At 71.5% G+C, this 47,622-nt stretch carries 45 protein-coding genes and 1 pseudogene; 39 read left to right on the top strand and 7 right to left on the bottom strand.

The window, feature by feature from the left end; translation table 11 throughout:
- The 6 genes and pseudogenes from ACVMLK_RS06895 to ACVMLK_RS06870 form a co-directional block, all read left to right on the top strand.
- Positions 1-505, top strand: a pseudogene (locus ACVMLK_RS06895) (hypothetical protein); the annotation flags it as partial.
- Positions 502-1,461: a respiratory chain complex I subunit 1 family protein gene (locus ACVMLK_RS06890; RefSeq protein WP_457485967.1), complete on the top strand. Its 960-nt coding sequence runs from the start codon at positions 502-504 to the stop codon at positions 1,459-1,461. The pseudogene ACVMLK_RS06895 and the gene ACVMLK_RS06890, both read left to right, overlap by 4 nt.
- A gap of 10 nt (positions 1,462-1,471) precedes the next feature.
- Positions 1,472-2,152, top strand: a complete 681-nt coding sequence (locus ACVMLK_RS06885) for a hydrogenase-4 component E (RefSeq protein WP_457485966.1) — start codon at positions 1,472-1,474, stop codon at positions 2,150-2,152.
- A complete protein-coding gene (locus ACVMLK_RS06880) occupies positions 2,149-3,636 on the top strand; it encodes a proton-conducting transporter transmembrane domain-containing protein (protein ID WP_457485965.1) in 1,488 nt (495 codons plus the stop codon). The genes ACVMLK_RS06885 and ACVMLK_RS06880 overlap by 4 nt, the downstream gene beginning before the upstream one ends.
- Positions 3,633-5,168: a hydrogenase large subunit gene (locus ACVMLK_RS06875; RefSeq protein ID WP_457485964.1), complete on the top strand. Its 1,536-nt coding sequence runs from the start codon at positions 3,633-3,635 to the stop codon at positions 5,166-5,168. Before ACVMLK_RS06880 ends, ACVMLK_RS06875 begins: the two co-directional genes overlap by 4 nt.
- Positions 5,169-5,184: 16 nt before the next feature.
- Positions 5,185-5,826 (top strand): NADH-quinone oxidoreductase subunit B family protein, encoded by a 642-nt coding sequence (locus tag ACVMLK_RS06870; protein ID WP_422923095.1) that lies wholly within the window; start codon positions 5,185-5,187, stop codon positions 5,824-5,826.
- Positions 5,827-5,967: 141 nt separating this feature from the next.
- Here the strand turns inward: ACVMLK_RS06870 and ACVMLK_RS06865 are convergent, their stop codons facing one another.
- Positions 5,968-6,195, bottom strand: coding sequence for a hypothetical protein (locus ACVMLK_RS06865; RefSeq protein WP_198366498.1), 228 nt, complete (start codon positions 6,193-6,195; stop codon positions 5,968-5,970).
- Positions 6,196-6,337: 142 nt separating this feature from the next.
- On the bottom strand, positions 6,338-6,763 hold the full coding sequence (locus tag ACVMLK_RS06860) for a DUF1489 family protein (protein ID WP_457485963.1): 426 nt from the start codon (positions 6,761-6,763) through the stop codon (positions 6,338-6,340).
- A 194-nt stretch (positions 6,764-6,957) separates the two neighbouring features.
- Between ACVMLK_RS06860 and ACVMLK_RS06855 the strand changes: the two genes are divergently transcribed.
- The 6 genes from ACVMLK_RS06855 to ACVMLK_RS06830 all read left to right on the top strand — a co-directional run bounded on the left by ACVMLK_RS06855 (position 6,958) and on the right by ACVMLK_RS06830 (position 12,108).
- Complete coding sequence (locus ACVMLK_RS06855; RefSeq protein ID WP_198366501.1) at positions 6,958-7,980, top strand: aspartate-semialdehyde dehydrogenase; 1,023 nt, start codon at positions 6,958-6,960, stop codon at positions 7,978-7,980.
- A 111-nt stretch (positions 7,981-8,091) separates the two neighbouring features.
- Positions 8,092-8,397, top strand: a complete 306-nt coding sequence (locus ACVMLK_RS06850; protein ID WP_457485962.1) for a hypothetical protein — start codon at positions 8,092-8,094, stop codon at positions 8,395-8,397.
- Between the two features lie 156 nt (positions 8,398-8,553).
- Complete coding sequence (gene sdhC, locus ACVMLK_RS06845) at positions 8,554-9,000, top strand: succinate dehydrogenase, cytochrome b556 subunit (protein ID WP_198366503.1); 447 nt, start codon at positions 8,554-8,556, stop codon at positions 8,998-9,000.
- A gap of 4 nt (positions 9,001-9,004) precedes the next feature.
- On the top strand, positions 9,005-9,403 hold the full coding sequence (gene sdhD / locus ACVMLK_RS06840; RefSeq protein WP_198366504.1) for a succinate dehydrogenase, hydrophobic membrane anchor protein: 399 nt from the start codon (positions 9,005-9,007) through the stop codon (positions 9,401-9,403).
- A 98-nt stretch (positions 9,404-9,501) separates the two neighbouring features.
- Positions 9,502-11,310, top strand: a complete 1,809-nt coding sequence (sdhA, locus tag ACVMLK_RS06835; RefSeq protein WP_457485961.1) for a succinate dehydrogenase flavoprotein subunit — start codon at positions 9,502-9,504, stop codon at positions 11,308-11,310.
- 15 nt (positions 11,311-11,325) lie between these two features.
- Positions 11,326-12,108 carry a succinate dehydrogenase iron-sulfur subunit gene (locus tag ACVMLK_RS06830; protein ID WP_198366506.1) on the top strand — a complete coding sequence of 261 codons (783 nt, stop codon included), beginning with the start codon at positions 11,326-11,328 and terminating at the stop codon, positions 12,106-12,108.
- 72 nt (positions 12,109-12,180) lie between these two features.
- Here the strand turns inward: ACVMLK_RS06830 and ACVMLK_RS06825 are convergent, their stop codons facing one another.
- Entirely contained in the window at positions 12,181-12,447 is a 267-nt protein-coding gene (locus ACVMLK_RS06825; RefSeq protein WP_422923109.1) for a DUF2171 domain-containing protein, read from the bottom strand.
- Positions 12,448-12,625: 178 nt separating this feature from the next.
- On the opposite strand from ACVMLK_RS06825, the gene zapE reads away from it, so the two are divergent.
- From zapE to odhB, 7 genes are all read left to right on the top strand, one after another.
- Positions 12,626-13,813 (top strand): cell division protein ZapE, encoded by a 1,188-nt coding sequence (gene zapE / locus ACVMLK_RS06820; RefSeq protein ID WP_457485960.1) that lies wholly within the window; start codon positions 12,626-12,628, stop codon positions 13,811-13,813.
- 31 nt (positions 13,814-13,844) lie between these two features.
- The gene (locus ACVMLK_RS06815; protein ID WP_457485959.1) at positions 13,845-14,252 is read left to right on the top strand and encodes a hypothetical protein; all 408 of its coding nucleotides are present in this window, start codon (positions 13,845-13,847) and stop codon (positions 14,250-14,252) included.
- Positions 14,253-14,394: 142 nt separating this feature from the next.
- Complete coding sequence (gene mdh / locus ACVMLK_RS06810) at positions 14,395-15,348, top strand: malate dehydrogenase (protein ID WP_198366510.1); 954 nt, start codon at positions 14,395-14,397, stop codon at positions 15,346-15,348.
- 12 nt (positions 15,349-15,360) lie between these two features.
- Positions 15,361-16,557, top strand: coding sequence for an ADP-forming succinate--CoA ligase subunit beta (sucC, locus tag ACVMLK_RS06805; protein WP_198366511.1), 1,197 nt, complete (start codon positions 15,361-15,363; stop codon positions 16,555-16,557).
- Position 16,558: 1 nt separating this feature from the next.
- On the top strand, positions 16,559-17,443 hold the full coding sequence (gene sucD / locus ACVMLK_RS06800; RefSeq protein WP_198366512.1) for a succinate--CoA ligase subunit alpha: 885 nt from the start codon (positions 16,559-16,561) through the stop codon (positions 17,441-17,443).
- 196 nt (positions 17,444-17,639) lie between these two features.
- On the top strand, positions 17,640-20,528 hold the full coding sequence (locus ACVMLK_RS06795; RefSeq protein WP_457485958.1) for a 2-oxoglutarate dehydrogenase E1 component: 2,889 nt from the start codon (positions 17,640-17,642) through the stop codon (positions 20,526-20,528).
- 41 nt (positions 20,529-20,569) lie between these two features.
- Positions 20,570-21,826, top strand: a complete 1,257-nt coding sequence (gene odhB / locus ACVMLK_RS06790; protein ID WP_198366514.1) for a 2-oxoglutarate dehydrogenase complex dihydrolipoyllysine-residue succinyltransferase — start codon at positions 20,570-20,572, stop codon at positions 21,824-21,826.
- A gap of 84 nt (positions 21,827-21,910) precedes the next feature.
- Here the strand turns inward: odhB and ACVMLK_RS06785 are convergent, their stop codons facing one another.
- Positions 21,911-22,909 carry a tripartite tricarboxylate transporter substrate binding protein gene (locus ACVMLK_RS06785; protein WP_457485957.1) on the bottom strand — a complete coding sequence of 333 codons (999 nt, stop codon included), beginning with the start codon at positions 22,907-22,909 and terminating at the stop codon, positions 21,911-21,913.
- A 217-nt stretch (positions 22,910-23,126) separates the two neighbouring features.
- Between ACVMLK_RS06785 and lpdA the strand changes: the two genes are divergently transcribed.
- From lpdA to ACVMLK_RS06765, 4 genes are all read left to right on the top strand, one after another.
- Positions 23,127-24,518, top strand: a complete 1,392-nt coding sequence (gene lpdA, locus ACVMLK_RS06780; protein ID WP_457485956.1) for a dihydrolipoyl dehydrogenase — start codon at positions 23,127-23,129, stop codon at positions 24,516-24,518.
- 61 nt (positions 24,519-24,579) lie between these two features.
- A complete protein-coding gene (gene ybaK, locus ACVMLK_RS06775; protein ID WP_457485955.1) occupies positions 24,580-25,053 on the top strand; it encodes a Cys-tRNA(Pro) deacylase in 474 nt (157 codons plus the stop codon).
- A gap of 13 nt (positions 25,054-25,066) precedes the next feature.
- Positions 25,067-25,378, top strand: a complete 312-nt coding sequence (locus ACVMLK_RS06770) for a PGPGW domain-containing protein (protein ID WP_198366518.1) — start codon at positions 25,067-25,069, stop codon at positions 25,376-25,378.
- A gap of 94 nt (positions 25,379-25,472) precedes the next feature.
- Complete coding sequence (locus ACVMLK_RS06765) at positions 25,473-26,624, top strand: methyltransferase domain-containing protein (RefSeq protein ID WP_457485954.1); 1,152 nt, start codon at positions 25,473-25,475, stop codon at positions 26,622-26,624.
- 66 nt (positions 26,625-26,690) lie between these two features.
- Here ACVMLK_RS06765 and ACVMLK_RS06760 read toward each other — a convergent pair whose 3' ends face one another.
- From ACVMLK_RS06760 to fsa, 3 genes are read right to left on the bottom strand one after another with little or no spacing between them, the layout of a single operon-like run.
- A complete protein-coding gene (locus ACVMLK_RS06760; RefSeq protein WP_457485953.1) occupies positions 26,691-27,614 on the bottom strand; it encodes a tyrosine recombinase XerC in 924 nt (307 codons plus the stop codon).
- Positions 27,611-28,210: a hypothetical protein gene (locus ACVMLK_RS06755; RefSeq protein ID WP_422923124.1), complete on the bottom strand. Its 600-nt coding sequence runs from the start codon at positions 28,208-28,210 to the stop codon at positions 27,611-27,613. Before ACVMLK_RS06755 ends, ACVMLK_RS06760 begins: the two co-directional genes overlap by 4 nt.
- 34 nt (positions 28,211-28,244) lie before the next feature.
- Positions 28,245-28,901, bottom strand: a complete 657-nt coding sequence (gene fsa, locus ACVMLK_RS06750) for a fructose-6-phosphate aldolase (RefSeq protein WP_198366522.1) — start codon at positions 28,899-28,901, stop codon at positions 28,245-28,247.
- Between the two features lie 72 nt (positions 28,902-28,973).
- Between fsa and ACVMLK_RS06745 the strand changes: the two genes are divergently transcribed.
- The 16 genes from ACVMLK_RS06745 (at position 28,974) to ACVMLK_RS06670 (ending at position 47,574) form a co-directional block, all read left to right on the top strand.
- A complete protein-coding gene (locus ACVMLK_RS06745; RefSeq protein ID WP_457485952.1) occupies positions 28,974-31,208 on the top strand; it encodes a primosomal protein N' in 2,235 nt (744 codons plus the stop codon).
- Between the two features lie 252 nt (positions 31,209-31,460).
- Positions 31,461-32,045 carry a F0F1 ATP synthase subunit delta gene (locus ACVMLK_RS06740; RefSeq protein ID WP_422923130.1) on the top strand — a complete coding sequence of 195 codons (585 nt, stop codon included), beginning with the start codon at positions 31,461-31,463 and terminating at the stop codon, positions 32,043-32,045.
- Positions 32,045-33,580 carry a F0F1 ATP synthase subunit alpha gene (gene atpA / locus ACVMLK_RS06735; RefSeq protein ID WP_457485951.1) on the top strand — a complete coding sequence of 512 codons (1,536 nt, stop codon included), beginning with the start codon at positions 32,045-32,047 and terminating at the stop codon, positions 33,578-33,580. Before ACVMLK_RS06740 ends, atpA begins: the two co-directional genes overlap by 1 nt.
- A 22-nt stretch (positions 33,581-33,602) precedes the next feature.
- The gene (locus ACVMLK_RS06730) at positions 33,603-34,493 is read left to right on the top strand and encodes a F0F1 ATP synthase subunit gamma (protein ID WP_457485950.1); all 891 of its coding nucleotides are present in this window, start codon (positions 33,603-33,605) and stop codon (positions 34,491-34,493) included.
- Positions 34,494-34,510: 17 nt separating this feature from the next.
- Complete coding sequence (atpD, locus tag ACVMLK_RS06725; protein ID WP_232477106.1) at positions 34,511-35,938, top strand: F0F1 ATP synthase subunit beta; 1,428 nt, start codon at positions 34,511-34,513, stop codon at positions 35,936-35,938.
- A gap of 22 nt (positions 35,939-35,960) precedes the next feature.
- Positions 35,961-36,374 (top strand): ATP synthase F1 subunit epsilon, encoded by a 414-nt coding sequence (atpC, locus tag ACVMLK_RS06720; protein WP_457485949.1) that lies wholly within the window; start codon positions 35,961-35,963, stop codon positions 36,372-36,374.
- 193 nt (positions 36,375-36,567) lie between these two features.
- Positions 36,568-37,662: an endo-1,4-beta-xylanase gene (locus tag ACVMLK_RS06715; RefSeq protein ID WP_457485948.1), complete on the top strand. Its 1,095-nt coding sequence runs from the start codon at positions 36,568-36,570 to the stop codon at positions 37,660-37,662.
- 78 nt (positions 37,663-37,740) lie between these two features.
- On the top strand, positions 37,741-38,796 hold the full coding sequence (locus ACVMLK_RS06710; RefSeq protein ID WP_457485947.1) for an alanine racemase: 1,056 nt from the start codon (positions 37,741-37,743) through the stop codon (positions 38,794-38,796).
- Between the two features lie 31 nt (positions 38,797-38,827).
- The gene (locus ACVMLK_RS06705; RefSeq protein ID WP_457485946.1) at positions 38,828-39,286 is read left to right on the top strand and encodes a RidA family protein; all 459 of its coding nucleotides are present in this window, start codon (positions 38,828-38,830) and stop codon (positions 39,284-39,286) included.
- Positions 39,287-39,429: 143 nt separating this feature from the next.
- Complete coding sequence (locus ACVMLK_RS06700; protein WP_457485945.1) at positions 39,430-40,113, top strand: fumarylacetoacetate hydrolase family protein; 684 nt, start codon at positions 39,430-39,432, stop codon at positions 40,111-40,113.
- A gap of 92 nt (positions 40,114-40,205) precedes the next feature.
- Positions 40,206-41,027, top strand: coding sequence for an exodeoxyribonuclease III (locus ACVMLK_RS06695; RefSeq protein WP_422922552.1), 822 nt, complete (start codon positions 40,206-40,208; stop codon positions 41,025-41,027).
- A 150-nt stretch (positions 41,028-41,177) separates the two neighbouring features.
- Positions 41,178-42,185, top strand: coding sequence for a UDP-glucose 4-epimerase GalE (gene galE, locus ACVMLK_RS06690; protein ID WP_198365270.1), 1,008 nt, complete (start codon positions 41,178-41,180; stop codon positions 42,183-42,185).
- Between the two features lie 121 nt (positions 42,186-42,306).
- Positions 42,307-43,896 (top strand): phytoene desaturase family protein, encoded by a 1,590-nt coding sequence (gene crtI, locus ACVMLK_RS06685; RefSeq protein ID WP_198365269.1) that lies wholly within the window; start codon positions 42,307-42,309, stop codon positions 43,894-43,896.
- Positions 43,893-45,578: a phytoene desaturase family protein gene (locus ACVMLK_RS06680; RefSeq protein WP_457485944.1), complete on the top strand. Its 1,686-nt coding sequence runs from the start codon at positions 43,893-43,895 to the stop codon at positions 45,576-45,578. The genes crtI and ACVMLK_RS06680 overlap by 4 nt, the downstream gene beginning before the upstream one ends.
- Entirely contained in the window at positions 45,575-46,432 is an 858-nt protein-coding gene (locus ACVMLK_RS06675) for a lysophospholipid acyltransferase family protein (RefSeq protein WP_457485943.1), read from the top strand. The genes ACVMLK_RS06680 and ACVMLK_RS06675 overlap by 4 nt, the downstream gene beginning before the upstream one ends.
- The gene (locus ACVMLK_RS06670) at positions 46,429-47,574 is read left to right on the top strand and encodes a glycosyltransferase family 2 protein (RefSeq protein ID WP_457485942.1); all 1,146 of its coding nucleotides are present in this window, start codon (positions 46,429-46,431) and stop codon (positions 47,572-47,574) included. The genes ACVMLK_RS06675 and ACVMLK_RS06670 overlap by 4 nt, the downstream gene beginning before the upstream one ends.
- Positions 47,575-47,622: the final 48 nt, after the last annotated feature.

Here is a 47,622-nt window from a genome sequence, read left to right as displayed (position 1 = left end):
GCCGGCCGCCGACTATGCGCCGCTGGCGGTGCTGCTGCTGCTGGCCCTGGCCGGGCTCGGCCTCGCCGCGCTGCTGCGCCGCCTCTCGCCCTGGCCCTCGCGGCGGGCGCCGCCCTGGGATGGCGGCTTCACCGCGCCGCCGGCGCATCTGCCCTTCGGCGATCCCGCCACCCAGCCGAGCGCCGCCGGCTTCGCCCAGCCGCTGCACCGCATGCTGGGCGCCACGCTGCTCGCGGCACAGGAGGATCTGCGCGCCGCCGCCCCGGGCGACCCGGCGCCGGCCCGGTTCGAGAGCCGCTTCGAGGACCCCGCCGGCCGCTGGCTCCTGGCGCCCCTGGCGCGCGGCAGGGACAGGGTGGCGGCGGTGCTGGAGCGGCTGCGCGACCTCGGCCTCCGGCAGTTCATCGGCCTGGCCCTCGGCACCCTGGTCGCCTTGCTGGCGCTGCTCGCCCTTTGGCCCTCCCTCTGGCCCTCCCTCTGGCCCTCCCTGGCGGGCGCGGCATGATCGCCCTTTCCGGCCTGCCGGCGCAGATCCTGCACCTGGTGCTGATGCTGGCGCTGGCGCCGCTGGTGGCGGGCGGCGTCCGCTGGCTGAAGGCGCGGCTGACCGGCCATCGCGGCGCCTCGCCCCTGCAGCCCTGGCGCGACCTCGCCCGTCTGCTCCGCAAGCAGCCGGTGCTGGCGGAGAACGCCTCGCCGGTCTCCAGCGCCGCGCCCTATCTCGCCCTGGCGGCGACGCTGGTGGCGGCGGCCCTGGTGCCGGGCTTCGCGCATGGCATGGCGCTGGCGCCGCTCTCCGACCTGATCCTGATCGCCGGCCTGCTGGCGCTGGCCCGCTGCGCCCTGGTGCTGCAGGGGATGGATGTCGGCACTGCCTTCGGCGGCCTGGGCGCGGCGCGGGCGGCCAGCTTCGCGGCCCTGGCCGAGCCGGCGCTGATGGTGGCCCTGATCAGCCTCGCCCTGCTGGCCGGCAGCACCAGCCCGGAGGTGATCGGCGGCGTGCTGCAGGAGGGCGGGCAGGGGCTGCGTGTCTCGCTCGGCCTCGCCGCCGCTGCGCTGATGGCGGTGGCCCTGGCCGAGAATGCCCGGCTGCCGGTGGACAATCCCGCCACGCATCTGGAACTGACCATGGTGCACGAGGCCATGCTGCTGGAATCCTCGGGCCGCCACCTGGCGCTGTGGGAGATGCAGGGAGCGCTGCAGCTGACCCTCTGGCTCGCCCTGCTGGCGGCGATCTTCCTGCCCTTCGGCACGGCGCCGGCCGGGGCCGGGCCGCTGGCCTGGCTGCTCGGCCTGGCGGCCTGGGGCGCGAAGCTGGCGGTGCTGGGTGGCGCGCTGGCGGCCTTCGAATGCGCCATCGCCAAGATGCGGGTCTTCCGCGTGCCGGAGTTCCTCGGCGCCGCGCTGCTGCTGGCCATGCTGGCGGCGGTCTACCTCTTCCTTTCCACCGGCCAGGCCTGAGGCGCGGCGCATGGTCTTCGGCCAGCTCTCCTATGACATGGCGCATCTGCTCGGCGGCGGCGTGCTGCTGCTCTCCTTCCTGCTGCTCTACCAGCGGCGCATCGCCGCCGTGATCACCGCCTTCGCCGCCCAGGGGGCGGTGCTGGCGCTCGCCGTCGCCTGGCAGGCGCATGCCCAGGGCGCGCCGGCCCTCTATCTCACCGCCCTGCTGGCCGGCGCCGCCAAGGCCGTGCTGATCCCGCTGGCGCTGCGCCGGATGGTGGCGCGGCTCGGCCTGCGGCGGGAGGTGGACGCGCCTCTCGGCATCGGCGGCAGCCTGATCGCCGGGCTCGCCCTGGTGGCGCTGGCGGTGACGGTGGTGCCGCCGGGGGCGGGGCCCGTCGCGGCGGCGGCGCGGGAGGATCTGGCGCTGGCGCTCTCCGTGGTGCTGCTCGGCCTGCTGATGATGGTGACGCGGCGCAACGCCATCAGCGTGGTCATCGGCCTGCTCAGCCTGGAGAACGGGCTGGTGCTGGCGGCGGCCGGGGTGCGCGGCATGCCGCTCGTGGTGGAGCTGTCCTCCGCGGCGCTGGTGCTGGTGCTGGCGGCCGTGGCCGGCTTCTTCGTGCTGCGCCTGCGCGACGACCTGCCGGGCGGGCATCCGCCCCTCGATCTCTCCCTGCTGCACCGCTTCCGGGGGGAGCGCGAATGAACGCGGCCTCGTCCATCCCCATTTGGGCCGCGCATCTCTGGCTGGTGGCGCTGCTGCCGCTGGCGGGCGCGGCGCTGCTGGCGCTGCTGCCGGCCCAGCGGCTGGCGGCGCGGCTGAACCTGGCCCTGGCGGCGGCGCAGCTCGGCCTGATCCTGGCGCTGGCGGCGCGCGGGCGCGGCCCCGAGGCGGCACTGCTGCATCTCGACGCGCTGAACCTGCCCCTGCTGCTGCTGGCCGGCGTGATCGGCGTGACCACGGCGCTCTACTCCGCCGCCACGATCCGCGGCGAGGGTTTCGGCCCGCGCGCCGGGCGCGCCTACCATGCCGCCTTCCAGGTCTTCCTCGGCGCCAATGCCCTGGCGCTGCTGGCCGAGGATCTGGGCGTGATGTGGGTGGCGGTCGAGGCGGCGACCGTCGCCACGGTGCTGATGGTGGCGCTGCACCGCACGCCGGCCTCGATCGAGGCGGCGTGGAAGTTCCTGGTCCTCTGCGGCACCGGCATCGCCCTGGCGCTGTTCGGCACCATCGCCCTGGCGCTGGCGGCGCAGCCGCTGGGCGAGGGGGGCGCCACGGCGCTGTCCTTCGGCGTGCTGCGGCAGATGGCGCCCGAGGCGGACCCGCGCCTGCTCAGCCTCGCCTTCGTCTTCCTGCTGGTCGGCTATGGCACCAAGGCGGGGCTGGCACCGCTGCATTCCTGGCTCCCCGATGCCCATGCCGAGGGCCCGATGGCGATTTCCGCCGTGCTGTCCGGCCTGTTGCTGAACACCGCGCTGCACGCCATCCTGCGCGCCCGGGCGGTGGTTTCCGGCAATCCGGAGGTGCTGCCGCCGGGGGCGCTGATGCTGGCCATGGGCCTGGCCTCGGTGCTGCTGGCCGCCTTCGCGCTGTGGCGGCGGCGCGACGCGCGCCGGCTCTTCGCCTGGAGCAGCATCGAGCACATGGGGCTGGCCAGCATGGCCTTCGGCCTGGGCGGCCCGGCGGCGCTGGCCGGCATGCTGCACCTGCTGGGCCATTCGCTGGTCAAGAGCGCGGTCTTCTTCGGTCTCGGCCGCGCCATCCAGATCAAGGGCAGCCAGCGCATCGCCGCGATCGGCGGGCTGGCGGAGTCGCATCCCCTGCTCGGCTGGTCGCTGGCGCTCGCCATCCTGGCGGCCGCCGGGCTGCCGCCCTTCGTCCTCTTCGCCAGCGAGGTGCTGCTGATGCAGCAGATGGTGACGCGGCTGCCCTGGCTGGCCCTGCCGCTGGGCCTCGGCCTGCTGCTGGCGGCGCTGGCGCTGCTGAAGGTGCTGCAGGCGCTCTGCTTCGGGCCGGGCCGCGCCGGCGTGCCGCCGCCGGACCAGCGCCACTGGCTCGGCCATCCGGCGGCGGAATGGGCGACGCTGCTGCCGCTGCACCTGCATCTGCTGCTGGCGCTGCTGCTCGGCCTCGCCCTCCCGGCGGCGGGGCTGGCGCTGCTGACCGAGGCGGCGGGGATCGCGGGATGACGGGGCCGGCCTCCGACCTGATCCGCGCCGGGCAGCGGCTCACCCCCTGGCGCTGGTGGCTCGACCCGGCGAGCTGGGCGGCCCTGCCGGCGGCGCTGCGGCAGGAGCCGGCGCTGGAACTTCTCGCCCTCTGGGCCGAGGCGCGCACCGTGCACGCCGCCTTCCGCCTGGGCCCCGAGCTGCTGCTGGCCAGCGTGGCGGCCGCCGATGGCGCCTATCCCGCCCTTTCCCCCGCGCGCCCCGGCGCCATCCTGTTCGAACGCGCCATCGCCGATCTCTGGGGCCTCAGGGCCGAGGGGGCGGTGGATGCCCGGCCCTGGCTCGACCACGGCGCCTGGGCCGCCGCGCGCCCGCTCGCCGTCCAGGGGCAGGGCGGGGGGGCGGCCGCCGCGCCGCTCCCCGCCCTTCCCGTGGGTGGCGAGCGGCCGCAGCCGGTCTTCCTACCGGCCGAGGGGGAGGGGGTGCACCAGGTGCCGGTCGGGCCGGTGCACGCCGGGGTCATCGAATCCGGCCATTTCCGCTTCCATGTCCAGGGCGAGGCGGTGGTGCGGCTGGAGGCACGGCTCGGCTACAAGCATCGGGGCCTGATCGGCCTGATGCTGGGCAGGACGCCGCGCGCCGCCGCCCGCTACGCCGCGCGCATCTCGGGCGATTCCACCGTGGCGCTGGCCTGGGCCTTCGCCGCCGCCGCCGAGGCCGCCACCAGCCTGGTGCCGCCGCCGCGCGCCCTGTTGCTGCGCGGCGTGATGGCGGAGCTGGAGCGTATCGCCAACCACCTGAACGACTGGGCCGCGCTTTGCGGCGATGCCGCCTTCCTCTGGCCCCAGGCGCGCCTCGGCGCGCTGCGCGAGGGGGTGCTGCGCGCCTGCGACGCCGCCTTCGGCCACCGGCTGATGATGGACCGCCTGGTGCCCGGCGGCGTCTCCATCGACATCGCGCCGAGCGGACCGGACCGGCTGCTGGCGGCGCTCGCCGTGGTGGGCGCGGAGCTGCCGGCGCTGCGCCGGATCTGCGAGGAGCATGCCAGCCTGCAGGACCGGCTGGCGGGCACCGGCGTGGCGCGGCCGGAGCTTGTCGCCGCCTATGCCGCCGGCGGCTTCGTCGGCCGCGCCTCGGGACGGGACTTCGACGTCCGGCGGCATCTGCCCTATGCGCCCTATGCCGGCCTCGAGATCGCCGTGGCCGGCGCCGCGGCGGGGGATGTGGAGGCGCGGCTGGCGGTGCGGATCGAGGAGCTGGCGCGGAGCCTGGAGCTGGTGGGCACCCTGCTGGCGCGGCTCGAGCCGGGCGAGACCCTGCTGCCGCTGCCCGGGAAGGGCGGGGAGGGGATCGGGCTGGTGGAGGGCTTCCGCGGCGAGGTCTTCTGCTGGATGGCGCTGGACGAGGCCGGGCTGATCCGTGGCCTCTTCCCGCGTGACCCGTCCTGGCTGCACTGGCCGCTGCTGGAGGCGGCGATGGAGGGCAATATCCTGGCCGACTTCCCGCTGTGCAACAAATCCTTCAACGCCTCCTATAGCGGGGTGGACCTGTGACACGGAGGCGCGGCTGATGGCGATGCTCTGGCCCCGCATGCTGCGCGGCCTGCGCCGGCCGCTGACCGATCCGGCACCGGCCGCGCCGGAGGCCACCGTCGCCGCCCTGTCCGAGCGACTGGAGCAGGCGGCGCGGCGCCGGCTGGGCCGCAGCCTGGCGATCCGGCATGTCGATTCGGGTTCCTGCAACGGTTGCGAGCTGGAGCTGAACGCGCTTCATGGCGCCGTCTACGACCTCGAGCGCTTCGGGCTCCGCTTCGTCGCCTCGCCACGCCACGCCGACGTGCTGCTGGCGACCGGCCCGGCCAGCCGCAACATGGTCGAGGCGCTGCTGCGCACCCATGCCGCCATGCCGGAGCCGAAATGGGTGGTGGCGGTGGGCGATTGCGCCCTGGGCGGCGGGCTTTTCGCCGGCAGCTACGCGGTGGCGGACGGGGTGGACGCGGTGCTGCCGGTCGATCTGGTCATCCCCGGCTGCCCGCCGAGTCCGACCCTGCTGCTGGAAGGCCTGCTGGCCCTGCTCGGCGCACAGCGGGAGCCGCCGCCCGCCGCCCCGCCGCCAAGGGCCGAGCCCAGGCTGGAGGAGGGACCGGAGGAAGGGCCGGAGCCCCCTGATGAGGCCGGCGCCCCCGGCCCCCGCATGGAGCGGGACGCCTGAACGGCCGCCAAGGCGGGCATTCAGGCGGGCGCATGAAAAGGGGCCGGCCGGATCGCTCCAGCCGGCCCGAATGGCCGCTCCCTGCGGGAACGGCCTGTCGGACGACGACCTGCCGGGAATAAGGCCGCCGCCGAACCCGTGTCAGCCGGCGGCGGGGCGCGGCGCCCGAGGTGCGCGGCGCGCCTGGGCCTGCTGACGGTGATGACGCTTGTGAGCCGTGGCGTGATGCCGCTTGGCCGCGTGGGGGCGCTGTGCCTGCTGCTCCGCCCGGGCGGGGGTGCGGGCCTCGGCCGGGGTGGCGTGGCCGGCGAGGGCGAGCGGTGCGGCCAGGGCCAGGGTGGCGAGCATGAGGCGGAGCGAGCGGAGCATGCTGTGCGATATCCTGATGCGGAACCGCGATCCTGCGGTCCGTCCCCGATACTCTGCCGCCGGCCTTCTCTCGCCAGCATGGGCCGGCGCTGAATTAACCGTAAGACGGGCCGATCGGAGCGGGCCGATCGGAGCGGGCCGGTCAGAGCAGGCAGAGCTCCTCCAGGCTGCGCCGCAGCGCCGCCGGCAGGTCGGCAAGGCCCTCGGCCGGGGTGGCGCCCGCGGCCAGGTCGGGCGGCGCCACCTCGGCGGCCAGGTAGCGCCAGCCCTGGAAGGGCTTGACCGGCCGCGCCGCCACCGGCGTCAGGACGGGGTCCAGCACCAGGGCGGTGTGCGGCGTGCCGTCGGCGCCCGGCTCCTGCCGGATCTCGAGGATGCGCTGGCGCACGCTGACGAAGCCCGCCACCACCCAGTAGAGCGAGCCGCCCTCCAGGATCTCCTCCGCCCGCTTCGGCGCCATGCGGGTCAGGTGGCGCAGCGGCGGGTCCAGCGCCACGCGCCGCGCCTGGGCGGCGCGGAGGGCGGCGATGTCGCGGGGGCCGACGCAGAGCTTCAGGATATGCAGCACGTCGCATGATCTACGCCGCGCCGGCGCCGGCGCAAGGGCGGGGCCCCGGCGCGGCCGGACCGGCCTCCCCTCAAAACGGTTGCGCCATCCGCCCGGCGGGCGTTAAGCCAGCGCGCTTTTTTGCCCGGACGGTCCGGCTGGCCATCGCCGGGGACCCGGGCCCATCGGGAACCATCGAGAAGGAGATGCGCGGCATGGGCTACCGGGTTGCGGTCGTCGGCGCCACCGGCAATGTGGGGCGCGAGATCCTCAAGACCCTCGCCGAACGGGAATTCCCGGTCAGCGAGGTGATCGCCCTCGCCTCGGGCCGCTCCGCCGGGCAGGAAGTCTCCTTCGGCGAGCGGGCCGTGCTGAAGGTGCGCAACCTGGAGACCTTCGATTTCGAGGGCGTCGATATCGGCCTCTTCTCGCCGGGCGCCTCGGTCTCCGCCATCCATGCGCCGCGCGCCGCCGCCGCGGGCTGCGTGGTGATCGACAACACCAGCCAGTTCCGCATGGAGCCGGACGTGCCCCTGGTGGTCCCCGAGGTCAATCCGCAGGCGCTGAAGGGCTTCCGCAAGCGCAACATCATCGCCAATCCGAACTGCTCGACCATCCAGATGGTGGTGGCGCTGAAGCCGCTGCACGAGATGGCCCGGCTGCGGCGCGTGGTGGTCGCCACCTACCAGTCGGTCTCCGGCGCCGGGAAGGAGGCGATGGACGAGCTCTTCACCCAGACCCGCGGCGTCTTCGTCAATGACGCGGCCTCGCCCGAGGTCTTCACCAAGCCCATCGCCTTCAACTGCATCCCCCATATCGACAGGTTCATGGAGGACGGCTTCACCAAGGAGGAATGGAAGATGGCGGTCGAGACCCGCAAGATCCTCGACCCCGACATCCAGGTGGTGGCCTCCTGCGTCCGCGTGCCGGTCTTCATCGGCCATGGCGAGGCGGTGCATGCCGAGTTCGAGCGGCCCATCACGGTGCAGCAGGCCTGGAAGGCGCTGCGCGAGGCGCCGGGCATCACCGTGCTCGACCATCGCGAGGATGGCGGCTACGCGACCCAGGTCGAGATCGCCGGGGAGGACCCGGTCTTCGTCTCCCGCCTCCGCGCCGATCCCACCGTGCCGAATGGCCTGGCCTTCTGGTGCGTCGCCGACAATCTGCGCAAGGGCGCGGCGCTGAACGCGGTGCAGATCGCCGAGGAGCTGGTGCGGCAGGGCCTGCTGGCGCGCTGAGCCGCTCACGGAAGCGTGTCCGATTGCGGCGGCGGCGCCCCGGTACCGCCGCCGGCCGGCCGCGATCCCGGCAGAACCTCCAGGGCGTGAACACGGCTGGAGGATGACCCCATGCGCAAGCCCCTGTTGCATCTCGGACTGCTCGCCGGCCTCGGCCTGGCGCTCGCCGGCTGCACCGATCCCTACAATCCGGGCCAGAGGGCCATCGGCGGCGGGCGGCGCGGCGCCGGCGCCGGGGCCGGGGTGGGCGCGCTGACCGGCGGCAATGCCGGCACCGGCGCGCTGATCGGTGGCGCGCTCGGCGCCGTGGGCGGTGCCGCGACCACGCCGGAGCGGCCGCCGCCGGCCTATTACGGCGGCGGCTACGGCCCGCCTCCGGGAGCAGGATACCGTCAGGGCCGTGGCTACGGCTATTGAGGCGCTTCGCCGCGCGCCGCCGTGGCACCGGAGATGGCTGCCCTGCGTTGACGCTTTGTGGCAGCGCGCCATAAAAGGTGCGTGCACAAGGCCCTGGCCCGCCGCTGCCCCGGCGGGCTTCTGGGCGCCTCGACATTCGCGGAGCGGGATCGGTCCATGGCCCTTACGAACAACGCGCGCGATGCGACCATGATGGGTCGCCGCACCGACGGGACGGTCATCCGCCGCCCTCTCTCGCCGCATCTGCAGGTCTACGACATGCTGCAGATCACCAGCGGCCTGTCCATCTCGCACCGCATCACCGGCAGCATCTGGGCCGGCGGACTGCTCTTCATGGTCTGGTGGCTGGTGGCCGCCGCCGCCGGGCCCGGCCCCTTCGCCACCGCCCAGTGGTTCTTCAGCTCCTTCCTCGGCATGCTGATGCTCTTCGGCCTCTCCGCCGCCGCCTGGTACCACACCCTGGCGGGCATCCGGCACCTGATGTGGGATGCCGGCTACGGCTACGACCTGCCGACGACCCACCGCACCGGCCGTGCCGTGCTGATCGGCACCGGGGTGCTGACGGTGCTGACCTGGCTGATCGTCATCATCGCCTGGGGCTGAGCACATGAGCGACAAGAAGCTTCACATCGCGCAGATGCGCTCGCCGCTCGGCCGGGTGCGCGGCATGGGCTCGGCCAAGCAGGGCTCGCATCACTGGTGGATCCAGCGCGTGACCTCCATCGCGCTGCTGCCGCTGATGCTGTGGTTCACCCTCTCGGTGGCCACCATGGGCGGCATCAGCTACGTCGAGACGATCGCCTGGATCGGCCACCCGCTGAACGCCGCGCTGCTGCTGCTGACCGTGGGCATCGCCTTCCATCACACCGCCTCCGGCCTGCAGGTCCTCATCGAGGATTATGTCGCGGACGAGTGGAAGCGCACCGCCGCGGTCCTGCTGATCAAGGGCGCCTGCCTGCTGCTCGCCGTGCTCTCGGCGGTGGCGGTGCTGAAGATCGCCATCTGAGCGCCGGGGCCGCCCGGCCGGGCGCGCCCCTGGCGATTGCTCTCTGCACAATCGGGCGCCCCCTTCGCGCGCCGAGCCAGTAACGGAAGATCGGGACGATGAACGCGATCACCATGCCTTCCTCAGGCGCCTACCGCATCGTGGACCACACCTATGACGTGGTGGTCGTGGGGGCGGGCGGCGCCGGGTTGCGCGCGACCTTCGGCATGGGTGCCGCGGGGCTGAAAACCGCCTGCATCACCAAGGTCTTCCCGACCCGCAGCCACACCGTGGCGGCGCAGGGTGGCGTCGGCGCGGCGCTCGGCAACATGGGCGAGGACGACTGGCGCTGGCACATGTACGACACCGTGAAGGGGTCGGACTGGCTGGGCGACCAGGACGCCATCGAGTACATGTGCCGCGAGGCGGTGCCGGCGATCATCGAGCTGGAGCACTTCGGCGTGCCCTTCAGCCGCACCGAGGACGGCCGCATCTACCAGCGGCCCTTCGGCGGCCACATGCAGAACTACGGCAAGACGCCGGCGATGCGCGCCTGCGCCGCCGCCGACCGCACCGGCCATGCCATCCTGCACACGCTCTACCAGCAGTCGCTGAAGCACAACTGCGAGTTCTTCGTCGAGTACTTCGCCCTCGACCTGATCATGGAGGAGGGCGCCTGCCGCGGCGTCATCGCCTGGTGCCTGGAGGATGGCTCGATCCATCGCTTCCGCGCCCAGACGACGGTGCTCGCCACCGGCGGCTATGGCCGCGCCTATTTCTCCTGCACCTCGGCGCACACCTGCACGGGCGATGGCGGCGGCATGGTGCTGCGCGCCGGCCTGCCGCTGCAGGACAACGAGTTCGTGCAGTTCCACCCGACCGGCATCTACGGCTCCGGCTGCCTCGTCACCGAGGGCGCGCGGGGCGAGGGCGGCTACCTCACCAATTCCGAGGGTGAGCGCTTCATGGAGCGCTACGCGCCGACGGCGAAGGACCTGGCGTCCCGCGACGTCGTCTCCCGCGCCATGTCGATGGAGATCCGCGAGGGGCGGGGCGTCGGCCCGCACAAGGACCACATCCACCTGCATCTGGAGCACCTGGGCGCCGACCTGCTGCACGAGCGGCTGCCGGGCATTTCCGAGACCGCGAAGATCTTCGCCGGCGTGGACGTGACCAAGGAGCCGATCCCGATGCTGCCCACCGTCCACTACAACATGGGCGGCATCCCGACGAACATCCACTGCGAGGTGCTGGCCGCGACCGGCACCGACCAGGACAAGGTGGTGCCCGGGCTGATGGCGGTGGGCGAGGCGGCCTCGGTCTCGGTGCACGGCGCCAACCGCCTCGGCACCAACTCGCTGCTCGATCTCGTGGTCTTCGGCCGCGCCGCCGCGTTGCGCGCCGCCGAGACCGTCAAGCCGGGCGCGACCCAGGCGCCGCTGCCGCCCAAGGCCGGCGAGGCCTCGCTCGAGCGGCTCGACCGGGTGCGCTACGCCAAGGGCGATACCTCGGTCGCCGATCTGCGCCTCAACATGCAGCGCACCATGCAGACCCATGCCGCCGTCTTCCGCACCGCCGAGCTGCTGAAGGAAGGCGTGGAGAAGATGGACAAGGTCGCCGCCGGCTATGCCGATATCCGCATCGCCGACCGCAGCCTGATCTGGAACAGCGACCTGGTCGAGGCGCTGGAGCTGGACAACCTGATCGGCAACGCGCTGACCACGGTGGTCGGCGCCGAGGCACGGCACGAGAGCCGTGGCGCCCACGCGCATGAGGACTATCCGGAGCGCGACGACGCGAACTGGATGAAGCACACTCTCGCCCGCGTGAACGAGAAGTACGATGTTTCCCTCGACTACCGCGACGTGAAGATGCGGACCCTCACCAACGAGGTTCAGGTCTTCCCGCCCAAGCCGCGCGTCTACTGAGGAAGGAGCGGGATCATGGCCACTTTCACCCTGCCCAAGAACTCGACCATCGGCACCGGCAAGACCTATGCGGCCGAGCCGGGCGCGAAGAACGTCAAGTCCTTCAAGATCTACCGGTTCGACCCCGACACGGGGGAGAACCCGCGCTACGACACCTACGAGATCGATCTCGACAAGTGCGGCCCGATGGTGCTGGACGCGCTGATCAAGATCAAGAACGAGGTGGACACCACGCTGACCTTCCGGCGCTCCTGCCGCGAGGGGATCTGCGGCTCCTGCGCGATGAACATCGACGGGATGAACACCCTCGCCTGCCTGAAGCCGATCGAGGATGTGAAGAAGGACGTGCGGGTCACGCCGCTGCCGCACATGCCGGTGGTGAAGGACCTGGTGCCGGACCTGACGCATATCTACGCGCAGCTCCGCTCGGTCGAGCCCTGGCTGAAGTCCGATACGCCGGCGCCGCCGGATGAGGAGCGCCGCCAGTCCAAGGAGGAGCGCGCCAAGCTGGACGGGCTGTGGGAGTGCATCCTGTGCTTCTGCTGCTCCACCGCCTGCCCCTCCTACTGGTGGAACGGCGACCGCTACCTCGGCCCGGCCGTGCTGCTGCAGGCCTATCGTTGGATCGCGGATTCCCGTGACGAGTATGCGGGCGAGCGCCTCGACAATCTCGAGGACCCGTTCCGCCTCTACCGCTGCCACACCATCATGAACTGCACCGCGACCTGTCCAAAGGGGCTGAACCCCGCCAAGGCCATCGGCAAGATCAAGGAGCTGATGATCGAGCGCCAGGGCTGAGGCCCGCGACGCCGGCGACGACGGACAAGGCCTGCCGGGAGACCGGCAGGCCTTTCCTTTTTCCGGCCGGCTTCAGCCGAGGGTCGGATCGGCCCCCAGCCCCGCCTCCGGACTGTCCTGCAGCAGGGAGCGCGCGGCCTGATGGTTCATGGTCGTGATCACCTTCCCCTCCTCCACGGAGGCGACGGCGGAGATCGGCAGGTAATGGTGCTGGCCGTCCTCGGAATCCGAGCGGGTTAGCTTGATGAAATCGCCCTCGACATGGTCCACGGTGCCAACATGGCGGCCGCAGGAGCCCAGGATTTCGGCGTGTTCGGTGATTTTGGACTTGTCGATCATTGTGGCTCTCCTCAATCATTGCTTCGATCGCGTCACGTTAACGAACGGCGCGAGGAAGGGATGCTTAAAAAGTCCGAGAAAACATAGATATCACTCTCACGGCTCATGTGCCGTATGAGCTCCGTTGGCTAACATCCCGTCTTGCCGAGCCGGGTATTAACCTTTATGCCGCAACGCGATGCTTGGCCCGACGATGCCGGGGGCGGCGCCGACCGCTCCATCCACCGCCGACGGACCGCTTCCCGCCTATCGCGCGAAGGTTGCGGCGGGCGAACTGCGTTCCGACTCCGCCCAGGCCCTGGCCGCCGAGACCCTGCAGGACCTCTGGCGCCGCACCCGCGGGTACGAGCCCCGGCATGAGGAGCCCGGCAAGGAGGGTGGCGGTTTCATGAGCCGCTTCTTCCGCCGCAAGCCGGTGGACGAGGCGCCGGGCGACGCGCCGCGCGGCCTTTATCTGGTGGGCGAGGTTGGCCGCGGGAAGTCCATGCTGATGGATCTCTTCTTCGCCTGCGCCGACGTGCCGCGGAAGAAGCGCATCCACTTCCACCAGTTCATGCAGCAGTCGCATCAGCGCATCCATGCCTGGAAGAGGCAGCATGGCGACACGGCCGACCCGATCCCGCCGCTGGCCGACCAGATCCTGGCCGAAGCCTCGCTGCTCTGCTTCGACGAGTTCCAGGTCCATGACATCGCCGATGCGATGATCCTGGGGCGGCTCTTCGAGGCCCTTTTCGCGCGCGGCACCGTCATCGTCGCCACCTCGAACACCGCGCCGGACGACCTCTTCAAGGGGCGGCCAGGGCGGGATGCGTTCCTGCCCTTCATCGCCCTGATCAAGAAGCACGTGGCGGTTCTGCAGCTGCAGTCGGCGCAGGATTACCGGCGCGACCGCATCCAGGGCCTGCCGACCTGGCACGTGCCCGCCGACGGGCGGGCCGAGCGGGCGCTCGACGCCGCCTTCAAGGAGCTGACCGGCCGGCCGCGCGGCGAGCCCGAGGTGATCAGCGTGCTGGGCCGCCGTGTCGAGATCCCGCAGGCGGTGGGCGGCGTGGCGCGGGCCGAATTCGACGACCTCTGCGGCAAGCCGCTGGGACCGGCCGACTACCTGGCCCTCGCGACCCACTACCACACCCTGGTGCTGGACGGGGTGCCGCGCCTGGGGCCGGACAATTTCGACCGGGCGCGGCGCTTCATCACCCTGATCGACACGCTCTACGAGCACCGCTGCAAGCTGGTGGCCTCCGCCGCCGCGGTGCCGGACCGTCTCTACGAGCAGGGCGAGAACGCGGCGATGTTCCAGCGGACCGCCTCGCGCCTGGTCGAAATGCAAAGCCACGATTATCTCGGCCTGCCGCATCTCACATGAGGTTGCGGCGGGCGGAAAAAAGGAGCCGACGATGCGCCTGATCCCGCTCTGCCTGCTCGGCCTGATGGCGGCCGCCATCGCGACGGCGGCCGCGCCTCCGGCCGAGGCCGCCGGCCGCGAGGCCGCAGCCAGCAAATCCTCCAAGGCCGCCCATCCCGCCCGCTCGGCATCCCGGCAGACCGCGTCGGCCTCGCGCAACGCGTCCCGCCCGGCTGCCGGCAACTACCGGGCCGTGGTGGCGCGGCCGGGACAGCTGATCGCCCCCGGCACCCGGCTCCGTCCGCAGGCCAAGGCGCCGGCGCGGCGGCAGGTCATGGCCTCGGGCTCCTGGCAGGCCGGGCTGCCGCTGGCCAGCGGAACGCAGCGCGAGTGTCCGGTGGGGACCATTTCCACCCTGGCGCGCGGTCACGATGATGTGGTTCGCTGCCTTCCGCTCTGACGGATGACGTGATCTGATCCGCCTCGGGAGCCACGCTATTTGGCGCTGGCCCGCCTTGCCCGCCCCGGTGGGGCGGAGTAGGTAGCCGCTGCACGTTCTCCGGAATTCGCCTCCCATCGTCAGCTCGGGAAGGAGCCTCTGTATGGCCCGCAAGAAGATTGCGCTGATCGGCGCCGGCAACATCGGTGGCACGCTCGCCCACCTGATCGGCCTCAAGGAACTGGGCGACGTCGTCCTGTTCGACGTGTTCGGCGGCGTCGCGGCCGGCAAGGCCCTGGACATCATGCAGTCCGGCCCTGTGGATGGCTTCGACAGCGCCATGTCCGGCGGCAGCGACTATGCCGCCATCGCCGGCTCGGATGTGGTGATCGTCACCGCCGGCTTCCCGCGCCAGCCCGGCATGAGCCGCGACGACCTGGTGGCCAAGAACGCCGGCGTCATCGCCCAGGTGGCCGAGGGCATCAAGCAGCACTGCCCGGACGCCTTCGTCATCGTCATCACCAACCCGCTCGACGCGATGGTCTGGGTGATGCAGCAGAAGTCCGGCCTGCCGCCCGAGAAGGTCGTCGGCATGGCCGGCGTGCTGGACAGCGCCCGCTTCCGCCTGTTCCTGGCGCAGGAGTTCAACGTCTCGGTCGAGGACGTGACCGCCTTCGTGCTCGGCGGCCATGGCGACACCATGGTGCCGCTGACCCGCTATTCCACCGTGGCCGGCATCCCGGTGCCCGACCTGGTGAAGATGGGCTGGTCCACCCAGGAGAAGATCGACGCCATCGTGGCGCGCACCGCCAATGGCGGCGGCGAGATCGTCAAGCTGCTGGAGAAGGGCTCGGCCTTCTACGCGCCGGCGGCCTCCGCCATCGCCATGGCGGAGAGCTACCTGAAGGACAAGAAGCGCGTCCTGCCCTGCGCCGCCTGGCTGACCGGCCAGTACGGCGTGAAGGATCTCTATGTCGGCGTGCCGGTCGTGATCGGTGAGAAGGGCGTGGAGCGGATCGTCGAGGTGGAGTTCACCGAGGCCGAGGCCGCCGCCTTCAAGAAGTCCTGCGCCGCGGTGCAGGAGCTGCTGGATGCCTCCAAGAAGCTGGTTGGCTGAAGGACCCCGCGCATGAACATCCATGAGTATCAGGGCAAGGAGCTGCTGCGGCGCTACGGCGTCGCGGTGCTCGATGGCCATGTCGCCTGGACCGCGGACGAGGCCGCCGAGGCGGCCGGGAAGCTGCCGGGCCCGGTCTATGTGGTGAAGAGCCAGATCCACGCCGGCGGGCGCGGCGCGGGGCGCTTCAAGGAGGACCCGAACGGCAAGGGCGGCGTGCGCGTCGTCAAGTCGGTCGAGGACGTCCGGGCCGCCGCCGAGGCGATGATCGGCAAGACGCTGGTGACCAAGCAGACCGGCGAGGCCGGCAAGCTGGTCAGCCGCGTCTATGTCGAGGACGGCTGCGACATCAAGCGGGAGCTCTATCTGTCCCTGCTGGTGGACCGCGAGACCTCGCGCGTGATCATCATGGCCTCCACCGAGGGCGGCATGGAGATCGAGGAGGTCGCCGAGCACAGCCCGGAGAAGATCCTGAAGGTCACGGTCGATCCGGCCGCAGGCATCTCCGGTTGGCACGCCCGCAAGCTGGCCTTCGGGCTCGGCCTGGAGGGCAAGCAGGTCGGCGTCTTCGGCAAGTTCGTGACGGCGCTCTACACGGCCTTCATCGAGCTCGACTGCGCCATCGTCGAGATCAACCCGCTGGTGGTGACCGGCGCGGGCGACGTGGTGGCGCTCGACGCCAAGGTCTCCTTCGACGACAACGCCCTGTTCCGCCACAAGGATCTGGAATCGCTGCGCGATGACAGCGAGATGGACCCGAAGGAGCTGGACGCGGTCAAGCACGACCTCAACTACGTCGCGCTCGACGGCGAGATCGGCTGCATGGTGAACGGCGCCGGCCTCGCCATGGCGACGATGGACATCATCAAGCTCTATGGCTCCTCGCCGGCGAACTTTCTCGATGTCGGCGGCACGGCGACGGCCGACCGCGTGACGGAAGCCTTCCGCATCATCACCTCGGACAGCAACGTCAAGGCGATCCTCGTCAACATCTTCGGCGGCATCGCCAAGTGCGACATGATCGCGACCGGCGTGGTGCAGGCGGCGAAGAACCTGACCCTGTCGGTGCCGCTGGTCGTGCGCCTCGAGGGCACGAATGTCGAGCTGGGCAAGCGGATCCTGGCCGAGAGCGGCCTGAAGATCATCCCGGCCGACAACCTGGCCGACGCCGCCGAGAAGGTGGTCGCCGCCGTGAAGGGAGCCAAGTAAGATGGCCATCCTGGTCGACGCGAACACCAAGGTCATGACCCAGGGCTTCACCGGAGCCCAGGGCACCTTCCATGCCGAGCAGGGCATCGCCTACGGCTCGAAGTATGTCGGCGGCGTGACGCCGGGCAAGGGCGGGCAGACCCACCTGAACCTCCCGGTCTTCAACACCGTGGCCGAATGCGCGGAGAGGACCGGGGCCACCGCCTCGGTCATCTACGTGCCGCCGCCCTTCGCGGCCGATTCCATCCTGGAGGCGATCGACGCCGAGATCCCGCTGATTGTCTGCATCACCGAGGGCATCCCGGTGCTCGACATGGTGAAGGTGAAGCGGGCGCTGTCCGGCTCGAAGTCGCGGCTGATCGGCCCCAACTGCCCGGGCGTGATCACTCCGGACGCCTGCAAGATCGGCATCATGCCGGGCCATATCCACAAGCGCGGCTCGGTCGGCATCGTCTCCCGCTCGGGGACGCTGACCTATGAGGCGGTGGCGCAGACCACCTCGGCGGGCCTCGGCCAGTCCACCTGCGTGGGCATCGGCGGCGACCCGGTGAAGGGCACCGACTTCACCGAGGTGCTGGAGATGTTCCTGGCCGATCCCGAGACGCAGTCGATCGTCATGATCGGCGAGATCGGCGGCCAGTCGGAGATCGAGGCGGCCGAGTTCCTGGCGCGCGAGAACAAGGGGCCGAAGGCCAAGCCGGTGGTCGGCTTCATCGCCGGCGCCACGGCGCCTCCGGGCCGCCGCATGGGTCATGCCGGCGCCGTCATCTCCGGCGGCAAGGACACGGCGGCGGCGAAGATGGACGCCATGCGGACGGCCGGCATCCATGTCGCCGAAAGCCCCGCCGCCCTGGGCTCGACCATGGTGAAGGCCCTGCGCGGCTGATGTTTGCTGCGGCGCAGCAATCCTTGCGGCGATACGGGCCCGCCATGCGGGTCCGGCATGCGCCTCTGCAAGAATCTGCGCCAATGTACTATCTTCCAGAGCGCCGTCCCTATATCGGGGGCGGCGCTGCCTTTTGTGGCACCTGAGACCGTGAGACACCGCCCCGCCCGATGGTGGTGCGGGCGAGGAGGAGATGATGGCCGGTATCGACATCCTGGCAAGCGCGATGACGGGGGCGAATGCCACCTTCCTCGCCGACCTCTATGCGCGCTGGGTGGAAAATCCGGACAGCGTGGACACCTCCTTCCAGGAGCTCTTCGCGGCCCTCAATGACGATGCCCGCTCGGTGCTGCACGACGCCACGGGCGCCTCATGGGCGCCCCGCCCGCGCGGGGGCTTCGCGCCCGAGCCCGAGGCCGCCCGGACGGATGGCAAGGCGGATGCGAAGGCGGCGGGCAAGGCCGGCGGCCTCGATCCCGCCGCGGCCCGCCGGCAGGCGCAGGATTCGCTTCGCGCCCTGATGCTGATCCGCGCCTATCGCGTGCGCGGGCATCTGGAAGCGAAGCTCGACCCGCTGCACCTGCAGACGCCCAAGCCGCATCCGGAGCTGGATCCGGCGACCTACGGCTTCACCGAAGCCGACATGGACCGGCCGATCTTCATTGACCGGGTGCTGGGACGCGAGACGGCGACGCTGCGCGAGATCGTGCAGATCCTCCGCGCCACCTATTGCGGCCCGATCGGCGTCGAGTTCATGCACATCCAGGACCCGGAGCAGAAGGCCTGGATTCAGCAGAAGGTCGAGGGCGCGCCCTGGTCCCGGATCTTCGACGCGGATGCCAAGCGCTCCATCCTGCAGCAGTTGACCGAGGCCGAGGGCTTCGAGGCCTTCTGCGCCCGCAAGTATGTCGGCACCAAGCGCTTCGGTCTCGAGGGCGGCGAAGTGACGATCCCCGCGCTGCAGACCATCATCGCCGCCGCGGCGAAGGAGGGTGTGGACGAGATCGCGATCGGCATGCCGCATCGCGGCCGGTTGAACACCCTGGTGAACGTGGTGAAGAAGCCCTTCACCCAGGTCTTCGCCGAGTTCAAGGGCGTGATGGCCAACCCGGACGATGTCCAGGGCTCGGGCGACGTGAAGTATCACCTCGGCACCTCGACCGACATCGAGATCGAGGGCCGGCAGGTCCATCTCTCGCTGCAGCCCAACCCCTCGCATCTCGAGGTCGTCGATCCGGTGGTGGTCGGCAAGGTGCGCGCGCGCCAGGACATGGCGGGCGACACCAAGGGCCGCCGCAGCGTCATGGGCATCCTGCTGCATGGCGACGCCGCCTTCGCCGGCCAGGGCGTGGTCTATGAGACGCTGGCGATGAGCCAGCTCATTGGCTACCGCACCGGCGGCACCGTGCATGTCGTGGTGAACAACCAGATCGGCTTCACCACCGTGCCGCTGCATGCCTATTCCGGCCTTTATTGCACGGACGTGGCCAAGTCGGTGCAGGCGCCGATCCTGCACGTCAACGGCGACGATCCCGAGGCGGTGGTGTTCTGCGCCCGGATGTCGGCGGAGTACCGGATGAAGTTCGGCGCCGATGTGGTGCTGGACATTGTCTGCTACCGCCGGCATGGCCACAACGAGACGGACGAGCCGGCCTTCACGCAGCCGCTGATGTACGCCCGGATCAAGCAGACGCCGACCACCCGCACGCTCTACGCCGAGCGTCTGGCCAAGTCCGGCGACGTGCCGGCCGAGGACGGCAAGGCCATGCTGGATGCCTTCAACGTCCAGATGGAGGAGGCCTACCAGGCGGCCCAGACCTTCAAGCCCAACAAGGCCGACTGGCTGGAGGGGCACTGGTCCGGGCTGAAGGCCGCCGGCTCGGAGGATGCCGAGAAGGAGGACGGCACCGCCGTGGCGCTCGACACGCTGCGCGAGATCGGCGCCGCGCTGGCGCGCCTGCCGGAGGGCTTCAACGCCAATTCCAAGATCGTCCGCCAGCTCGAGGCGAAGCGGAACGCCATCGAGACGGGCGAGGGGATCGACTGGGCGACCGGCGAGGCCCTGGCCTTCGGCTCGCTGCTGATCGAGGGACACCGCGTCCGCCTCTCGGGGGAGGACGTGCAGCGCGGCACCTTCAGCCACCGGCACTGCGTGCTGGTCGATCAGACCAACCAGGCCGAATACATGCCGCTGAACAACATCCGCGACGGTCAGGCGCGGATGGAGGCCTTCAACTCGCTGCTCTCCGAGATGGGCGTGCTGGGCTTCGACTACGGCTATACCCTGGCCGATCCGCAGACCCTGGTGCTGTGGGAAGCGCAGTTCGGCGACTTCGCCAACGGCGCGCAGGTGGTGATCGACCAGTTCATCGCCAGCGCCGAGACGAAGTGGCTGCGGATGTCGGGCCTCGTGATGCTGCTGCCGCACGGCTATGAGGGGCAGGGGCCGGAGCATTCCTCCGCCCGGCTGGAGCGCTACCTGCAGCTGTGCGCCGAGCGCAACATGGCCGTCTGCAACTTCACCACCCCGGCCAACTACTATCACGCCCTGCGCCGCCAGCTGAAGCGCAACTACCGCAAGCCGCTGGTGGTGATGACGCCGAAGTCGTTGCTGCGCCACAAGCTGGCGGTGAGCAGCCTGGCCGATTTCGCGCCCGGCAGCACGTTCCAGACCGTGATCCCTGAGACCGATGCCATCGCCGCGCCGGACCAGGTGAAGCGCGTCGTGCTCTGCACCGGCAAGGTCTATTACGATCTGCTGCAGGAGCGGCGCGACAAGGGCGTGAAGGACGTGGCCATCGTCCGTCTGGAGCAGATGTATCCCTTCCCGAAGAACAGCCTGGCCCGCGTTCTGGGCGAGTACAGGAATGCCGAGGTCGTGTGGTGCCAGGAGGAGCCCGAGAACATGGGCGCCTGGACCTTCGTGGACCGGCGGATCGAGAAGGTGCTGAAGGCGCTGGGCGGCAAGGCGACGCGCCCCGTCTATGTCGGCCGCGAGGAGGCGGCGAGCCCCGCGACGGGTTCGGCCAAGGTTCATCAGCAGCAGCAGGAAGCCCTGGTGCGTGAAGCGCTCAGCCTGTCCTGACGTTATTGCGAGCACGCACCGGTAAAGAAGCGAGACGATACATGACCGAGATCCTGGTTCCGACCCTGGGCGAGAGCGTGACCAGCGCCACCGTGGCGCGCTGGATGAAGAAGGCCGGCGAGGCGGTGGCAGCCGATGAGCCGCTGGTGGAGCTGGAGACGGACAAGGTCACGGTGGAGGTGAATGCCCCCGCCGCCGGGGTGCTGGAGGCGATCAGCGCCGATGAGGGCGCCGAGGTCGAGCCGGGTGCGCTGCTCGGCACCATCGCCGCGGGCGACGGCGCGGGCGCCGGGAAGGTTTCCCCCAAGGCGACCGAGAAGCCGGCGGAGAAGCCCACGGACAAGCCCGCCGGTGGCGCCGCTCCGAAGGTGGAGGCGCCGCGCCAGGAGAGCGGCCCGGTGTCGCGCCCGGGGGGCAGCGGCCATGCGCCGCTGCCGGCCGCCGCCAAGATGATGGAGGAGAACAGCCTCACCGCCGAGCAGATCGGCACCGGCACCGCCAAGGACGGCCGGGTCAGCAAGGGCGACGTGCAGGCCTTCCTCTCCCGCCCCGCCCCCGAGGCGCCGAAGCCCGCCGCCAAGGCGCCGCGCCCCCTGGAGGGCGGCGAGGAGCGGGTGAAGATGACCCGCCTGCGCAAGACCATCGCCAACCGGCTGAAGGAGGCGCAGAACACCGCCGCCATGCTGACCACCTTCAACGAGGTGGACATGACGGCCGTGATGGCGTTGCGGTCCGAGTACAAGGACGCCTTCGAGAAGAAGCTCGGCACCAAGCTCGGCTTCATGTCCTTCTTCGTGAAGGCCTGCGTGGCGGCGCTGAAGGACTATCCGGCGGTCAATGCCGAGATCGACGGCGACGAGCTGGTCTACAAGAACTTCGTGCACATGGGCATCGCGGTGGGCGGCCCCTCCGGCCTGGTCGTGCCGGTGCTGAAGAACGCCGACCAGATGTCCTTCGCAGAGATCGAGAAGAGCATCTCCAACTTCGGCAAGCGCGCCCGTGACGGCCAGCTGAAGCTGGAGGAGCTTTCGGGTGGCTCCTTCACCATCACCAATGGCGGCATCTACGGCTCGCTGATGTCGACGCCGATCCTGAACCCGCCGCAGTCGGGCATCCTGGGCATGCACAAGATCCAGGAGCGCCCGATGGTGGTGGGCGGCAAGATCGAGATCCGCCCGATGATGTACCTGGCGCTGTCCTACGACCACCGCATCGTCGACGGGAAGGAGGCCGTGTCCTTCCTGGTGCGCGTCAAGGAAAGCATCGAGGATCCGCGGCGCCTGTTGCTCGACCTCTGATCCGCGTGGCGGCCGGGGCTGTCCCCGGCCTGCCCTCACGGCCAGGATCGCCGCGCGCGGTCCTGGCCGTTTTGCTGTCCGGGCTTAGGAATCGATGCTGAGATTGAGCCGCGTCACCATCTCCTTCTCATAGGCGGCGCGGCGCACCACGAAGTCGCGATAGGCCTCGCTGTCGAGATAGGCGAGCGGCATGTCCCAGCGGTCGCGGATGGCGGTGTTCTCGGGCGAGAAGAGGGCGGTGCGGAAGGCGTCGTGCAGCGCGCGCACCACGCCCGGGTCCATCCCCTTCGGCCCGGCGATGCCGTAGGGCGAGGTCACGACCATGTCGTGGCCCAGCTCGCGCAATGTCGGCACGTCCGGCAGGCGGCTTACCCGCTCGGCGGTCCAGACGCAGAGGGCGCGGAAGGTGCCGGCCTCGGCCTGCGGCATCCAGGCGGAACTGTCGGCGATGCTGTCGATCTGCCGGCCCATCAGCGCGGTGACGCCCTCCGTCGTGCCCCGGAAGGGCACATGGGTGAGCTCGATGCCGGCCCGCGAGCACAGATCCTCCATGGCGATGTGGTTCGTCGTGCCGATGCCGCTGGTGGAGTAGGTCAGCAGACCCGGCTTCGCCTTGGCCGCCGCGACGAAGCTCGCCCAGTCCTTGTAGGGGCTGTCGCCGCGGACGACGACACCGAAAAGCCAGCCGGTGAGGCCGATGACCGGGGTGAAATCCTCCACCGGGTCCCAGGATTTGGCGCGGGTGAGGAAAGGGTGCCGCAGCACCGAGAGATGGTGCTGGGACAGGGTATAGCCATCGGGCGCTGCCTGCAGCAGTTGCTGCGCCCCCAACAGGCCGCGCGCGCCCGAGCGGTTCTCGATCAGCACGGGCTGGCCGAGGGTGCGGGTCGCGAGGTCGGCCAGGGAACGGATCTGCGCGTCCGAGGAGCCGCCGGGGGGCCAGGGCAGGATCAGGCGGATCGGCCGGTCGGGGAAGCGGCCCTGGGCCAGGGCCGGGCGGCTCAGCGAGGCGGCGCCGAGCGTCACGCCGGACAGGGCGAGCAGCCTGCGTCGCGACAGGGCGCGCAAGGGGTGATACGGCATGGATCGTCTCCCATCAGGGCGCCTTCACGGCGCCTCCTTCTGCGCGCCAGATTGGCAGAAGCCTTGCCCGCGCCGCAACAGGAGGAGTCGCGCCTTCACCGGCACCTGCGAATGGTGGCGCGTCGCCGCCACCCCCTTGCCGCGCGGGCGCTGGCGGGCCAGTTTGCCGGCCAGTTCTGCTTCGTCTCATCCTCCTGTCAGCCAAGGGTGCTTGCCCATGTCCGAGAGCTTCGACGTCATTGTCATCGGTGCCGGCCCCGGCGGCTATGTCTGCGCCATCCGGGCCGCGCAGCTCGGGCTGAAGGTGGCCTGCGTCGAGCAGCGCGAGACGCTCGGCGGCACCTGCCTCAACGTCGGCTGCATCCCCTCCAAGGCACTGCTGCAATCCTCGGAAAGCTTCGACGAGACGAAGCACAAGTTCGCCGAGCACGGCATCCTGGTCGATGGCGTGAAGCTCGACCTCGCCCGCATGCAGGCGCGCAAGGGCGAGGTCGTGACGGCCAACACCAAGGGCGTCGAGTTCCTGTTCAAGAAGAACAAGATCACCTGGCTGAAAGGCAAGGGGAAGATCCTCGCCGCCGGCAAGGTGGAGGTTGCCGGCCAGACCTACGAGACGAAGAACATCGTCATCGCCACCGGCTCCGACAGCGCGCCGCTGAAGGGCGTCGAAGTGGACGAGAAGCAGATCGTCACCTCGACCGGCGCGCTGGAGCTGGAGAAGGTGCCGGGCCATTTCGTGGTCATCGGCGGCGGCGTGATCGGGCTGGAGCTGGGCAGCGTCTGGCGCCGCCTGGGCGCGGAGGTCACGGTGATCGAATATCTCGACCGCCTGGTGCCCGGCATGGACGCCGAGACCGCCAAGCAGTTCGAGCGGATCCTGACCAAGCAGGGCATCAAGTTCCGGCTGAAGTCCAAGGTGACCGGCGCGGCGAAGTCGGCCGATGGCGTGACGCTGACCGTCGAGCCCGCCGCCGGCGGCGCGGCCGAGGAGGTCAAGGCCGATGTGGTGCTGCTGGCCATCGGCCGCCGCGCCTATACCGAGGGTCTGGGCCTCGCCGAGGCCGGCGTCGAGCTGGACGAGCGCGGCCGGGTGAAGACCGACAGGCATTTCGCCACCAACGTTCCGGGCGTCTACGCCATCGGTGACGTCATCGCCGGGCCGATGCTGGCGCACAAGGCCGAGGATGAGGGTGTCGCCCTGGCCGAGCGGCTGGTCGGGCAGGCCGGGCACGTCAACTACGGTGTGATCCCCGCCATCGTCTACACCTGGCCCGAGATCGCCAGCGTGGGCGAGACCGAGGAGGAGCTGAAGGCGCGCGGACAGGCCTACAAGGTCGGCAAGTTCCCCTTCATGGCCAATGGCCGCGCCCGCGCCATGGGTGACACGGACGGCTTCGTGAAGATCCTGGCCGACAAGGAGACGGACAGGGTGCTCGGCTGCCACATCCTGGGCCCGGATGCCGGCACGCTGATCGCCGAGGTCGCCATCGCCATGGAATTCGGCGCCAGCGCCGAGGATGTGGCGCGCACCTGCCATGCCCACCCAACGCTGTCGGAGGCGGTGAAGGAGGCGGCGCTCGCCGTGGACGGCCGGCCTCTGCACATCTGAGGCGGGACATTCGAGACGGGGCAGGGGAGGGATCTCCCCCGCGCCCGGGAGGCGATGCGGCATGTCCAGGGTGACCCGGGCCACCCAGGCCCTCGACAGGGCGGGGATCGCCTTCGCCCTCCGCGAATATGCCTATGATCCGGAGGCCGCAAGCATCGGCCTCCACGCCGCCGGCGCCATCGGCGAGCCGCCGGCGCGGGTACTCAAGACGTTGATGGCGGCGGTGGACGGCCGGCCGGTCTGCGTCGTCATCCCTTCGGACCGCGAGGCCAGCATGAAGCGGCTGGCCGCGGCCTTTGGCGGCCGCCAGGCGCGGATGCTCAGCCCGGCCGAGGCGGAGCGGATCACCGGCTATCACGTCGGCGGCATCAGCCCCTTCGGCCAGCGGCGCGCCGTGCCGGTGGCCATCGAGGCCTCCGCGCTCTCCGAGCCCTACATCTTCGTCAATGGCGGGCAGCGCGGCCTGCAGCTCCGGCTCGATCCCGCCGCGGCCCTGGCGGCGCTGGGCGGTCGGGCGGCCCCGCTGATCGCATGACCTCCGGCTTGAGATGGCGGGCCGGACGGGCCATCTGCGGAGCATGGTCGCTCTCCGCCCGTCCTGGAAACGCCGGCTTGCCGGGTGGAGCCTCCTTCTCCTGGGCGTGATCGGCCTGATCCTGCCTCTGCTGAACGGGACGATCTTCCTGCTGCTGGGCCTTTTCGTGCTGCGGGAGCAGTATGTCTGGTCGCAGCGCTGCCTCGCCTGGTGCGATCGCCGCTGGCCGGGACGCCTGGACTCCCTGGCCGCGGTGGAGGCGAAGATGCTGCGGTGGTGTCGCGAGACCGGGGGCCGGCTGCGCCGCCGCCTGGGGCTGGGTTGAGGCCGGGCCGCCTCGGGGAGTTGTCGCCACCCGCCATTGACTTGGCGCGATCTCCCCCTCGAAACTGCGCCAACTATCCATATGGGGACCTCGGATGAGCTGCCGCGATCATGTTCTGGCGGGTTTGGACCTGAGGAATTCCCTGGGCATCGAGGTCGGCCCCCTGGCCTCGCCGCTGGTGACGCGCGCCGAGGGGCGGATCATCTATGTCGATCACATCGACACGGCGGGCCTGCGCGCGAAGTACGCCGGGCGCCCCGGCATCGATGTCGAGAACATCGTCGAGGTTGACGCGGTCTGGGGCGACAAGACGCTGCGCGAGGCCGTCGGGGAGGGCGTGACGGCCGACTACCTGTTGGCCTCCCACCTCATCGAGCATGTGCCGGACCTGCTGGGCTGGCTCGAGGAGGCGCGCTCGGTGCTCCGTCCCGGCGGCAAGCTGCGGCTGGTGGTGCCGGACCGGCGCTTCACCTTCGACTATCTCCGGCGCGAGAGCCGCCTGTCGGACGCCCTCCACGCCAGCCTCGTGAAGGCGCGGGTGCCGCAGCTGCCGGCGCTGCTGGATCACATCCTGGAAGCCGTCACCCTCGATGCGCGGCAGGCCTGGCAGGCGTCGCCGGACCCGGAAAGCCTGCCGCGCATCCATGATCTCGGCCTGGCCCAGCGCATCGGGCAGGATGTGCTGGAGAACGGCACCTATCACGACGTGCATTGCTGGGTCTTCACCCCCGCCTCCTTCGCCGGGCTGATGGAGCGTGCCTCCGGGCTCGGCCTGGTGCGGTTCAGCTGCGAGCGGTTCTTCGACACCGCGCCCGACGAGGTGGACTTCACCGTGGCCATGGAGGTCAGCGATGACCCCGCCGCCGCCGCCGCGAGCTGGCGCCGCATGCGGGAGGCCTGCGCCGACCTGCCACCACGTGCGGCGGCGACCGTCGCGGCTCCCACGCCGGCGGAGCGGGAGGCGGAGCATGAAGCCCTGGCGCGGGCACGCGAGGAACGGGCCGAGCAGCGGGTGCGCGCCGAGCTGGCCCCTCAGCTCGCCGCGCTGCAGCAGGAGAAGGCGGCCGTGCTGGCGGAACTCGCGGCGATGCGGGCCTCGCGCCTCTGGCGCCTCCTCTCCCCCTGGCGCCGGCTGCGGGGGCAGCACCACGATACCATCCCGGCGGCCGCGTCGGCGCAGCCCGGCGCCCTGGCGAAGGGCGAGCGCCTCGGCTCCTCCACCGCGCCCCAGGCGCATGGCGGATGAGCTAGAGCATTTGTTCTTGCGAGCATCCTCACCCGATCAGGTCCTTCGACCTGATCGGGATCTGCTCTAGTCGGCCCGCGGATGTGCCTTCCGCCAGCTGTCCAGCAGCCGGGCGGCATCCACGCCGGTATAGCGCTGGGTGGTGGAAAGGCTGGCATGGCCCAGCAGTTCCTGGATGGCGCGGAGATCCGCGCCGGCGCCCAGCAGATGGGTGGCGAAGGAATGGCGCAGCGCATGCGGCGTGGCGCTCTCCGGCAGGCCGGCCAGCCGCCGGTAGTGGCGCAGCGCCCGTTGCGCCACCGCCGCATCCAGCCTGCCGCCCCGCGCGCCGAGGAACAGGGGCTGATCGGCTGAGGGATGGCCGCGCAGGCGCAGATAGGCCGCCACGGCCTCCGCCACGGCCGGCAGGACCGGGACGACGCGCTCCTTCTGCCCCTTTCCGCGGATCCGCAGGCCGATGCCGGCCCGTGGCGCGTCCCGCACATCCAGCCCCAGCGCCTCGGAGATCCGCAGGCCGCAGCCGTAGAGCAGGGTGAAGAGGGCCTGGTCCCGCGCCGCCAGCAGGGGGTCGGCCTCTACGCTGCCGGCGTCGCGCGCCACCTCCCGCGCCTGCTCGGCGGTCAAGGGCCTGGGCGCGGGGGGGACCACCCGGGGGCCGCGCAGCCCCGCCAGCGCCACGGGCGTCATTCCATGGCGCCGGGCCAGGAAGCGCAGGAAGCCCCGGATCGCCGCCAGTTGCCGCGCCCGGGTGGCATTGCCGACACCGTCGCGCATCGCCCGCTCGGCCAGGAAGGCGCGCAGATCGGCGGGGCGGAGCGCTGCCAGCGCGGCAAGGTCCGGCTCGCCGCCGAGATGCCGGCTGAGGAAGCCCAGGAAGTCCGCCAGATCGGCGCCATAGGCGGCCAGGGTGTGCGGGCTGGCGCGCCGCTCGCGCGCCAGCCAGTCCAGCCATTGCTCGCGCGCCGCCAGCCCGGTCGCGGGTTCCGTCATCGCAAAAGCGCCGTGGCCAGGGCGCGGGCGAGGAAGAGCAGCTGCGCCGCGCTGCCCCGCGCCGGCAGGTCCGCCACGCCGCGCGCGCCCAGCACCAGCAGGGCGGGAGGGCCAGGCAGCGGAACGCGGACCAGCGCGTCGGAGGTGATCAGCCCGGCGGCCTCGGCATGCAGCAGGGAAAGGTCGGTCGGCCTGGTGCGCAACAGCGCGTCGCGGCCGGCCGGCATCAGCCGGGCGACGCTGCCCGCCGGCAGGAAAAGCCGGTGCGCCGAGGGCAAGTCCTCCGTGGCCAGGGCGCAATGCGCCAGGCCGAGCAGGGCGGGCCATTCCTGGTGCACCGTCTCGGCCGGCTCATGGCTGGCGATCAGGGCCAGGATGGCGGCGCGGATGCGGGCGGCAAAGCCGTCGCCCTCGCGCAGGGCATCGGCCATGTCGCGCGTCGCGGCGCGCTCGGCGGCCAGCATCGCCGCCATGTGGTCAGTCAGCGTCTCGCCATGGACGCGGCGCGGCGGCGCCAGCATCCGGTAGAGATCCGGCCGTTCCGCCAGGAAGCCGGGATGGTCGCGCAGCCAGGCGGCGACGGCATCCGGGTTCACGGCGGCAGGGCCGGGCCGGGTCAGGCGCCCCGCCTCACAGGATGCTCTGCCCGGTTTTCTTCCAGTCGGCCAGGAAGGCCTCCAGGCCGCGATCGGTCAGCGGGTGGCGGATGAGCTGGCGGATCACGGCGGGGGGCAGCGTCGCCACCTCGGCGCCCAGCTTGGCCGCCTGCACCAGATGGACCGGATGCCGCACCGAGGCGACCAGCACCTCGGTCCGCAGCGCCGGATAGGCGCGGTAGATCTGCACGATGTCGGCGATCAGCTGCATGCCGTCCTGGGCGATGTCGTCCAGCCGGCCGACGAAGGGCGAGATGTAGGCAGCCCCCGCCTTCGCCGCGAGCAGCGCCTGGGCGGCCGAGAAGCAGAGGGTGACGTTGACCGGCGTGCCCTCGTTGGACAGGGCGCGGCAGGTGCGCAGCCCGGCCTCGGTCAGCGGCACCTTGACCGCGACGTTGCGGGCGATGTCGCGCAGGTAGCGGCCCTCGGCCAGCATGCCCTCGTAATCCGTCGCGGTCACCTCGGCCGAGACCGGGCCGGGGGTGATCTCGCAGATCTCGGCGATCACCTCCGCCATCCGCCGCCCCGACTTGGCGATCAGCGAGGGGTTGGTGGTGACGCCGTCGACCATGCCGAGCTCGGCGAGGGCGCGGATCTCGGAGACCTCGGCGGTGTCGACGAAGAACTTCATGCTGGGAATCCCGTGGGGGCCGCGGGTGTCCCGCCGCCGTTGCGTTTTCGTTCCTGCGGGGCAGCATAGCGGATGCCGGGTGTTGAACGAAAGTCCGGCGCGGCGGAGAAGGGAGCGATGGCCCGTCTGCCCGTGCTGCTGCCCCTGCCGCTCGCCGGCGCCTACGACTACCGCGTGCCGGCCGGCATGGTGCCGCCGGAACGGGGCAGCTTCGTCGTCGTGCCGCTGTCCGGGCGGCTGATGATCGGCGTGGTCTGGGATGGCGAGGCCGATCCCGACCTGTCCGAGAAGCGGCTGCGCGACATCCAGTCGGTGCTCGATGTGCCGCCGATGACGGAGAGCCTGCGCCGCTTCGTCGACTGGGTGGCGGCCTATACGCTGAGCCCGCCCGGCGCGGTGCTCCGCATGGCGATGAGCGCGCCCTCGGCGCTGGAGCCGCCGGCGGCGAAGGCGGGCTGGCGCCTCTCGCCGCTGGGCGCGCGGGCCAAGCGCGGGGAGGCGGCGGCGCGGCTGACCGAGGGCCGCCGCCGCGTGCTGGACGTGATGGAGCCCGGCGAGGTCCATCCGCCGGGGGAGGTCGCCACCGAGGCCGGCGTCTCTCCCGGCGTGGTGCGCGGCATGGCCGATGCGGGGCTGCTGGAGAGCGCCCTGCTGCCGCCGGGCCAGGCCTTCCCGGCGCCGGATCCGCGGCGCCCCGGCCCGGCGCTGGGGGAGGCCCAGGCGGAGGCCGCCACGGCGCTGCGCGCCGCCGTCGCGGCGCGAGGCTTCGGCGTGACCCTGCTGACCGGCGTCACCGGCTCGGGCAAGACCGAGGTCTATCTGGAGGCGGTGGCCGAATGCGTGGCGCAGGGCCGGCAGGCGCTGGTGCTCCTGCCCGAGATTGCCCTCTCGACCCAGTGGCTGGAGCGTTTCGAGGCCCGCTTCGGGGTGCCGCCGGCGCTCTGGCACTCGGAGCTCGGCAGCCGGCGGCGGCGCGACACCTGGCGGGCGGTGGCGGAAGGGAAGGTCGCGGTCCTGGTCGGCGCCCGCTCGGCGCTCTTCCTGCCCTATCCCGAGCTCGGCCTGATCGTCGTGGACGAGGAGCACGAGACCGCCTTCAAGCAGGAGGACGGCGTCGTCTACTCGGCGCGCGACATGGCGGTGGTGCGTGCCCGGCTGGCCGGGGCCGCCTGCGCCCTGGTCTCCGCGACACCCAGCCTCGAGACGCTGGTGAACGCCGAGAGCGGCCGCTACGCCGCCCTTCACCTGCCGACGCGGCATGGCGGCGCGGCGCTGCCCGAGGTCGTGGTCATCGACCAGCGCGTGGCGCCGCCGGAGCGGGGGCGCTTCCTGAGCCCGGCCCTGGTCGCCGCGGTGCGCGAGACGCTGGCCGCCGGGCAGCAGGCCATGCTGTTCCTGAACCGCCGCGGCTACGCGCCCCTGACCCTCTGCCGCGCCTGCGGCCACCGCCTGCGCTGCCCCAACTGCACCGCCTGGCTGGTCGAGCACCGGCTGCAGCGCCGGTTGCAATGCCACCATTGCGGCCATGCCGAGCCGATCCCGCCCGCCTGCCCGGAATGCGGCGCCGAGGGCAGCCTGACCCCGCTCGGCCCCGGCGTGGAGCGGGTGCAGGAGGAGGCGGCCGAGCTGTTCCCCGAGGCGCGGCGGCTGGTCATGGCCTCGGACACCATTCCCGGCCCGCTGGCGGCGGCCGAGGCCGCGCGATCCATCGCCGCGCGCGAGGTGGACCTGATCATCGGCACGCAGATCGTCGCCAAGGGCTGGCATTTCCCGCATCTGACGCTCGTCGGCGTGGTCGATGCCGATCTTGGCCTGGCCGGGGGCGACCTGCGCGCCGCCGAGCGGACGGTGCAGCTGCTGCACCAGGTGGCGGGCCGCGCCGGGCGTGCCGAGGCGCCGGGGCGGGTGCTGCTGCAGAGCTGGAACCCGGACCACCCGGTGCTGCAGGCCCTCGTCGCCAACGACCTCGACGCCTTCATGGCCACCGAGGCGGAGCAGCGCCGGCCCGGGCACTGGCCGCCCTTCGGCCGGCTGGCGGCGCTGATCATAAGCGCCGAGGACGAGCGGGAGGCCGACCGGGCGGCGCGCGACCTCGGGCTTGCCGCGCCACGCGCCGAGGGGGTGGAGGTGCTGGGCCCGGCCCCCGCGCCGCTCGCCCTGCTGCGCGGGCGGCACCGGCGGCGGCTGCTGCTGAAGGCCCGGCGCGAGGTGATGGTGCAGCCGCTGCTGCGGGCCTGGCTGGCCCGGGTGCCGCTCCCCGCCTCGGTCCGCGTGCAGGTGGATGTCGATCCCGTAAGCTTCCTGTGACGGTTGCTCTCCGCCACGGTCTTGCGCGCCCTGCGATACGGAGGGGCGGAAACAGGTGCGCACGGTGAACGTGCGGTAACGAATCCGTCCTACCCCCCGTTGCCGCCCTGCGACAAGCCGTGTTAATGCCGGCGCGCCGCGACGGGCCTGCCCGACGCGTCGATTTCATGTCCAATCGCCGTCAGGGGATGCCCGCAGGGGCCGCTCGGATGCGCGGGGGGACGCCGGGAAAGCAAGAGAACGGGATTCTCCGTGGCCTCCGAAGCGACCAACGTCTCGCCGAACGCGACGCATCATCCCTCCGGCCTGTCCCAGCGCTACGCGCTGGCGCTGCTGGAACTTGCCAAGGACAGGAAGTCGGTGGACGCGGTCGCCGCCGACCTGGAGCGCCTCCAGGAGCTCTGGCAGAACGACGCGCCCTTCCGCGCCTTCATCGAGGATCCGCGCCTGGACGCCAGCGCCCAGCGGCGCGGCGCCTTCGCGGTCCTCGACCGGGTCGGCATCAGCGGCGATGTCCGCAACCTGATCGGCGTGCTGATCGCCAACCGGCGCCTGCCCTCCCTGCCGTCGGTCATCGCCGCCTTCGGCGCGCTCCTCGCCGAGCAGCGCGGGCAGCAGACCGCCGAGGTGGCCACCGCCCATCCGCTGACCGACACCCAGCGCACGCAGCTCGCGGCGCGGCTGACGGAAGCCGGCTATTCCAACGTGAAGCTGGTCGAGCGCGTCGATCCCACCCTGCTGGGTGGCCTGGTCGTTCGCCTCGGCTCCCGCCTCTACGACAGCTCTATCAAGTCCAAGCTGCAACGCCTGCAATATGCCATGAAGGGGGCCGCCTGATGGAAATCCGTCCCGCCGAGATCTCGGAGATCCTGAAGCAGCAGATCGCCGGCTTCGATGCCGATGCGAATGTTGCCGAAGTCGGCACCGTGCTGAGCGTGGGCGACGGCATCGCCCGCGTCTACGGCCTGCAGAATGTCATGGCCGGTGAGCTGGTCGAGTTCCCCGGAGCCGGCCTGAAGGGCATGGCGCTGAACCTCGAGACCGACAATGTCGGCGTCGTGATCTTCGGCGACGACCGCCAGGTCCGCGAGGGCGACACCGTCTCCCGCACCGGCGACATCGTCTCCGTGCCGGTGGGCAAGGGCCTGCTCGGCCGCGTGGTCGACGGCCTGGGCAATCCCATCGACGGCAAGGGCCCGCTGACGGACGTCAAGCAGGCGCTGGTCGAGGTGAAGGCGCCGGGCATCATCCCGCGCAAGTCCGTGCACGAGCCGATGCAGACCGGCATCAAGGCGATCGACGCGCTGATCCCGATCGGCCGCGGCCAGCGCGAGCTGATCATCGGCGACCGCCAGACCGGCAAGACGGCCGTCATCATCGACACCATCATCAACCAGAAGCCGATCAACGCTTCGGGCGATGAGGCCAAGAAGCTCTACACGATCTACGTCGCCGTCGGCCAGAAGCGCTCCACCGTCGCGCAGCTCGTGCGCACGCTGGAGGAGAACGGCGCCCTCGAATACTCGATCATCGTCGCCGCCACCGCCTCCGACCCGGCGCCGATGCAGTTCCTGGCGCCCTATACCGGCTGCGCCATGGGCGAGTTCTTCCGCGACAACGGCATGCATGCGGTCATCTTCTACGATGACCTGTCGAAGCAGGCCGTGGCCTACCGCCAGATGTCGCTGCTGCTGCGCCGCCCGCCGGGCCGCGAGGCCTATCCGGGCGACGTCTTCTACCTGCACTCGCGCCTGCTCGAGCGCGCGGCGAAGATGAATGACGATTTCGGCGCCGGCTCGCTGACCGCCCTGCCGGTGATCGAGACCCAGGCCGGCGACGTCTCCGCCTATATCCCGACCAACGTGATCTCCATCACGGACGGGCAGATCTTCCTGGAGACCGAGCTGTTCTTCAAGGGCATCCGCCCGGCCGTGAACGTCGGCCTCTCGGTCAGCCGCGTCGGCTCCGCCGCCCAGATCAAGGCGATGAAGCAGGTGGCCGGCAAGATCAAGCTGGAGCTGGCGCAGTACCGCGAGATGGCGGCCTTCGCCCAGTTCGCCTCCGACCTCGACGCTTCCACCCAGGCCCTGCTGGCCCGTGGCGCGCGCCTGACCGAGCTGCTGAAGCAGCCGCAGTACAAGCCGGTGCCGGTCGAGGAGCAGGTACTGTCCCTCTTCGCGGGCGTGCGCGGCTACCTCGACCGGATCGAGGTCTCCAAGGTCGGCGCCTTCGAGTCCCAGCTGCTGTCCTCGGTCAAGGCGAACGCGCCGGAGATCCTGGAGAGCATCCGCGACAAGAAGGAGATCACCAAGGAGAACGAGGCGAAGCTGGTGTCCTTCATGGACGACTTCGCCAAGTCCTTCTCGGCCTGAAGGCGGGTCCAGGGAGCGATCCATGGCCAACCTCAAGGAATTGCGGGGACGCATCAACAGCGTCAAGTCGACCCGCAAGATCACCCAGGCGATGAAGATGGTCGCGGCGGCGAAGCTCCGCCGCGCCCAGCAGCAGGCCGAGGCGGCGCGCCCCTATGCCGAGCGGATGGCGCGCATGCTCGCCTCGCTCGGCCAGGCCGTGGCCGGCAATCCGGACGCGCCGAAGCTCCTGGTCGGCAGCGGCGGCGACAGGACGCACCTGCTGATCGTGGTGTCCGGCGAGCGTGGCCTGGCGGGCGCCTTCAACACCAATGTCGGCCGCTTCGCGCGCAACCGCATCCGCGAGCTCGAGGCCCAGGGCAAGACCGTCAAGGTGCTGGCGGTCGGCCGCAAGGGCGCCGCCTACCTGAAGCGGGACTTCGCCTCCCGCATCGTCGGCGAGGTGTCCTTCCAGGGCAAGAAGCGCGTCGGCTTCGAGGAGGCGCAGGAGATCGCGACCCGCGTCACCGCCATGCTCGAGGCGGGCGAGTTCGATGTCTGCACGCTGGTCTTCAACCACTTCCGCAACGTCATCAGCCAGGTGCCGACGGCGCAGCAGCTGATCCCGGCCGAGCTGCCGGCGGCGAAGGAGGCGGCGGAGGCCCCGGGCGAGGTGGGCGCGTGGTACGAGTATGAGCCGGACGAGGCCACCATCCTGGCGCAGATCCTGCCCAAGAACCTGGCCATCCAGATCTACCGTGCCATCCTGGACAGCACCGCCGGCTTCTACGGCAGCCAGATGAACGCGATGGACAACGCCACGCGCAACGCGGGCGAGATGATCAACAAGCTGACCCTGACCTACAACCGTACCCGCCAGGCCAATATCACCAGCGAGCTGATCGAGATCATCTCCGGGGCCGAGGCACTCTGAGGGGAATGAGCACTGCCATGAAGAACAACGTTGGCAAGGTCACCCAGGTCCTGGGCGCCGTGGTGGACGTGCAGTTCCCCTCCGAACTGCCCTTCATCATGAACGCGCTGACCACCAAGATCGGCGACCGCACCCTGGTGCTGGAAGTGGCGCAGGAGCTCGGCGAGCGCACCGTGCGCTGCATCGCCATGGACACGACCGACGGTCTGGTCCGCGGCACCGAGGTGGTCGACACCGGCAAGGGCATCGCCGTGCCGGTGGGCGAGGGCACGCTGGGCCGCATCCTGAACGTCATCGGCGAGCCGATCGACGAGCGCGGCCCGGTCCCGCACGACAAGGTCTACACCATCCACCGCGAGGCTCCGGCCTTCGACGAGCAGGCGACGGCGGCCGAGATCCTGGTGACGGGCATCAAGGTCATCGACCTGCTGGCCCCCTACCTGAAGGGCGGCAAGATCGGCCTCTTCGGCGGCGCCGGCGTCGGCAAGACCGTGACCATCCAGGAGCTGATCAACAACATCGCCAAGGGCCATGGCGGCGTGTCGGTCTTCGCGGGCGTCGGTGAGCGCACCCGCGAGGGCAACGACCTCTACCACGAGATGATCGACGCCGGCGTCATCAAGCTGGGCGAGAACACCACCGAGGGCTCCAAGGTGGCGCTGGTCTATGGCCAGATGAACGAGCCGCCGGGCGCCCGCGCGCGCGTGGCGCTGTCGGGCCTGTCGATGGCGGAGTACTTCCGTGATGAGCAGGGCCAGGACGTCCTGTTCTTCATCGACAACATCTTCCGCTTCACCCAGGCGGGCGCCGAGGTCTCGGCGCTGCTGGGTCGCATCCCCTCCGCCGTGGGCTACCAGCCGACGCTGGCCACCGACATGGGCGCGCTGCAGGAGCGGATCACCTCGACCAAGAAGGGTTCGATCACCTCGGTCCAGGCCATCTACGTGCCCGCCGACGACCTGACCGACCCGGCGCCCGCCACCTCCTTCGCCCACCTGGACGCGACCACGGTTCTGTCGCGCTCCATCGCGGAGCAGGCGATCTTCCCGGCCGTGGACCCGCTGGACTCCACCAGCCGCGCCCTCGACCCGCGCATCATCGGCGACGAGCACTACAACACCGCCCGCGAGGTGCAGAGGATCCTGCAGACCTACAAGTCGCTGCAGGACATCATCGCCATCCTGGGCATGGACGAGCTGTCCGAGGACGACAAGCTGATCGTGGCGCGCGCGCGCAAGATCCAGCGCTTCCTCTCCCAGCCCTTCCATGTGGCCGAGGTCTTCACCGGCACGCCGGGCGTGTTCGTGAAGATCGAGGACACGGTCCGCTCCTTCGCCGCCATCTGCAAGGGCGAGTACGACCACCTCCCCGAGGCCGCCTTCTACATGGTCGGCACCATCGAGGACGCGGTGAAGAAGGGCGAGAGCCTCAAGGCCGCGGCCTGAGCATCCGAGGGGGAACCGACCCATGGCGACCTTCAACCTGGAACTGGTCAGCCCGGAGAAGCTCCTCCTCTCCCGCCCCGTCGAGATGGTCATCATCCCGGCGGCGGAGGGCGAGATGGGAGTGCTGCCCGGCATGGCACCGATGATCGTGGCCCTCCGGGGCGGCGTCATCCAGGTGCAGGAGAACGGCCAGATCACCGAGAAGCTGTTCGTCATGGGCGGCTTCGTGGAGATCACGCCGACCCGCGTGACGGTACTGGCCGACGAGGCCACGCCGGTCGCCCAGCTCTCCCGCGCCGAGGCCTCGGCCCGCGTGCGGGAGGCCGAGGCGGCTTACAACCAGGCAGCGTCCGGCGAGGCGCCGGAAGTGCGCGAGGCGGCGATGGATCGCCTCCTCGCCGCGCGCGAGATGGAGACGGCCGCCGAGGCCGCCTGAGCCCGCGCCCCTCTTTCCGGTCCGGCAGCGCCGTCCGCCACCAGCGGGCGGCGTTTTCATGTCCGGCGGGGCAGGGAGAGGATCACAACCCAAGGTCGTGGAATCTCCTCGCGCTCCCCTGGCATGATGCTAGGGTGGACGGCATGACGATCGAGACAGCCAGCGGGACAGGGAGCCGGCTTTGCCTGCCCCCGTGACCCGCCGCGGCCTGGGCCTTCTCGGCCTTTCCACGGCCGCTCCGGCCCTGGCGGCGCCCGCCGCCGGGGGGCTGGCCGCCATCGCCCGCGCCCGCGGCATCACCTTCGGCGCCGCCGCCCAGCACAGCCTGCTGACCGGGGATGCCGCCTATGCCGCGGCCTTCGCCGCCGAGGCCGGCCTGCTGGTTCCGGAATGGGAGGCCAAGTGGGCCGATCTGCAGCCGGAGGAAGGCCGATTCGACACCGCGCCGCTGGATGGCCTGCTGTCCTGGGCCCAGGAGCGGGCGATGCCCGTCCGGGGCCATGCGCTGGTCTGGCACAACGCCATGCCCGATTGGCTCGGCCGGGCGCTGGCCGAGGGGCGCGAGCGCGCGCTGTCGGTGATGGCGGCGCATTTCGACAAGGTCCTCGCGCACACGCGGCTGCGGATCCGCGACTGGGATGTGGTCAACGAACCCGTCGCCAATCCTCCCGGCAGCGACGTGCCGCAGGCGGGCGAGGGCACGCTGCGGGACACGCCCTGGCTGCGCGCCCTGGGGCCCGCCTATATCGACACCGCCCTGCGCATGGCGCGGGAGCGCGATGCGACCCTGCGCCTCACCCTCAACGAGTATGGCATCGAGGAGGACACGCCCGACGCCGCCGAGAAGCGCCGGCGGCTGCTCGCCCTTCTGCGCGGCCTGCTGGAGCGCGGCGCGCCGCTCGACGCGGTGGGCATCCAGGCCCATCTGCAACTGCGGCGCCCCTTCAGCCCGGCCCCCTTCGCCGCCTTCCTGGCCGAGCTGCGGCGCATGGGCCTGGCCGTCCTGATCACCGAGATGGACATCCGCGAGGCGCCGGACGCGCCGGCCTCCCTCCCGGCGCGCGACGCGCTGGTGGCCGAGCGGGCCTATGCCTTCGTCTCCACGGCGTTGGAGGGTGGCGCGCGCAGCGTGCTGGCCTGGGGCCTGTCCGATCGGTATTCCTGGCTGCGGCAGGAGCCGGCGGTGGCGCTGGGGCCGGATCGCAGCCATCGCGGCCTGCCGCTGGACGAGGAATGGCGGCGCAAGCCCCTGTGGCAGGCCCTGGCGCGGGCCTTTCAGGGGGGGTGAGGGCGGAAAGCGGGCCGCGGGGGGCAGACAAGGCGGCCGGCCGGGTGTTTCCTGCGCGCCGCAGATGCTGGAGCGCCCATGGACCTCGCCACTCTCGAAACCCCCGTGCCGGTCGTCGACCTCGATATCGTCGAGGCCAATCTGAAGCGCATGCAGGCCTATTGCGACGCCCATGGCATCGCGCTGCGGCCGCATATCAAGACGCACAAGATCCCGCGCCTGGCGCTGCACCAGGTGGAGCTTGGCGCGCGTGGCATCACCTGCCAGAAGCTGGGCGAGGCCGAGGTCATGGCCGCGGCCGGGCTGGACGATATCCTGATCTCCTATCCGTTGCTCGGCGCCGGCAAGGCGGAGCGGCTGGCGGCGCTGTCCCGCCGCGTGCGGATGCGGGTCTCGGTGGACAATCCCGTCGCCGTCGCCACCGCCGCGGAGGCGGCCCGGCAGGGGGCTGAGATCGGCCTGCTGGTCGAGTTCGATTCCGGCAATGGCCGCACCGGCGTCACCAGCATCGACGGCGTGGTGGAGCTGGCCCGGCGCATCCGCGAGACCCCAGGGCTGCGCTATGACGGGCTGATGAACTACCCGGTCAGCCCGCGCACCGGCGAGATCCTGCGCGAGCTGCTGCCGCGGCTGAAGGCGGAGGGGCTGGAGCCCGCCATCATCTCCGGCGGCGGCACGCCCAATGCCTTCCGCACGCACGAGATGGCGCGCGTCACCGAGCTTCGCGTCGGCACCTATATCTACAACGACCGCATGCAGGTCGCCGCCGGCCATGCCGGCTGGGAGGATTGCGCCTTCGCCCTGCATGTCACGGTGATCAGCCGCCCCGAGCCGCACCGCGCCATCATCGATGCCGGCTCCAAGACCTTCGCCGCCGACATCATGCCGGCGGGGCCGCAGGAGGGGCATGGCTACTTCCCCGACTATCCCGGCGCCCGGCTGGAGAAGATGAGCGAGGAGCACGGCATGGTGGATCTCTCCGGCTGCGACCGGAAGCCCGAGATCGGCCAGCGCCTGCGGGTCATTCCCAACCACGTCTGCCCGGTCAGCAACCTGCACGACCGGATCGCGGTGACGCGCGGCGGCGCCTTCCAGGAGTTCTGGGACGTGGCGGCGCGCGGCCGCAGCCAGTGACACGACCCGAGTGACACGAGAGGAGTTCACGATGAGCGCCGAAGACCGCCTGGCCGCCCTGGGCCACACCCTGCCCACCGTCGGCAAGCCGCTGTTCAACTACGTGCCGTTCCGCCGCGCCGGCGACATCGCCTTCCTCTCCGGCCAGGTGCCGCGCCTGGCCGATGGCACGGTGATCGCCGGCAAGGTGGGGGCCGGGATGAGCGTGGAGGAGGCGCAGAAGGCCGCGATCCTCTGCGGCCTGCACCTTCTGGCGGTCGCGAAGGTGGCGGCGGGCTCGCTGGAGAAGGTCGAGATGCTGAAGATCTTCGGCATGGTGAACGCCACGCCGGAGTTCGGCCAGCAGCCCAAGGTGATCGACGCCTGCTCGAACCTGATGGTCGAGGTGCTGGGCGAGCGCGGCCGGCATGCCCGCTCGGCGGTCGGCATGGGTTCGCTGCCCTCGGACGTGCCGGTCGAGATCGAGGCGGTGATCCGCATCCTGGACTGAGGCGGCGGGGGCCGGGCGGGGGCGCCCCCCCCCCCCCGCCCCCCCCCCCCCCCGGGGGGGGGCCCCGTCCTTTCCGCGCCCCTCCCCCCATTTCGCGCCTCCGCCACCGGGTCTAAGCTCCGGCTCCCGAGACGGAGGAATCCATGTCCGACCACGTCATTGCCGCCCCCCCCGCCGCCAGTGTCCCCGTGCAGGGCGGCGGCAGCTTTCCCGTTCGCCGGATTTTCTGCGTCGGCCGCAATTATGCCGAGCATACCCGCGAGATGGGCGGCGATCCGACGCGAGAGCAGCCCTTCTATTTCACCAAGCCCTTCGATGCCGTGGTGACCGGCGGGGCCGACACGGCCTATCCGCCCGCCACCTCCGACCTGCATCACGAGATGGAGCTGGTCATCGCCATCGGCACCGGCGGCAAGGACATCGCGGAATCGGCGGCGCTGAAGCATGTCTGGGGCTACGCCGCCGGCCTCGACATGACCCGCCGCGACCTCCAGGCCCAGGCCAAGAAGACCGGCAAGCCCTGGGACATGGCCAAGGGCTTCGACCAGTCCTGCCCGATCGGCCCGATCGTCCGGGCCGAGGGCGTCGATCCCTCCAGAGGCCGGATCGAGCTCAAGGTGAACGGGCAGGTGCGGCAGAGCAGCGATCTGTCGAAGATGATCTGGTCGGTGCCGGAGATCATTGCCAACCTCTCGCGTCTCGTCACCCTGGCGCCCGGCGACCTGATCATGACCGGCACGCCGGAGGGCGTCGCCGCCGTGGTGCGGGGCGACGTGCTGGAAGGCGAGGTCGAGGGCGTCGGCACGGTCCGCACCCGGCTGGTCTGATCCGGCCACGGGCCGGCGGTGGGGCGCCGCCGGCCCTCTTTTGTTGAGGCGGCGCCTTTTTCCCGCCCTCGCCCGCGCCTATTGCTGCGCCCATGTCCAAGCTCCGCATCGTCACCTGGAACATCAACTCGGTCCGGCTGCGCCTGCCGCTGCTGACCGATCTCGTGCGCGCGCTGGAGCCGGACGTGCTCTGCCTGCAGGAGACCAAGTGCCCGGACGAGCTGTTCCCGCACGAGGGCGTGGCGGCCCTGGGCTTCGGCCACCGGGCGGTGCGCGGCATGAAGGGCTACAACGGCACCGCCATCCTCTCGCGCATTCCCTTCACCCCGCGCGGCGACGACCCGGACTGGTGCGCCAAGGGCGATTGCCGGCACCTGGGCGTCGACCTCGACGTGCCGGGGGGGCTGGAGCTGCATGACTTCTATGTCCCCGCCGGCGGCGACATCCCCGACCCGGCGCTGAATCCGAAATTCGCCCACAAGCTCGACTTCGTCGCCGAGGCGGCGGCCTGGAACCGGGCGCGTGGCCCGTCGCGGCGCAGCGTGTTGGTGGGCGACCTGAACATCGCCCCGCTGGAACACGACGTCTGGAGCCACCGGCAGCTCCTGAAGATCGTCTCCCACACGCCCGTCGAGGTCGAGGCGCTCACCGCCTGGCAGCAGGCCGGCCACTGGTACGATGCGCTGCGCCATTTCGTGCCGCCGAGCGAGAAGCTCTACACCTGGTGGTCCTACCGGGCGCGGGACTGGGAGGCGGCGGATCGCGGCCGGCGGCTCGACCATGTCTGGGTCAGCCGCGACCTGGCCCCCGCCCTGACCGGCTGGACGGTGCTCAAGGCCGCGCGCGGATGGCCGCAGGCCAGCGACCACGTGCCGGTCATGGTCGAGCTTGATCTAAGCAAAACGGCGGCCTGACGCAACTCAAGGTTGCAATCCGTTATCAACTCCTGGCAACCTCCCGCTCGGCTCGGGCGCACACGGAAAATTCGCTGCGCTGCATCGCAGCATGTCGCTAGAGTTTCCGCGCCGAGCCTGGCAGCTGACCCAGTAAGGAAGGGATCCCGAATGGCGCGTTACCTCGTCACCGGAGGCGCCGGCTATGTCGGCAGCCATGTCGTGCTCGCCCTGGTCGAGCGCGGCGACACGGTGGTCGTCATCGACGATCTGCGGCAGGGCCATCGCGCCGCCCTGCCGCCGGGTGTGGAGCTGCTCGAGTTCGACCTGGCCGATCAGCGGCGGGTGGCCGAGGTCTTCGCCGGCTGGAGCTTCGACGGCGTGCTGCATTTCGCCGCCCTATCCCTCGTCGGCGAGAGCATGCGCGAGCCGATGCGCTACCTCCGGGAGAATCTCTCCAACACCGCGACGCTCGCCGAGCAGGCGGCGCGCTCGGGCTGCCTGCGCTTCGTGCTGTCCTCCACCGCCGCGCTCTTCGGCTACCCCGAGACCGTGCCGATCGACGAGACGGCGCGGCTGCTGCCCGCCTCGGCCTATGGCCAGTCCAAGCTGATGGCCGAGACGGCGCTCGACTGGGCCGATCAGGCGCATGGGCTGAAATCCGCCGCGCTGCGCTACTTCAACGCCGCCGGCGCCGATCCGCAGGGCCGCCTCGGCGAGGACCACGCCCCCGAGACGCACCTGATCCCGCTGGCGATCGACGCCGCCCTCGGCCGCGGCCCGGAGCTCACGGTTTTCGGCACCGACTACGACACGCCGGATGGCACCTGCCTGCGCGACTATGTGCATGTCACCGACCTCGCCGACGCGCATCTGCGGGTGCTCGACGTGCTGAAGGAGGGCCGCAGCCTGCGCTACAATGTGGGCAATGGCAGCGGCTACTCGGTGAAGCAGGTGATCGAGGCGGTGGAGCGCGTCGGCGGCCGCCCGGTGCCGCACCGCTTCGGCCCGCGCCGCGCGGGCGACCCGGCGGTGCTTGTCGCCTCCAACGCCCGGCTGCGCGAGGAGACCGGCTGGACGCCGCGCTACGCGGCGCTGGACGACATCGTCCGCACCGCCTGGGCCTGGCGGGTGGCGCGCCCCGAGGGCTACGGCGACCGGGTGGCCCGCGCCGCCTGACCGCCGCCCGGCCGGGGAAACCAGCGGACATCACGGAAGCGTGAGTCGCGCATCACCCTTGGCAAATCCCCGCCCGTCCGCACCTCCCCCTGGTTGAGGCAGAGAGGTGGACGCGGCCGGCATGAAGCTTTTCTCCAGATCGGGCCACCCTCCGGCCTCCCGGCCCCATGTCGTCGTCATCGGTGCCGGGCCCGGTGGCCTGGCCGCCGCCATGCTGCTGGCGGCGCGCGGTGCCCGCGTCACCGTGCTCGAGAAGGATGCCGTCGTCGGCGGGCGCAGCCGCATCCTGGAGACGCCAGAAGGCTATCGCTTCGATCTCGGCCCGACCTTCTTCCTGTATCCGCGCATCCTGGCGGAGATCTTCGCCGCCTGTGGCGCCGATCTCGGGGCCGAGGCGCCGATGGAGCGGCTCGACCCGCAGTACCGGCTGGTCTTCGAGGGCGGCCCGACCATCGACGCGACGCCCGACCTGCCGCGGATGGCGGCCGAGATCGGCAAGCTCGACCCGCGCGACGGCGCCGCCCTGGCCGGCTTCATGGCCGCCAACCGCGAGAAGCTCGCCGCCTTCCGCCCCGTGCTGGAGCGCGGCTTCGCCTCGGCCTCCGACCTGCTGGGGCGCGACATGCTGCGCGCCCTGCCGCATCTGCGGCCGCATCTCTCGGTGGATGCCGAGCTGAAGCGCCATTTCCGCGATCCGCGCACACGGCTGATCTTCTCCTTCCAGACCAAGTATCTGGGGATGAGCCCGTTCCGCTGCCCCAGCCTCTTCACCATCCTCTCCTTCCTGGAATACGAGCACGGCGTGTTTCACCCGCGCGGCGGCTGCGGCGCGGTGGCGGCGGCGATGGCGCGCGTCGCGGGCCGGCTGGGCGCCGAGATCCGGCTGGGCTGCCCGGTCGAATCGATCGTCTTCGAGGGCCGCCGCGCCACCGGCGTGCGGGTCGGCGGGGCGGTGCTGGCGGCGGACGCCGTGGTGATGAACGCCGACTTCGCCCATGCCGCGCCAAGGCTGATCCCCGACGCGCTGCGCCGCCGCTGGTCCGACCGGCGCATCCGCGAGGCGCGCTATTCCTGCTCCACCTTCATGCTCTATCTCGGCGTGGAAGGCCGCTTCCCCGACCTCGCCCACCATACCGTGCTGCTCTCGGGCGACTACCGCGGCAACCTGCGCGAGATCGAGGGCGGCAGCCTGCCGCTTCAGCCTTCGCTCTATCTGCACAATCCCGTCGCCACCGATCCGGGCATGGCGCCCGCCGGGCACAGCAGCCTCTACCTGCTGGTGCCGGTCTCCAACCTGCGCGCCGGCATCGACTGGTCGCGGGCCGCTCCCGCCTTCCGCGCGCTCGCCCTGCGGCGGCTGGCCGCGCTCGGCCTGCCGGACATCGAGTCGCGCATCCGGCACGAGCGCATGGTGACGCCGGAGGAGTGGGAATCGCGCTATGCCGTGGGCTTCGGCGCCACCTTCAACCTGGCGCACGATCTCGGCCAGATGCTGCACCGCCGCCCCGGCAACCGCTTCGCCGACACCGAGCGGCTCTACATGGTGGGCGGCGGCACGCATCCCGGCAGCGGCTTGCCGGTGATCTACGAAGGCGCGCGCATCAGCGCCGACCTGCTGGCGCGCGACCTCGGCCTGGGCGGCATCCCCACCGCCCTGCCGCCGGATCTGGAGGGGAGACAGGCGGAGGCCTCACGGGAGTTGACGGCATGAGCGCGCGGGTGGTGGTGATCGGGGGCGGGCTGGGCGGGCTGGCCGCGGCGGTGGTGGCGGCGGCGCGCGGCCACCGCGTCACCCTGCTGGACAAGAACCCCTGGCTCGGCGGCAAGGCGGCGGTGCTGAACCTGCCGGCCCCAGGAGGAACCCGAGGGGGAGCCCGAGGGGAGGCCTCCGGCGCGGAGGGGGGCAACACGCGCGGCTTCCGCTTCGACATGGGCCCGACCATCCTGACCATGCCGCGCGTGCTCCGCCGCATCCTGGCCGAGGCCGGACGCGATCCGGCGGCGGAGGTGCCGCTGCTCCGGCTCGACCCGCAGTGGCGCTGCTTCTTCGAAGACGGCTCGCGCATCGACCTGATGCAGGATGTCGGCGCCATGGCCCGCGCCATGGAGGGCTTCGCGCCCGGCAATGGCGCGGGCTATCGCCGCTTCCAGGACGTCGCCCGCGAGCTGCACGGCATCTCGGAGAAGTTTTTCTTCTGGAAGCCGGTGGAGGGCATCGCCGACACGCTCGACTTCCGCGCCAATCTCCGCCCCGACACGCTGCGCGAGGTGCTGGCGCTGCGCATGGGCCAGACGGTGGCCCGGGTGATCCGCGGCCATGTGCCGGACGCCCGGCTGGCGCAGATGCTGGATCATTACTGCCAGTATGTCGGCTCCTCGCCCTATCTGGCGCCGGCCGTGCTCTGCGGCATCGGCGACATGCAGGCGGCCGAGGGCATCTGGTATCCACGCGGCGGCACCCGCGCGGTGGCCGAGGGGCTGGCGCGCGTCGCCGGCGAGCTCGGCGTCGATCTCCGCCTGGGCTGCGAGGTCACGGGGCTGGAGATCGAGAACGCCGCCGGGGGCCGCATGGTGCGCGCCGTGATCGCCGGGGCCGAGCGCATCCCGGCCGATGCGGTGATCTCCAACATGGACGCCATCCGCACCTATGCCGAGCTGGTCGGCGGCGCCCCGGCCCGCCGCTACCACCGCCGCAAGCACGAGCCGGCCTGCTCGGGCGTGGTGCTCTATCTCGGCCTCGACCGCCGCTACGAGCATCTGGCGCACCACGACTTCGTCTTCTCGCGCGATGCCGAGGAGGAGTTCGACGCCATCTACCGGAAGGGCATCCCCGCCCCCGACCCCACCGCCTACCTCGCCGCCCCCGCCGCCACCGACCCCACTGTCGCGCCCGAGGGCGGCGAGGCGCTCTACGTGCTGGTGCACACGCCCTATCTGCGTCCCGGCCAGGACTGGTCCCGGATGCTGCCGGCCTACCGGCAGGTGATCCTCGACAAGCTGAAGCGCACCGCCGGGCTCGAGGATATCGAGCGCCGCATCGTGGTGGAGCGGCACCTGACGCCGCAGGACATCCACGAGCGCTACAAGGTCCTGGACGGCGCCATCTACGGCCTGGCCAGCCACGGCCGCTGGACTGGCGCCTTCAAGCCGGGCAACCGGGCGCGCGGGGTGAAGGGTCTCTACCTCGCCGGCGGCGCCGCGCATCCGGGGCCGGGCATGCCGATGGTGATGATGTCCGGCTGGATCGCCGCCGACGCGCTGGACCGGGATCTCGGCGGGCGCGGCATGAGCCCGGCGGCGGAGCGGGCCGGCCAGCGGGATGCCAGCGAGCGGGATGCCAGCGAGCGTGACGCCGGCGAGCAGGGCCGGGAGGCGGCGCTGGCGGCGGAATGAAACCCGGCGGCCCCGACGGCGAGGACCCCCTGGCGCTCTATTCCCGGCGCCGGATCGCCTTCTTCGACCTTGTCTTCACCCGCTTCGCCCGGCGCCACATGCGGGCCCTGCGGCTGGCCCGCGATGCCCGGCCGGCGCCCCCGCCGGGCGTGCCGCTGGTGGTCTATGCCAGCCACGCCTCCTGGTGGGACGGGGTGGCCTTCATGCTGCTCTCGCGCCGGCTCTTCCCCGGCCGGCCGATGGTCATCCCGATGGAGGCGGCGGCGCTGGCCCGCTACGGCTTCATGCGCCGCATCGGCGTCTTCGGCGTCGAGCGCGATTCGCCGCGCGGCGCCGTCGCCTTCCTGCGCACCGCCGGGGGCGTGCTGGCGCGGCCCGAGGCCATGCTCTGGATGAACGCCCCCGGCCGCTTCGCCGATGTCCGCGAGCGCCCGGTGCCGATCGCGCCCGGCCTGGTGCGGCTGGCCGAGCTGGCCCCCGACGCCGCCTTCCTGCCGCTCGCCCTGGAATACCCCTTCTGGACCGAGCGCCGCGCCGAGATGCTGGCCGGCTTCGGTCCGCCCTTGTCAGGCGCCGCGCTGCGCGCCATGCCTCGGCCTGAGCGGGCCGCGGCCCTCGCCGGGGCCCTGGCGGCGGCGATGGACCGGCTGGCGGAGCACGCCGTCAGCCGCGACCCGGCCCGCTTCGTACTGGTGCAGCAGGGGGGGGAAGGCATGGGCGGGATCTACGACCTCTGGCGGCGCGCGCGGGCCTGGACGGCCGGCCGCCGCTTCGATCCGCGACATGAGTCCCGCCCCCACGAGCCTCCTCACCACCAGCCTGGCGGCGGACCCGGCGCCGGGTCCGGCCCTTGAGCGCCCTGGCCGGCTGGCTGTCGCTCGGCCTCGCCGCCCTGCCGGCCGTCATGGCGGCGGGGAACCTGCGCGGCCTGCCGCGCGCCCGCGGCACGCCGCCGCCCGGCACCCTGGTCTCCATCCTGATCCCGGCGCGGGACGAGGCGCCGCGCATCGCCCGCTGCGTCACCGCCGCCCTGGCCAGCACCGGCACGGCGATCGAGGTGGTGGTGCTGGACGATGGCAGCCGCGACGGCACCGCCGCCATCGTGCGCGGGATGCTGGCGGGCGAGCCGCGCCTGCGCCTGCTGGCGGCGCCACCGCTTCCCGCCGGCTGGACGGGCAAGGTACACGCCTGCGCCCGGCTGGCCGAGGCGGCGCGCGGCACGCACCTGCTCTTCATCGACGCCGACGTGCGCCTCGGCCCCACCGCCGCCGCCGCCCTGGCGTCCCGGGCGGAGGAGCGGGACCTCGCCTTGGTCAGCGGCGTGCCGCGCCAGGAGATGGGAAGCCTGGGCGAGGGCCTGACCGTGCCGGCCATCAACCTGCTGATGCTGGGCTACCTGCCCGGCGGCGGCCGCGCCTTCACCGCGAGCCCGGCCCTGGCCGCCGCCTGCGGCCAGCTGGTGCTGGTCGAGGCGCGCGCCTATCGCGCCGCCGGCGGCCATGCGGCGGCGCCCGGCATCCTGCACGACGCCCTGGCCCTCGCCCGCCGGCTGCGCACCGCCGGGCTGCGCACCGAGGTGGTGGATGGCAGCCGCCTGGCGCGATGCCGCATGTATCACGGGCTGCGCGACGCCTGGGGCGGCTTCGCCAAGAACGCGCGGGAGGGCATGGCGACGCCGATAGGCCTGCCGGTCTGGACCCTGGTGCTCGGCGGCGCACACCTGCTGCCCTGGGCGCTGCTGCCGGACCCCCGCGCCCTGCTGGCCGTGCTGCTCTCCCTCGGCCTGCGCGCGGCCATCACGTGGCGCATGCGCGAGCCCTGGTGGACGGTGCCGCTGCACCCCGCCACCGTCGCCACGGCGCTGGCGATCCAGTGGTACGCCCTGTCCGCCCCGCTGCTGGGGCGCGCGCCGACCTGGAAGGGCCGGCGCTACGGCGCCTCCCCGGGCGGCACCTCGGGCGATCCTCCCGGCGGCGCGCCGGCGGGCATGGCATGACGCGCGCCCGCGGGCTGCCGGTGCATGTCGTGGGGGCCGGGCTGGCCG

Source organism: Teichococcus aerofrigidensis (genome assembly GCF_054073225.1).
This window is presented reverse-complemented; position numbering and strand designations above follow the sequence as displayed.

Coding starts and splice junctions, on each gene's coding strand:
- odhB (WP_198366514.1), top strand. CDS start 20,570: ATGACCGAGATCCTGGTTCCGACCCTGGGCGAGAGCGTGACCAGCGCC.
- ACVMLK_RS06855 (WP_198366501.1), top strand. CDS start 6,958: ATGGGCTACCGGGTTGCGGTCGTCGGCGCCACCGGCAATGTGGGGCGC.
- ACVMLK_RS06675 (WP_457485943.1), top strand. CDS start 45,575: ATGAAACCCGGCGGCCCCGACGGCGAGGACCCCCTGGCGCTCTATTCC.
- ACVMLK_RS06705 (WP_457485946.1), top strand. CDS start 38,828: ATGAGCGCCGAAGACCGCCTGGCCGCCCTGGGCCACACCCTGCCCACC.
- sdhC (WP_198366503.1), top strand. CDS start 8,554: ATGGCCCTTACGAACAACGCGCGCGATGCGACCATGATGGGTCGCCGC.
- ACVMLK_RS06890 (WP_457485967.1), top strand. CDS start 502: ATGATCGCCCTTTCCGGCCTGCCGGCGCAGATCCTGCACCTGGTGCTG.
- ACVMLK_RS06875 (WP_457485964.1), top strand. CDS start 3,633: ATGACGGGGCCGGCCTCCGACCTGATCCGCGCCGGGCAGCGGCTCACC.
- ACVMLK_RS06815 (WP_457485959.1), top strand. CDS start 13,845: ATGCGCCTGATCCCGCTCTGCCTGCTCGGCCTGATGGCGGCCGCCATC.
- atpA (WP_457485951.1), top strand. CDS start 32,045: ATGGAAATCCGTCCCGCCGAGATCTCGGAGATCCTGAAGCAGCAGATC.
- ACVMLK_RS06770 (WP_198366518.1), top strand. CDS start 25,067: ATGGCGGGCCGGACGGGCCATCTGCGGAGCATGGTCGCTCTCCGCCCG.
- ACVMLK_RS06760 (WP_457485953.1), bottom strand. CDS start 27,614: ATGACGGAACCCGCGACCGGGCTGGCGGCGCGCGAGCAATGGCTGGAC.
- zapE (WP_457485960.1), top strand. CDS start 12,626: ATGCTTGGCCCGACGATGCCGGGGGCGGCGCCGACCGCTCCATCCACC.
- ACVMLK_RS06785 (WP_457485957.1), bottom strand. CDS start 22,909: ATGCCGTATCACCCCTTGCGCGCCCTGTCGCGACGCAGGCTGCTCGCC.
- atpD (WP_232477106.1), top strand. CDS start 34,511: ATGAAGAACAACGTTGGCAAGGTCACCCAGGTCCTGGGCGCCGTGGTG.
- lpdA (WP_457485956.1), top strand. CDS start 23,127: ATGTCCGAGAGCTTCGACGTCATTGTCATCGGTGCCGGCCCCGGCGGC.
- sucC (WP_198366511.1), top strand. CDS start 15,361: ATGAACATCCATGAGTATCAGGGCAAGGAGCTGCTGCGGCGCTACGGC.
- ACVMLK_RS06870 (WP_422923095.1), top strand. CDS start 5,185: ATGGCGATGCTCTGGCCCCGCATGCTGCGCGGCCTGCGCCGGCCGCTG.
- mdh (WP_198366510.1), top strand. CDS start 14,395: ATGGCCCGCAAGAAGATTGCGCTGATCGGCGCCGGCAACATCGGTGGC.
- galE (WP_198365270.1), top strand. CDS start 41,178: ATGGCGCGTTACCTCGTCACCGGAGGCGCCGGCTATGTCGGCAGCCAT.
- ACVMLK_RS06865 (WP_198366498.1), bottom strand. CDS start 6,195: ATGCTCCGCTCGCTCCGCCTCATGCTCGCCACCCTGGCCCTGGCCGCA.
- atpC (WP_457485949.1), top strand. CDS start 35,961: ATGGCGACCTTCAACCTGGAACTGGTCAGCCCGGAGAAGCTCCTCCTC.
- ybaK (WP_457485955.1), top strand. CDS start 24,580: ATGTCCAGGGTGACCCGGGCCACCCAGGCCCTCGACAGGGCGGGGATC.
- ACVMLK_RS06830 (WP_198366506.1), top strand. CDS start 11,326: ATGGCCACTTTCACCCTGCCCAAGAACTCGACCATCGGCACCGGCAAG.
- ACVMLK_RS06825 (WP_422923109.1), bottom strand. CDS start 12,447: ATGATCGACAAGTCCAAAATCACCGAACACGCCGAAATCCTGGGCTCC.
- ACVMLK_RS06710 (WP_457485947.1), top strand. CDS start 37,741: ATGGACCTCGCCACTCTCGAAACCCCCGTGCCGGTCGTCGACCTCGAT.
- sucD (WP_198366512.1), top strand. CDS start 16,559: ATGGCCATCCTGGTCGACGCGAACACCAAGGTCATGACCCAGGGCTTC.
- ACVMLK_RS06885 (WP_457485966.1), top strand. CDS start 1,472: ATGGTCTTCGGCCAGCTCTCCTATGACATGGCGCATCTGCTCGGCGGC.
- ACVMLK_RS06765 (WP_457485954.1), top strand. CDS start 25,473: ATGAGCTGCCGCGATCATGTTCTGGCGGGTTTGGACCTGAGGAATTCC.
- ACVMLK_RS06680 (WP_457485944.1), top strand. CDS start 43,893: ATGAGCGCGCGGGTGGTGGTGATCGGGGGCGGGCTGGGCGGGCTGGCC.
- ACVMLK_RS06795 (WP_457485958.1), top strand. CDS start 17,640: ATGGCCGGTATCGACATCCTGGCAAGCGCGATGACGGGGGCGAATGCC.
- ACVMLK_RS06695 (WP_422922552.1), top strand. CDS start 40,206: ATGTCCAAGCTCCGCATCGTCACCTGGAACATCAACTCGGTCCGGCTG.
- ACVMLK_RS06850 (WP_457485962.1), top strand. CDS start 8,092: ATGCGCAAGCCCCTGTTGCATCTCGGACTGCTCGCCGGCCTCGGCCTG.
- sdhA (WP_457485961.1), top strand. CDS start 9,502: ATGAACGCGATCACCATGCCTTCCTCAGGCGCCTACCGCATCGTGGAC.
- ACVMLK_RS06700 (WP_457485945.1), top strand. CDS start 39,430: ATGTCCGACCACGTCATTGCCGCCCCCCCCGCCGCCAGTGTCCCCGTG.
- fsa (WP_198366522.1), bottom strand. CDS start 28,901: ATGAAGTTCTTCGTCGACACCGCCGAGGTCTCCGAGATCCGCGCCCTC.
- ACVMLK_RS06730 (WP_457485950.1), top strand. CDS start 33,603: ATGGCCAACCTCAAGGAATTGCGGGGACGCATCAACAGCGTCAAGTCG.
- ACVMLK_RS06880 (WP_457485965.1), top strand. CDS start 2,149: ATGAACGCGGCCTCGTCCATCCCCATTTGGGCCGCGCATCTCTGGCTG.
- ACVMLK_RS06745 (WP_457485952.1), top strand. CDS start 28,974: ATGCCGGGTGTTGAACGAAAGTCCGGCGCGGCGGAGAAGGGAGCGATG.
- sdhD (WP_198366504.1), top strand. CDS start 9,005: ATGAGCGACAAGAAGCTTCACATCGCGCAGATGCGCTCGCCGCTCGGC.
- crtI (WP_198365269.1), top strand. CDS start 42,307: ATGAAGCTTTTCTCCAGATCGGGCCACCCTCCGGCCTCCCGGCCCCAT.